Raw genomic sequence first — 50,506 nt, forward strand, 5'->3', positions numbered from 1 at the left:
CGCGTCCACCGCTCCAACTCCGCCTGCTCCTCAGCGGACAGCAGTAACGGCTCCAACTTGGGGCCCCGACGGGGAACTGACGCACCAGCAGCAGAAGTCATGCAACTACTAACGATCAACTACTGGCGCAGGACACTAGCAGCCAGGACGACACCCGCCCCCGCCCCCACCACCACACCGCCGCCCTCGACGACCAGTCCGCGTTCATCGCCAGCCTCGGCACCAACAGGTCGGAACGCATGCGGGACGTCCTCGGCACCATCCAGGCCGACCAGGACGCCATCATCCGCGCGAGTTCACGGGGCGCTCTGGTCGTGGACGGCGGCCCCGGCACCGGCAAGACGGTCGTCGCCCTGCACCGCTCCGCCTACCTCCTCCACTCCGACCCCCGTCTGGGCCACCGCCGGGGCGGCGTCCTCTTCGTCGGCCCGCACCGCCCCTACCTCTCCTACGTCGCCGACGTCCTGCCCAGCCTCGGCGAGGAGGGTGTGCAGACGTGCATCGTGCGGGACCTGGTCGAGGAGGGGGCGGCGGCCGGCGTCGAGCCCGACCCGGAGGTGGCCCGCCTGAAGTCGTCGGCGGCGCTGGTGGACGGGATCGAGAAGGCCGTCCGCTTCTACGAGGAGCCGCCCACCGAGGGCATGACGGTCACGACCCCCTGGTCCGACATCCGGCTGAGCCCCGCCGACTGGACGGCGGCCTTCGACGCGGCGGAACCGGGCACCCCGCACAACGAGGCCCGCCACCAGGTCTGGGAGGAACTGCTCACGATCCTGACGGACAAGCACGAGGCGGCAGCCGCCGCCGACCCCGCCGGGGACCCCGATGCCGAAGCGGCCGTACCCCCCGCCCTCCTCCGCAGGGCCCTCCTCCAGAACCGGGACCTGGTCACCACCTTCAACCGGGCCTGGCCGCTCCTGGAGGCGGCGGACCTGGTGGGGGACCTGTGGACGGTCCCGGCGTACCTGCGGCTGTGCGCCCCCTGGCTGACCCGTGACGAAGTACGACGCCTCCAGCGCGACGACCCCCAGGCCTGGACGACCTCCGACCTCCCCCTCCTCGACGCCGCCCGCGGGCGCCTCGGCGACCCGGAGACGGCCCGCCGCAAACGCCGCCACGCCGCGACCCTCGCCGCCCAGCGCGAGCGTATGACCCAGGTCGTGGACAACCTCATCGAGGCGGTGGCCAACTCAGGCGCCGACGGTGACGACGGCGAGGGTCTGGTGACGATGCTGCGCGGCGAGGACGCCCAGGTGAGCCTGGTCGACGACTCCGAACTCCACACCGCCGACCCGGACTTGCTGGCGGGCCCCTTCGCCCACATCGTCGTGGACGAGGCGCAGGAACTGACGGACGCGGAGTGGCAGATGCTGCTGCGGCGCTGCCCGTCCCGCAGCTTCACGATCGTCGGCGACCGCGCGCAGGCCCGGCACGGCTTCACGGAATCCTGGCAGGACCGTCTGAACAGGGTGGGCCTGGACCGCATCACACAGTCCTCCCTCACCATCAACTACCGCACGCCGGAAGAGATCATGACGGAGGCGGAGCCGGTGATCCGCGCCGCCCTCCCCGACGCGAACGTCCCGACGTCCATCCGCAGCAACGGCATCCCGGTCGAACACACCACCACATCGGACCCGACCGCGACCCTGCGCTCGGCCCTGGACTCCTGGCTGTCCACCAACCCCGACGGAACCGCGTGCGTGATCACCGCGCCGGGCTCCGCGACACGCGTCCGCCCGACCCCCCGCGTCCGCCACCTCACCCCCGAACTCTCGAACGGCCTCGAATTCGACCTCGTCGTCCTCGTCGACCCGGAATCCTTCGGCGAGGGCATCGAGGGAGCGGTGGACCACTACGTGGCGATGACCCGGGCGACCCAGCGGCTGGTGGTCCTCACGACCACCTGATCCCGACGATCCCGACGTTCATCCGCTGCGGGCGGCCCCCTCCGGCCACACGACGTCCACGGGAATCCCGGCCGCCCGCGCCGCGAGCACGGCATCGGCGGTGCCGCCGCCCTTGCCGGTGGGCGGCGCGCCGTCCCATACGGCCACGAGGCGGTCGGCCCGTGAGATCAGTACGGCGTTGGCGGCCTCGTACGCCTCCCGGTCGGCCGTCTCGTAGGGAAGCGCGACGACCTCCTCGGCGGCTGCCAGGAGCCGGTCGTACGAGGCCCCGTGCTCGGGCTCGACGGTGCCGCGCCGGTAGTCGCGCGAGGGGACGATGACGACCAGCCCCCCGCCGAGGCCGAGCACGGCCTCGGCGAAGATCGTGTCGGCCCCCTTGGCGATGCAGGACACCCCGACGAGCGAGCCGCCCTCCTCGACGTACGGCCTGAGCAGCCCGTCCAGCGCCGCACGCACCAGAGGAACGGCCCCCTCGCTCAGATCCAGGTGCCCGGTCACAGCGATGGTCGCCACGGCGGCCCCCACCCTTCGAGTCGACGTCAGGGCGCGGATCGTATGCGATGAAGGGCGGACCGTCGATCACTGTGCCGGCCTGAAATCATGGGCGCGTCATGTTCGTTCGCCCGTGAGGTGATTTCTTGAGGAAGGTGGCACTGCGTCCGCACGCACTGTTGCCTCGGCAGTACGACCACCAGAGGGTTCTGGCGACCACCGTGGACGCCTGGGGCCGGACTCTCTGGCTGATCTGCCCCGACGCGGAACTCCGCCCGAGCCCGTACGGCAGGCCCTCCCCCCAGCCCCGTAGCCGCCCGTACGACGCGCTTCTGGTCGTCGACGACCGCGGCGCGATCCGTGAACTGTCCCTGCGCGGGATGACGTTGCGGGTGACCCACATCGACGCGCTGCCCAACGGCCGCTTCGTCGTGCAGGGATACGGCACCGCAGGCGACCGCACCGCAGGCGACCGACACAACGCGCAGATCTACGGGACGGACGGCCGCCGCCGCCGTGGCTTCGCGATGGGGCGGGCGGTCGAGCACCTGATGGCGGACCGGCGCCACCATGTGTGGAGCACCTACTTCGACGAAGGCGTCTACATCGACCCGATCAGCGCCGCCGGCCTGGTGCGCTGGGACAGCGGCGGCAACCGGCTATGGGGGTACACGCCTCCGGAGGGCGTCGAGCACATCGACACGGTCTACGCCCTCAACGTCGACGACGGTGTCGCGTGGGCCACCTACTACCCGACCTTCCCGCTGCTCGAGGTCCGGACCGACGGTGCGACCCGGCTCCGGCGGACTCCGGTGGTCGCTCCCGCGGGCATCGCCGTGCACGGAGACCACCTCACGATGCTGGGGGGCGACCGGCAACCGGACCGCCTGCACCGCTGCCGCCTGACGGAGGACGAGGCCCTCCTCGTCGAGGAAGCCTGCCTCACCCTCCCCGACGGGACACCGCTCAAGCGGTACACACGCCCCGTAGGACGGGGCCGGCAGCTGTATCTGCGCGGCACGTCCCCCAGGCAGTGGTACGTGATGAGGGTCTAGGTGACTGTCCAGGTGGCTCTTCCGAAAAAAATCCGACGGCGATGTCGAGAACCCGCGTCCCGCTCCGTCCCCGGTGTGAACGCGACCACAATGGGTCGCACGAGGACCGAGGAGAGCACCACGATGGCCAAGTACCTGCTGCTGAAGCACTACCGAGGCGCCCCGGCCGCGGTCAACGACGTGCCGATGGACCAGTGGAGCCCGGACGAGATCTCGGCGCACATGCAGTACATGAACGACTTCGCCGCCCGGCTGGAGAAGACCGGCGAGTTCGTCGACGGCCAGGCGCTCGCGCCCGAGGGGACGTGGGTGCGCTACGACGGTGAGGGGCGCCCGCCGGTCACCGACGGCCCGTTCGCGGAGACCAAGGACCTCATCGCCGGCTGGATGATCATCGACGTCGACAGTTACGAGCGCGCCGTCGAGCTGGCCGGGGAACTGTCCGCCGCCCCCGGGGCGGGCGGCAAACCGATCCACGAGTGGCTGGAGGTACGCCCGTTCTACGGCGTGCAGCCCACCATCACGGAGTGACGTCTCAGGGGTCCACGATGTCTACGGGTTCCACGGGTTCCACGGGTTCTACCGGTTCTACCGGTTCCACGGGTTCTACCGGTTCCACCATGGACGCGGTCCTGCTCAGGAGCCTCACGCCCAGCGTGCTCACCGTCCTCGTCCGCCGCGGAGCCGACTTCGCGGCGGCCGAGGACGCCGTGCAGGACGCGCTGGTCGAGGCCCTCCGGGTCTGGCCTGCCGACCCGCCGAGGGATCCCAAGGGCTGGTTGATCACCGTGGCCTGGCGCAAGTTCGTCGACGCGGCTCGCGCCGACGCCGCCCGCCGCCGGCGCGAGGACCGCGTCGAGGAGGAGCCGCCGGCCGGGCCCGCGCCCGCCGTGGACGACACGCTCCAGCTCTACTTCCTCTGCGCCCACCCCTCGCTCACCCCCGCGTCGGCGGTCGCGCTCACCCTGCGCGCCGTCGGCGGCCTCACCACCCGCCAGATCGCCGAGGCCTACCTCGTGCCCGAGGCGACCATGGCGCAGCGGATCAGCCGGGCCAAGCGGACGGTCTCCGGCGCGCGCCTCGACCGGCCCGGTGACGTCGCCACCGTGCTGCGCGTGCTCTACCTCGTCTTCAACGAGGGCTACTCCGGCGACGTCGACCTCGCGGCCGAGGCCATCCGGCTCACCCGGCAGCTCGCGGCCGCGATCGACCACCCCGAGGTGGCCGGGCTGCTCGCCCTCATGCTGCTCCACCACGCGCGCCGCGCCGCCCGGACCGCGCCGGACGGCAGCCTGGTGCCGCTCGCCGAGCAGGACCGCGGCCGGTGGGACACCCGTCTCATCGCCGAGGGCGTCGAGATCCTCCAGGCGGCCCTCGCCCGCGACCGGCTCGGCGAGTTCCAGGCCCAGGCCGCCATCGCCGCCCTGCACGCCGACGCGCCCACCGCAGCCGAGACCGACTGGGTGCAGATCGTCGAGTGGTACGACGAGCTGGCGGCTCTGACCGACAACCCGATCGTCCGGCTCAACCGCGCGGTCGCCGTGGGCGAGGCCGACGGACCCCGCGCCGGGCTGGCCGCACTCGCCGAACTGGACGCCTCGCTGCCCCGCCACACCGCGGTCGCGGCCCACCTCCACGAGCGCGACGGCGACCTGGCCACGGCCGCACGGCTGTACACCGAGGCCGCCCACAAGGCCCCCAACCTCGCCGAACGCGCCCACCTCACCCGCCAGGCCGCCCGCCTCAACACCCGCCACTGAGGCACACCGCCCGCATATCACCGGTATCTCGCCCGCACCACAGGGCGTTCACATGCTCAGACAGGAGTCACTTCCTCGGATCGCATCTCCCCAAGTAGCACCGAAACCCTGCTCGCTCGTGCCCGCAAGGGTTCATCCATGTGAACAAAAATCTGCGCGTTCTATTGACGTGCTCAGTTCACCCCTCGACACTCCCTCCAGGGAAAGCGCTTTCTGCATGCACTTCGGACCGCATTCTGGATCTCATCCCTGGAGACCGAACAATGCAATCGACGCACGTGAGACCCGTCATGGCGACGGCGAGCGCAGGCCTGGTGGCAGGACTGCTGGTCGCGCTGTCCGGTACGGCGGCGCAGGCCGCGACCACCCGGTACGAGGCCGAGTCGGCACCGGCCGTCTGCACCGGGACCATCGACTCCGACTGGACCGGCTACTCGGGCAGCGGATTCTGCAACGGCACCAACGCCGCAGGCGCCTACGCGCAGTTCACCGTGACCGCACCCGCATCGGGCACGGCGACCCTGTCCGTCCGGTTCGCCAACGGCACCACGGCCGTACGGGCCGCGAGCGTCACCGTGAACGGTACGACCGCCGCGACCACGTCCTTCGAGAGCACCGGCACCTGGACGGCGTGGACCACCAAGACGCTGACGGTGCCGGTCACGTCGGGCAGCAACGTCATCCGGATCAACCCGACGTCCGCCACCGGGCTCCCCAACATCGACTACCTCGACGCGAACGTGCCCGACGGCGGCGGCACCACCCCGCCGCCGTCGAGTTCCGCCCTCTACGTCTCGCCGACCGGGACCGACAGCGCGGCCGGCACCGTCTCCGCTCCCACCACCCTCACCTCGGCCATCAGCCGGATCACGGCGGGCGGGACGATCTACCTGCGCGGCGGCACCTACGCCCAGGCGTCGACCGTCACGATCCCGGTCGGCAGCTCCGGGACCTCCGCCGCCCGCACCACCCTGACCGCCTACCCGGGCGAGACGCCGGTCCTCAACTTCTCGGCGCAGAGCGAGAGTTCGTCGAACCGGGGACTGCAGCTCAACGCCTCGTACTGGCACGTCAAGGGCCTCGTCGTCGAGCGGGCCGGGGACAACGGCATCTACGTCGGCGGCAGCAACAACGTCATCGAGCGCACGGTGACCCGCTTCAACCGTGACACCGGGCTCCAGCTCGGCCGGATCGCCTCCACCTCGCCCAGCAGCGAGTGGCCCGCCAACAACCTGATCCTGAGCGCCGAGTCGCACGACAACGCCGACTCCGACGGCGAGGACGCGGACGGGTTCGCGGCGAAGCTGACGACCGGGTCCGGGAACGTGTTCCGGTACGCCGTCGCCCACAACAACATCGACGACGGCTGGGACCTCTACACCAAGCCGGACACCGGCCCCATCGGTCCGGTGACCATCGAGGACTCCCTCGCCTACGAGAACGGCACACTCAGCGACGGCTCACAGGCCGGCAACGGCGACCGCAACGGCTACAAGCTCGGCGGCGACGACATCGCGGTGAACCACATCGTCCGGCGCAGCATCGCCTACGACAACGGCAAGCACGGTTTCACGTGGAACAGCAACCCGGGCACCATGGCGGTCTCCGGCAACGTGAGCATCGACAACACCGAGCGGAACTTCAACTTCGACGGCGGTACGTCGGTGTTCCGCGACAACACCTCGTGCCGTAGCGGGAGCGGGACGAACGACCGGATCATCGGCAGCTCCGACAGCTCCAACCAGTTCTGGTCCGGGACGAACGGGTCCCGGTGCTCCTCGTACTCCGGCGGACTGCACTGGTCCTTCGGCGGCGACGGCAAGCTGAACGTCAGCTTCGGCTAGCCGGATGCGCGTGCCGTGCCGGTCGTCTCGACGAAGGCCGTCACGGCACGCGCGTACGCCTGCGGGCGAGCGGGCTCAGCCCGCGAACTGTCGGCGGTCAGCCCTGGGGCTCGCTGATGTTGACCATCCACGGGACGCCGAAGCGGTCCGTGCACATGCCGAAGACATCGCCCCACATCTGCTTGTCGAGCGGGACGGTGACGGTGCCGCCCGCGGAGAGCTTCTCCCAGTAGCCGCGCAGCTCGGTGTCGTCCTCACCGCTGAGGCTGACGGAGAAGCCGCCGCCGGGCTGGTACTCCATGCCGGGCGGGGTGTCGGCGCCCATGAGGGTGAAGCCGTTCGGCGCCTCCAGCATGCCGTGCATGATCTTGTCGGACTCCGGGGCGTCGGGCTGGCCGAAGTTGCCGAAGGTGTGCAGCGTCAGCTCGCCGCCGAAGACCTCCTTGTAGAACTCCATCGCCTGCCGGGCGTCGCCGTCGAAACTGAGGTAGGGGTTGAGCCGCGAGACCATGAGAACCTCCCTGAAACGGACAAACGGGCGTACGGTCGGTTGTCCGGAGACTAGCCCCCGGCACTGACAACGGCATGCCGGGAGCGGCGCCGAGGCAGCCCCCGGGCGCGGTGTCTCGGGGCGCGGGGGCCCGGCATCCGGCCCGGCTGCGCGAGGCGGGCCTCGTCACTCCACCCACCACTCGTCCACACCCTGTGGACGAGTCAGAACCCGCCCACCGCTGTCACCTATAACCCAGGTACGAGGAACACCTCGGCCTTCAGCCCGACTCGGGGCGGAGGGTCCGCGGCCTAGCCTGGTGGCGCCATGATGCGGACAGATGACGACCGGCTGCTCCCGGTCCTGCTGATCGTCGCCCAGGCCGTGCTGTGGCCGGGGGCGGCGCTGGTGCGCGGGACCGTCCCGAACGGGTCGGACCTGCTGGTGGCGGCCCTGGTCGCCGGAGTCGTCACGGCCGCGCTGGCGCTGCGCCGCAGCCGCCCGGTGGCCGCCCTCGTCGTGGTCGCCGCCGCGTGCGCGCTGGGCGCCGGGCCCCTGCCCGTCGGCGCGACGGCCCTGCTCGGCACGGCGGGCGTCGCGCTGACCCTCTACACCGTGGCCACCGAACGCGACACCTTCACCGCCGTGTTGTGCGTCGTGGCGCTCGCCGCGTGGCAGTTCCTGCAGCAGATCAGCCTGCACGGCCTCGGCGACCACGCGGGCCTCGACCACGTCCTCACCGCCCTGCTGTACGCCACCGCCTGCGGCGCCGGCCTCCGCGTACGACGGTCCCGGCGCGCACGGTGGGCGGCCGAGCAGCGGCTGAAGCGGGCCGAGTCGGAGCGGCACCGGCTGCCGGCGGTCGAACGGCGGCGTATGGAAAGGGAGTTGCACGATGTCAGCGCCCATCATCTGACTGCCGTCGTCGTCACGGCGGGGGCCGCGCTCGGACTGCGCGACCAGCGGCCCGAACTGGCCGGGGAGGCACTGGAGTTCGCCGTCGAGACCGGCCAGGAGGTCACCCGTGCGCTCGGCGCGGTACGGGCACCGGCGCCCTCCCGGGAGGATCTGCCGTCACCGGAGGAACGGCTGCTGGACCTCGTCGCCGGGTTCCGCCGCCTCGACCAGCGGATCGACTGCGCGATCGACCCCCTGCCGGACGGGGCCGTCGCGGACGCGGCGTACGGCATCGTGCGCGAGGGCCTGACCAATGTGGCCCGGTACGCGCCGGGCGCGCACACCCGGGTGCGGGTGCGGTACGGCGACACCCGCACGGACGTCGTGGTCACGAGCGCGGCGCCGCCCGCCGGGACGACGGCGCACGCGGCGGGTCTCGGGGGCGGGCGCGGTCAGGGGTTCCTGCGTTCGCGGGCGCGGGAGGCGGGCGGGACGCTGAGCAGCGGGCCGACGGAGGAGGGCGGTTGGGAGATCCGGGCGGCGCTGCCCGGCCGGACGGCCGCGCCGGTGGAGGCGGCGCTCCCGCGCGGCTACCGGGCGGCGCAGCTGGTGGCCGCGGCCGGCCTCGTCCTACAGCCCCTGCTCCCGGCGCTGGTCATCCGCCCGGACACCGCGACGGCCACCCAACAGGCGTCCGCCGGCACCCTCTTCGCCCTGCTCGCCGCGGCCCAGGCCCTCACGCTGCTCTGGCTCCCGCGCGCGCCCCGCACCGCCCTCACCCTCCTCCTGACCCTCCCCCTCCTCTGGCCCCTGGCCATGACCACGACCCACTACACCGGCCCACCCCTCCTCCCCCCGGCCCTGAGCCTGATCACCACCTGCGCGGCCGTCACGACCCGAACGGCCCGCCACAGCACGGAGAACGGCACACGCGAGTCGGTGGTGTTTCCCCTCGCCGCCGTCCTCGTGCACAGCGTCGCCGGGGTCGTCGCCGTGCTCGGGCGGGGAACGGCGGTCTCCGGGTGGCTGGTCGGGGCCGGGGTGAGCGCCGGGGCGGCGCTGGTGGTGGCGGGGGCCGTGTGGGGCGGGGTGGTGCGTGGGCGGCGGGAGAGGCGGGTCCGGGGGGCGCGTGACGAGCGGGTCGCCGTGTGGACCGAGGAGGCCGTGCGGGACGCGTGGGCCGAGCGGCGCCGCATCGCCGCGGGGCTGGAGACGACCGTGCTGTCCCGGACCGCCGACATGGTCGAGGAGGCCCGGGCCGGCCGCCTCGACGCGGTCGCGGACCGCGCCCGCGAGGCCCTCGCCGCGATGCGCGCCCTGCTCGACACCGTCCGCGACGGCGAACGCGGCACGGGCCCCGGCCGCAGTCCGCAGCCCACCCTCCAGGCCCTCGACCTGCTCGCCCACCAGTCCCGCGCCACCGGCCGCGACGTCCGGATACGGCTGACCGACCGCGTGCCCGAACGCCTCCCCGCCGCCGTCGACCTGGCCGCCTACCACGCCGCCGAAACGATCCTCGCCGCCGGCGACGACCAACCCGCGATGCTCGAATTCGACGCCGACGACGGTACGTTGACGCTCACCGCCACCGGCGTGCCGCGCGCCGCGCTCAGCGCCGTACGGGAGCGGCTGACGGCCCGCGTCGCGCCGCTCGGCGGCACCCTGACCACCGGCGGCCCGGACACGGTCCACCTCCGGCTGCCGCTCGCCGCGGCACCGGTTCCGCAGCAGGGCGACGCGACAGAGGACGAAGAGGGAAGTGACGGATGAGCCTCAGGGTGCTGGTCGTCGACGATCAGGGCATCGTACGGGCGGGGTTCGCCGCCGTGATCGACGCCGAGGAGGACATGACGGTCGTCGGTGAGGCCGCCGACGGCGCCGAAGCGGTGCGGCTCGCCGAGGAGTTGGCACCGGACGTCGTCGTCATGGACGTACGGATGCCCCAACTCGACGGCATCGCCGCGACCCGCATCATCACCGGTCGGGACGACGCGCCCCGCGTCCTCGTCCTGACCACCTTCGACCTCGACGCGTACGTCTTCGACGCTCTGCGCGCCGGTGCCTCCGGCTTCCTCCTCAAGGACGTGCACGCGGGCGAACTGCTGGCCGGCATCCGGGTGGTGGCCGCGGGCGAGAGCGTGCTCGCCCCGTCCGCGACCCGCCGCCTCATCGGCCACTACGCCTCCGGTACGACGCCGGCCACGGCGGACGGCGGCGCCCTGCGCGCCCTCGACGCCCTCACCGGCAGCCAGCGGGGCGTCCTCTCCCTGCTCGCCACCGGACTCACCAACGCGGAGATCGCCGCAGAACTCGGCATCACCGTCGGCACCGTGAAGTCCCACGTCAACGCCGTGCTCCGCAAACTGGGCCTGCGCGACCGGGTCCAGGCCACGATCCTCGCCTACGATCTGGGCCTGGCCCGCCCGAACCCCCCGGGCACCCACTTCTGAGGCCACCCCGAGACCACCAGGACCGCCCCATGACCGAGGCACCGACCCCTCCCGCGCCGCAGCGGCCGTCCGCGTCCCGCCGCCCCAGCCCCGGCGATCTGCTCGCCCTCGTCTACCTCGCGCTCTGCGTCGGTCTGCTGGTCTGGGCGCTCGCGGCGAGCTCCCGTGACGGCTCGGACGGGTCCATGGCGATGGTCATACCGATCCTGGCGACGGCGCCGGTCGGCTTCGTGTGGCTCGCCCTGCCGGACGGGGTCGCGATGGCCGTCGTCGCCGTGCTGCTCGGCGGCCTGGCCAACGCGGCCGTCATCGCCTGGTGCGGCCGCGTCCTCGCCCGACGCGGCCGCCCCGACCCAGTGCCCTGACCCACCGCCCCGCGTCGCGGAAGGTGCTCTTCCGTCGCGTGGCCGGCCGGTGTCACAGGCCGAACTCCTGCGGGGACAGGCCGAGGGTGGCGCAGGCCTCGCGGAGGACCTGCTCCTCGGTCTGGGCGATGTACCCGTCGGCGCCCGCCACCACGAAGCCGGTCTGGACGACCGCCCGCGCCTCCGTCGGCTTCTTCGCGGCCTTGGCGATCTCCGTGAGGGCCTCGGCCTTGCCCTGCTGGAAGTTGCGGGAGAGCTGGTCGACGTGCCGGTTGAAACGCTGCCGCAGCTGGTCCGCGGGGAAGTTCTGCAGGACGTCGTTGTTCAGGATCAGCGACTCCACGTGCTGCCGCTCGGCCGGGTCCACGTTCCCGTCGGCGGCGGCGACCAAGGCGCACATGGCCATGCTGGCGTCCCGGTAGGCACCGCTCTTCAGCTCCGTCTTCAGGGAGGTGAGCTGGGACTTGAGCGCGCTCACCAGCTGGGCCTTCGAGCCGCCGGAGGACCGCCCGGACCCGTGGGACCCGTGGGACCCGTGGGACCCGGTGGCGCCCGTGGAACCCAGGGGTCCCGCCCCCGGCTGCCCGTGCCCGCTGCCGCCCCGCGCGCCCTGCGCCTGCTGCTGCAGACCCTTGGCCTGGTCCTTGATCCGGTCCCACATCGCCATGCGTGCCACCTCGGCTTCAGCCCGTGTCGTGCCGGTCGTTCCGGTCGTCCGCGTGCGTTCCGCACGTCTCCCTGTGAACGCCCGTCACCCCCGTAGGAGTTCCGCGACCGGCCCACGTCCTCGACGCGCCCACCCGTCAACGCGTAACCCATCGGTTACGCTTTCGGGGTGAACGAGGACGACCCGGATGAACTGAGCGTGGTGGCGGACGCGATCGCCGATCCCGTGCGCCGCGAGATCCTGACGATGTTGCACCACGCGCCGCTGACGGCCGGCGACATCGCCGCCCGGTTCACCATCAGCCGGCCCGCGATCAGCCGCCATCTGCGGGTGCTGCGGGAGAGCGGCCTGGTCCGGGACGAGCAGCTCGGACGCCATCGGCGCTACTCGCTGGTCCGCTCCCGGCTGGGTGACCTCGCCGCCTGGCTCGCCCGGTTCGACCCCGCGCACGATCCGCACACCGCCCGCCACCCCGAGGAGGACACGGCATGACCCAGGAGCCCACCGGACGGCTCGTCCCCACGCCGACGGGGCACGACCTGATCCTCACCCGCGTCTACCGCGCCTCCGCCGACGACGTCTGGGCGAGCGTCACCGAGCCGGAGCGCACCGCCCGCTGGTTCGGCCCGTGGCGCGGTCAGGCCGGGCCCGGCCGCTCGGTCGAGGTCCAGCTGGTGTTCGAGGAGTCGGCGCCCTGGTGCCCCCTGCGGATCGAGGCCTGCGAACCGCCGCGCCGGCTCGCCGTCTCGATGGAGGACGAGGCCGGGTCCTGGTCGATGGAGCTGCTGCTCTCCGAGGCCGACGGCAGCACCGAACTCCGGCTGGTCCATCACCTCGCCTCCGCCGAGCACCTCGGCGAGACGGGACCGGGCTGGGAGTACTACCTGGACATGCTCACCGCCGCCCGCACGGGCGGCCCGCGGCCCGACTTCGGCGACTACTACCCCGCGCAGAAGGCGTACTTCGAGGCCCTGGCCTGAGCCAGACCGCGTCGTGCGCCGCGTCATGCGTCCTGTCGTACCGGCCGGCTCAGCGGCCGTTCCCCTTCGCGGGAGCGCGGCGGCGCCCCTGGGACGGGCGACCGCGACGGCCGCGCGACGACGCCGAGGAGGGGCGGGCGGGCGGCTGCTGGGTGACCGGAGGGGTGAGGACGACCGGGACGCCGGAGGGTGCCTGCGCGCCGGTGATGCGGTTCAGTTCGGTACCGCCCGAGCGGACCGTCGTGGTCGTCGGGGTGATGCCGGCGACCGCCATCAGCCGGGTGACGTCCCGGCGCTGGTGCGGCAGGACGAGCGTGACGACGGTGCCGGACTCGCCCGCACGGGCCGTACGGCCGCCCCGGTGCAGATAGTCCTTGTGGTCGCCCGGCGGGTCGACGTTGACGACGAGGTCGAGGTCGTCGACGTGGATGCCGCGCGCCGCGACGTTCGTGGCGACCAGGGTGGTCACGTCCCCGTCCTTGAACTGGCTCAGGGCCCGGTTGCGCTGCGACTGCGACTTGCCGCCGTGTAGGGCGGCGGCCCGCACGCCCACCGCCAGCAGCTTCTTGACCAGCCGGTCCGTCGCGTGCTTGCTGTCCAGGAACATGATCACGCGCCCGTCACGGGCCGCGATCTCGGTCGTGGTGGCGTGTTTGTCGTCGTCCTCGATGTGCAGCACGTGGTGGTCCATCGTCGTGACCGCGCCCGCGGACGGGTCGACGGAGTGGACGACGGGGTCCTGGAGATAGTCGCGGACCAGCCGGTCGACGTTGCGGTCCAGGGTGGCGGAGAACAGCAGCCGCTGGCCGCCGGGGCGCACCTGGTCGAGCAGCGCGGTGACCTGCGGCATGAAGCCCATGTCGGCCATCTGGTCGGCCTCGTCCAGGACGGTGATCGCGACCTGGTCGAGCCGGCAGTCGCCGCGGTCTATGAGGTCCTTGAGCCGGCCGGGGGTCGCGACGACCACCTCGGCACCGCCGCGCAGCACGCTCGCCTGCCGTCCGAGGGACATGCCGCCGACCACGGTGGCGAGCCGCAGCCGCAGCGCGCGGGCGTACGGGGTGAGCGCGTCGGTGACCTGCTGGGCCAGTTCACGGGTGGGGACGAGGACGAGGGCCAGCGGCTGCCGGGGCTCGGCGCGCTGTCCGGACGTACGGGCCAGCAGGGCGAGGCCGAAGGCGAGCGTCTTGCCGGAGCCGGTGCGTCCCCGGCCCAGCACGTCACGGCCGGCCAGGGAGTTCGGCAGGGTCGCGGCCTGGATGGGGAACGGCTCGGTCACCCCTTCGGTCCGCAGCGTCTCCAACAGCCGCGCGGGCAGCTCCAGTTCGCCGAACGTCTCGACCGCCGGCAACGCGGGTGTGACCGTGACGGGCAGCGCGAACTCCCCGCCAGCGGCGGCTGCGACGGCGCGCCCACCACTCCGGCGACCCCGCCCGGCCTTGGCCGCCCCGGCCCTGCCGGAGCCGTTCTTGCCCGCGCCGCCCTTGCCCGCGGCGCCCCTGCCCTGCGTGCCCTGGGCGCCTTGGCGCTGGGTGTTCTTGGCGGTGTCCCCACGGCCGGCGGTGTTCTTCGCGGTGTCCCCGCGGCCCGATCCGGCTCCGGCCGTACGGGAAGGAGCCCCCTGGTCACCCGCCCCCGCGCCCTGCGAGCGTGCGCGGTTGCCCCGGGTCGCGCCGGTGCGGGCGGAGCCCTCCGTGCGGGACCGGGAGGAGCTGGTGCTGTTCGTACGAGCCGTGCGGTTCATGGGGACCTTCCTCGATGCGGCGGCGCCTGTCGCACACGAGCCGGGGCCCGCACCCTTTCGGGCGCGGGCCCCGGCTCATGCGTTACGCGTCAGCGTCAGGCGGGAACGATGTTCTCGGCCTGGGGGCCCTTCTGGCCCTGCGTGACGTCGAAGGTCACCTTCTGGCCTTCCTGCAGCTCACGGAAGCCGGAGGTGGCGATGTTCGAGTAGTGGGCGAAGACGTCGGGGCCGCCACCCTCCTGCTCGATGAAGCCGAAGCCCTTTTCCGAGTTGAACCACTTCACGGTGCCGGATGCCATGCTGAAACTCCCTTGATGCAGTGCCCGGAGCCCACACTTTGCGGACCCGGTGTCGCAGCAACGGTTCGACCCGACGGGAAGTAAGTCCCGGAAAGCCCCGAGAAACAACAAAGAGTGCTCGTCGACGGAAGGTCGAAGAGCACTCAGAAGCCTCTGGTAACCAAAACTGCCACTTCATGTCAAGGTAGCACAGCTGTGGAGAGCGCGCAGGGGGACACACGGGTCAGTTTGGGTCCGTGTCGTCGAACGCCTCCGTAGCACCGGCAGCGTCGTGCCGAGGAGCGCAGTGGCCGGTCGGGATATCGGATCGGCATACGTCCATCTCTCATCATCACTGTGCGACCAAAATTCGTTACTCTCCGGCCATGGCTCTCCTCGGTCGCCGACGCGGCACGATCAGAATCGCCCCCGAGCTCGACGACACGGACCTGGGCAAGGTGCGCAAACGTCTGGTCGAGAGGGGCAGTTCGGGCGGCCGCAGTCTCGCGGTGGCCATGATCGAGCAACTGCTGCGCGACACCGGCCGCGACTGGGACCGCAGGGCCCACCGGCTGAGCGTCCTCGCCGAGTCGACGTCCCCCGCCCTGCAGCGTTCCTGGGCGGAGGAGCAGGCACAGGATCCGGACGCGCGGCTGCTGTTCGCGTGGGGTGTCCTGCTGCGGGCGCGGTACGAGGAGCAGCCGGTGCCGGGGGAGACCCGGGAGGCGCTCGACGCGTGCGAGCAGGCCGCCGCGCTGCGGCCGGAGGACCCCACGCCTTGGGTGGTGCGCCTCGGTCTGCTGCGGTTGTGGCGCCGGCCGCAGCAGGAGGTCTTCCCGCTCTGGGACGAGATCGTCCGGCGTGATCCCTGGCACCGCGAGGCGCACTTCCAGATGCTCGGCTACCTCTCGCCGTGGGAGTGCGGTTCGCACGCGCAGACGGTCGACTTCCTGGACCGGGTGCGGGCGGGGACGGCGCCCACGGCCCCGACTGCGGGGCTGGAGATCGCCGCGCTGATCGACCTGTACCTGGGCACCCTCGACCAGGGTGGTCTGGAGGCCCTCACCGCCGTCCACCTGTGGAGCCGGCCGAACGCGGTGGCCGCGCTGGACCGGGCGACGGCCGACTGGCCGCGGGCGGGGTATCTGACCCATGCGGCGGCCGTCGCCGATCTCAACCTGCTGGCGTACGCGTTGGTGCAGGCGAAGCGGGCCGGGGAGGCGGGGGAGGTGTTCCGGGCGATCGGGGGGCTGGTGACGGCGTATCCGTGGGCCCTGGAGAGTGGGGATCCGGTGGCGACGTTCGGAGCGTGGCAGCAGCGGGCGGTGGGGTGACCGTGCGCTTGGCGGGGTGGGGGGTGTGGGTGCGTCGGCGGGTGCGGCTCCGGTGGGGCTTCTCGCGCAGTTCCCCGCGCCCCTGAAAAGCCGGGGCTGCGCCCCGCGCTTTTCAGGCCCGCAGGGCCGTGGTCTTTCAGGCCCGCAGGGCCTGGTCTTTTAGGGGCGCGGGGAACTGCGCGACCAGCCCCCACGCACCCGCACCCGACAACGCACCCGAGCCGCCCCTGCCTGCTTGCCTACCTACCTACCTCTCGGCGTTCGTGCGAGCCGCGGCATCGCCATGCCCGCCAGCAGCGCCCCCGGTACCGCCAGGGCCAGCCACACCGCCGTCGTGGTGTCGCCGCCGATGAGGGTCGTGAAGTTGGCGATGATCAGCCAGATCGCGGCGGCGATGCCGCCCGCGCCGAGCGCGGGGGCGATCAGCGTGTTCCAGAGCCGCGTGTCGCCGGACCGCTCCTGGCGGAAGTACACGATGACCGACACCGAGGTCAGCAGGTACAGGAGCATGATCGCCAGGACGGCGAGACCGCTGAGCCAGGAGAACAGGGTGAGGACGGGGTCCTTGCCGGCCAGCGCGAAGGGGAAGACGAGCAGCGCGGCGACACCGGTCTGCGCGACACCCGCGAGCCACGGCGACTGGCGGCCGTTGAGCGAACTCAGCGCGCGCGGCAGCAGCCCCTCCCGGCCGAGCGAGAAGAGGTAGCGGTTGGCGGAGTTGTGGAACGCCAGGATGCTGGCGAAGAGCGAGGTGGCCAGCAGGATCGGCAGCGCGTCGCCCGCCCACGCGCCGAGTTCGGCGGCGACCGGCGCGGCGACGAAACCGGCCCCGTCCCCGGCCTCCAGCGCCTTGCCCGCGGCGGCCGCGCTGGAGGAGGGGCCGTGCGCGGAGATCAGCATCCAGGACGTGAAGGCGAAGAACGCGGTGACGAGGACGACCGCGAGGTAGGTGGCCCGGGGCACGGTGCGGTGCGGCTCGCGCGCCTCCTCGCCGTAGATCGCGGTCGCCTCGAAGCCGAACATCGACGCGACGGCGAACATCAGCGCTACCCCGGGCGCGCCGTCGAGCGCCGCAGAGAGGGAGAAGGAGGAGCCGGGGGCCAGTCCCTCGGGGCCGCCGCCCTTGAGGAGCATCACCACGCCGAAGACCAGCAGCAGACTGATCTCGGCGAGCACGAACACGGCGAGCACCTTGGCGCCCACGTCGACGCCGGTGGCGCCGAGCACCTGCACGATCATCATCGTGGCGAGCGCGAAGAGCCACCAGGGGATGTCCGTCTCCAGGTACTGCAGGGCCAGCCCGTTCATCACGGCGCCGAACAGCCCGTACACCGCGGCCTGGATGGCGTGGTACGCGAGCAGCGCCACCCCCGCGCTGCCGGCGGCGGCCGTACCGCCGAGGCCCTTGCCGACGTACGAGTAGAAGGCGCCCGCGTCGACGACGTGGCGGCCCATCGCGACGTAGCCGACGGAGAAGAGCAGGACGACCACACCGGCGACGAGGTACATCGCGGGGACGCCCGGGCCGTTGCCGATGGCTATCGCCACCGGGGCCGCTCCGGCGACACCGGTCAGCGGTGCCTGTGCGGAGAGCACGAAGAAGAGGATGCCCAGGACGCCGAGCGCGTTCTGTTTGAGGGAGCCGGTGGACGCGTAGCCGTCGCCGGCCGCGTGCCGGGTTCTGGGCGCACTTGTGGACATGGTTCACCTGTCGGGCGAAGGGGAAGAGTTTGGTTTCGGCTCAAACGAGCTGCCCCATGTTTGCCCCAACACGCCTGGCTGGCAAGGGAGTGACACGTGTAGGGCCACAGATTGTTCGGGTACGTACGACGTTCCGTGCGCGTCCGGCCGACCGGACACGCGAAAGCGGTCTGCTCGCTCGGGCGCCGTCGACGAGTGGGCGTCCGCCCCGGGGTCGAGCGCGACTCCGGCGCGGACGCCCGTCCCGCGCCGGCGTCAGTCCGCTCGCCGCAGGCCCGCCACGAGGACGGCGACCAGGCGGCCGGCGTCGTAGTCGGGATCGTTCTCGGCGCCGATGCACAGGTTGCCGACGCCCCGCATGAGTTCGAGGGCCGTGAGGTCGGACCGGATCTCCCCGGACTTCGCGGCGGCGTCGAGCAGTTGGGCGCAGACGGGGACGAGCCGGTCGAGGAAATGGGCGTGCAGGGTCTGGAACCCGGCCTCGTCGGAGTGCAGCGCGGCGGCGAGGCCGTGCTTGGTGACCAGGAACTGCACGAAGAGGTCGATCCAGTGGCTCAGGGCGGCGTACGGCGTGGGCCCGGCCGCCAGTAGCGCTGGTCCGGCCTCGGCGCAGGCCTCCACCTGGTGCCGGTAGACGGCGACGACGAGGTCCGCGCGGGTGGGGAAGTGGCGGTAGATCGTGGCCGTGCCGACGCCTGCCCTGGCCGCGATGTCGCGCACCGGCGCGTCGACGCCCGCCTCGACGAACGCGGCGGCGGCCGCGTCGAGCAGCGTCTCCTGGTTGCGCCGGGCGTCGGCCCGCTGGGGTCTGGCGGCCCGCCGTCCTTGCCGGGTGCCGCCCTCGACGTCCCCGCTGCCGTCCGTCACTTCGCCTCCTTCGCCGTCTGACGTGCCAAATCTACCGGGCTTGTTAAACGGGACAGCGTTCCGTATCGTCGACCACAGAAACGGGACGGCGTCCCGTTTGTTGTCGGAACGCGCGAAGGAGACACAGCCATGCAGTACCGCACCCTGGGCCGCACCGGTGTCCGGGTCAGCTCGCTCGCGCTCGGCGCGATGAACTTCGGCCGGATCGGGCGCACCACGCAGGACGAGGCCACCGCCCTCGTCGATGCCGCCCTGGAGGCGGGGGTCAACCTCGTCGACACGGCCGACATGTACGGCGACGGGGAGTCGGAGGAGATGGTCGGCAAGGCCATCGCCGGCCGCCGCGACGACATCGTGCTGGCCACCAAGGCGGGCATGCCGATGGGCGAGGAGCTCAACCACCGGGGCGGTTCACGCCGTTGGCTGGTCACCGCGCTCGACGACAGCCTGCGCCGGCTCGGCGTCGACCACGTCGACCTCTACCAGCTCCACCGCTGGGACCCGGCCACCGACGACGAGGAGACCCTGTCCACCCTCACCGACCTGCGACGCGCGGGGAAGATCCGCTACTTCGGCTCCTCCACCTTCCCCGCCCACCGCATCGTCCAGGCCCAGTGGTCCGCCCGCGAGCACCGCCTCGGCCGCTACGTCACCGAGCAGCCCAGCTACTCCCTCCTCCAGCGGGGCGTCGAGGCCCACATCCTGCCCGTGGCCGAGGAGTACGGGCTCGGCGTCCTGGTGTGGAGTCCGCTGGCCTCGGGCTGGCTGTCGGGTGCGGTCCGCGAGGGCCGGGCCGTCGCCACGAGCCGTTCCGCGTTCATGCCGGACCGCTTCGACATGGCGCTCCCGTACAACCGGGCCCGGCTCGCCGCCGTGGAACAGCTCGCCGTGGTCGCCGAGGAGGCCGGCCTGACCCTGATCCAGCTCGCCCTCGGGTTCGTGACCGCCCACCCGGCCGTGACCGCCGCGCTCATCGGCCCCCGCACCCCGGAGCACCTGCGCGCGCAGCTCGCCGCCGCCGACACGGTCCTCTCCGCCGACGTGCTCGACGCGGTCGACGCCGTCGTCGCCCCCGGTACCGACCTGGCCCCGCACGAGAAGCACGACGCGCCGCCCTCGCTGCTCGACCCGTCCCTGCGCCGCCGCTGACCGCGCGACGTGGAGCTGCCGATGCTCACTCGACGGTCACGAAATAGTGTGAAAAGGATGGAGTGGGACATATCCAAGGTAGAGGTGCGGGGCTGGGTGGAGAACGGCCTCGCCGGGTGCGGATCCCGGGTGAGAGCGAGATGAGCGGACATGGAACGGCGGGGCGTCGACACATCGGGAGCGGGCCCCGGCCCGGACACCGCGGGTGAGGCGCTCACCGCACGGGCCACCGTCGACGAACAGGGCACCGTCACCGGCTGGAGCGCCGGCGCCGAACACCTCCTCGGCTACACCCCGACGCAGATCCTGGGCCTGCCCGCGGCCTCCCTGCTCGCCGAGGAGCTCCCGGCGGACGTCCTCCCGCACTTCGCCGACCTGCCACGCTGGCACGGCACCCTCGTCCTCAGGCACCGCGACGGCCGCCGTCTGGAGGTCAAGGTCCTGGCGCACCACCGCACGTCGTACGGCGGGGTCCGCGACTGGTTCCTGGTCTCCGCCCTGACGGGGACCCGGCCCCGCCACGGCGACGACGCGCTCACGCTGCACGGCCTCCTCGACTCCCCGTGCTGCTCGACCTCGGTGCACGACACGGACCTGCGGTTCCGCGCGTCCAACCGGGGCTCGCGCGAAGCGCTCGGCCTGAGCGAGGAGGACCTGCGCGGGCTGCGCATGTCGGAGGCCGTGGACGACCCCGCCATCGGGGAGGTCGAGCGGCTGATGCGGCTGGCCCTGGACACGGGTGAACCGCAGCACATGGAGAACCACGCGCAGGCCCCCGGGGAGACCCGTGAGCACGCCTGGTCGGTCGACCTCTACCGGCTGCAGGACGAGAACGGCCGCGTCCTCGGCGTGGCGACCACCGGGCACGACATGACCGAGCAGTACTGGGCCCGCAAACGCCTCCAGCTGATCGCCGAGGCGGGCCGGCGCATCGGCAGCACCCTCGACGTGACGCGGACGGCCCAGGAACTGGCCGACATCGCGGTCCCCGACCTTGCCGACTTCATCAGCGTCGACCTGCTGGCCTCCCTCGACGACGGCACCTCCCCCGTCTTCACGGCGGCGGGGGAGTACGGCCCCACCTCACGGCTGCCGGCGGCGGGCCGCGCCCTCGCCCTGCGCCGGGTCGCCCACCGGTCCGTCCACCCGGGGACGCCCGAGGCGGTCGTCGCGCCCGGCGAGGTCGACGAGTACCCGGACGGGTCGCCGCCGGTGGAGAGCCTGCGGTCGGGGCGCGCCGTGCTGTTCCAGGTGACCGAGCCCGCGATCGCCGACTGGGTGGCCCAGGACCCGCGGCGGGCCGCCACCATCCGCGACTTCGGGTTCCACTCGGCGATGACCGTGCCGCTCTCCGCACGCGGCACCACCCTGGGCGTCGCCGTCTTCGCCCGCCACCGCCACCCCGACCCCTTCGAGCAGGACGACCTCGTCCTCGCCGAGGAACTGGCGGCCCGGGCGGCGGTCAGCATCGACAACGCGCTGCGCTACACGCGCGAACGCGGCACCGCCGTCACCCTCCAGCGCAGCCTGCTGCCGCAGAGCCTGCCCGAGCAGGCGGGGGCCGAGGTGGCCTCCCGCTACCTCCCGGCCGGCGCCCGCGCCGGGGTGGGCGGCGACTGGTTCGACGTGATCCCGCTCTCCGGGGCCAGGGTGGCGCTGGTCGTCGGCGACGTCGTCGGCCACGGCATCCATGCCTCCGCGACCATGGGCCGGCTGCGCACCGCCGTCCGCACCCTCGCCGACATCGACCTGCCCCCCGACGAACTCCTCACCCACCTCGACGACCTGGTGGCCCGCCTGGCCACCGAGGCGGAGGCCGCGGAACGGTCCGCCGAGGGGACCGACCGCGGGCGGGGCCGGGGCACCGGGGGCGGCACGACGGGCGTGACCACCGGCATGACCACCGGAATCGTCGGGGCGACGTGCCTGTACGTCGTGTACGACCCCGTGTCGCGGCGCTGCACGCTCGCGCGGGCCGGGCATCCGCCGCCGGTCGTGGTGGGCCCGGACGGCACCGCCGAACTGCTCGACCTCCCGGCGGGGCCCCCGCTGGGGCTGGGCGGTCTGCCCTTCGAGTCGCTGGAGACCGAGCTGCCCGAGGGCGCCCTGCTCGCCCTCTACACCGACGGCCTGATCGGATCCCGCAGCGCCGAGGACGACGGCGCCCGCCTCGACATCGACGACGGCATCACCCGCCTGTGCCAGGCCCTCGCCGCCCCCGCCGGCATCTCCCTGGACGCGCTGTGCGACCGGGTCCTGGGCTCCGTACTGCCCGAGCGGCCCACCGACGACGTGGCCCTGCTCCTCGCCCGCCCCCGCGCCCTCGACCCCGGCCGGGTCGCCACCTGGGACGTGACCGCCGACCCCTCCGCCGTGGCCGAGGCCCGCAAGAACGCGCTCGGCCGCCTGGAGGCCTGGGGTCTGAACGAATCGGCCTTCGTCACCGAGCTGGTCGTCAGCGAGCTGGTCACCAATGCCATCCGGCACGCCGAGCCGCCCGTCCGGCTGCGGCTCATCCACGACGAGAGCCTCATCTGCGAGGTCTCGGACGCCAGCAGCACGGCGCCCCACATGCGCCGCGCCCGCAGCTACGACGAAGGCGGCCGGGGTCTGCTCCTGGTCGCCCAGCTCACCCAGCGCTGGGGCACCCGCCCCACCTCCACGGGCAAGACGATCTGGACGGAACAGACCCTCGGCTGACGTGCGTGGCCGGTCCTACCGCCTGCCCTGCTTGGGGCCGCCGAGGGCGTCGGCGGCGTGCCGGGGGCCGGGCCCGGACGAGAACTGGCCGACGAGTTCACGGAAACACACCAGCGCGGTGATCGGGGGAATCCCGACGATCACCATGGCCAGCAGGGAACTCGGGGACTGGCCGATGCACAGGGCCACCGCCGTGCCGGACGAGAGCAGCATCACCGCCCAGGACCGCCGGGCGGTGCGCTGCTGCACCGCCGCCCGGACAATGGAAAGACCCGCCAGAAGCCACGGCCCGTACACGGTCAGCGGCCACCAGCGCGCGAGATGCTCCGACACCACCAGCAGCGCGATGTCGCGCAGCTGAATGTATGAATAGGAGACGGACCAATAAAGCATGGTCAGTGCGCACACGGCGATAGTCGTAATTAAGAACGCGACGGGGACGATCCGCGGGTTCCTGGCGAAGAAGTGGGCCCCCGGGCGGGGTCGGCGGCGGCTGACCGGGCGGCGCGGCAGGTCACGGACCTCCGGCAGGGTCGGTTCGGGAATCAGGCCGTGTGTCGCGTAGGCCATCTGGATCAGCTCGGCGTCCGGGTCCCACACGTCCGAAGAGGCCCGCGGGCCGGGGAGCCAGATGGGCTGTGTGTCGATCTGCTGAACCCCGTCAGGGTTTTGATCCACCGAATCATAATCGGTTCTCATTTTGAATCCTGCTCCATGAGGGATCCGCTTTTCCGACCGGCACGAGGGAGGCCGAGCCTGATTTTTGGCATTCGGGAGAATAGCGATCGGCGGTGATTTCCGCGAGGAGCGAACCGCGGTGGACGGCCGGTGAAACGGTGAATCCCGTCCGGCTCCGAACGAGTGGACTCGCGGAGCGTGTACGAGGCAGAGACCTTTGCCCAAGGCTCGGACGGTGACGCTTGCCCCTTCGAGACCCCGCTCCCGAGAAGGCGCCCCGACATGCGACGCACCCCCTTCCGCCGCCTGTTCGCCGCCGCGCTGCTGGTGGCGTCCGTGCTGGCCCCGATGGCGATGGCCCCCGCGACAGCCGTGCACGCCGCGGCCGACCGGTATGACGAAGACCGGTACGACAAAGGCCGGTACGACAAGGACCGGTACGACAAGAACGACTGTCCGCGCGGCGGTCTCGGCCCCGAACTGACCGCCCGTATGGACCAAGCCGTCGAGGGCGTCCGCCAGGAGGCCGGCATCCCGGGGGTCACCGTCGGCCTGTGGCTGCCGGGCCAGGGGTGCTACGTCCGGTCGACGGGGGTCGCCGACATCGTCACCCGCCGGCCGATGACCACCGACCTGTTCATGCGGATCGGCAGCGAGACGAAGACCTTCACGGCCACCGCGCTGCTCCAGCTCGTCGACGACCGCCGGGTCCGCCTGGACGACCCGATCTCCCGCTACGTCCGGGGCGTGCCGAACGGCCATCGGATCACGGTGCGTCATCTCGCGCAGATGCGCAGCGGCCTCTTCCCGTACAGCGCCGACCCGGACTTCGTCCACGCCCTGTTGAGCGACCCGAGCCGCTTCTTCACGCCCCGGGAGCTGCTCGCGTACGCCTTCCGGAAGCCGAACACCTTCGCGCCGGGTGAGCGGTTCCAGTACTCCAACACCAACTTCGTCCTGCTCGGCCTGGTGGTGGAGAAGGTCAGTGGCAAGCGCTTCGCCGACTACCTCCGCGAACGGGTGATCCGCCCGGCCGGGCTGCGCCGCACGCTGTTCGCCGAGGGCCCCGGGTTCCCGGAGCCGCACGCGCGCGGCTACACCAACCAGACGCTCAGCGGTGAGATCGAGGACGCCACGGACTGGAACCCCAGCTGGGCCTGGGCGGCCGGCGCGATGATCTCGGAGCTGCGCGATCTGCGCCGGTGGGCCGAGGTCGTCGCCACCGGGACCCTGCTCAGCCCGCGGACCCAGCGCGAACGGCTGAAGACGCTGCCGACCGGCTTCCCCGGCACCGACTACGGCCTCGGCATCTTCGAGAGCGGCGGCTGGATCGGGCACAACGGCTCCATCCCCGGCTACCAGAGCGTGACCGTGTACCTGCCGGAGCGGAAGGCCACCCTGGTGGTGCTGCTCAACACCGACGTGACGTACGAGGGCCAGGAGCCGTCCTCGCTGGTCGCCCGCGCGATCACGGAGGTCGTCACCCCGGACCACGTCTACGACCGCCCGGCGCCCCCGCGCTGAACTATTTGCCGTGAATGTGCACGTATAAGCCGTGCCCGGTCGGTTACCCGCACGGCATGATGCGAACGCTGAAACGGCACAGTGGGCACGGAAAGCACGGTGGGCACCCCGGCTACGGCGGGCACACCGACCAGGTCGAGCGCGACGACCGGTTCGCGCGCGACGAGGAGGTCGAGCGCGGCGAGACGGCCGACCGCCACGAGGAGGCCGGGCGCGGCGACGAGAGCGGGGCCGCGCGGGCGGCGCCGACGGCCGGGCCGGACGAGGAGGTGGAGCGGCGGGCGCCGGACAGCCCCGCCGATCTGCCGAAACGCTCCTGGTGGGCGGTGCTGAAGGGCACCGTGAAGGAGTTCAAGAAGGACGAGCTGACCGACCGGGCGGCGGCGCTGACCTACTACGGGATCCTCGCCCTGTTCCCGGCTCTGCTGGCGCTCGTCTCCCTGCTGGGGATCGTCGGGCGCTCGGCGACGCAGCAGGTGCTGGACAACATCCAGCAGCTCGCCCCCGGCGCCGCGCGGGACGTGCTCACCAACGCCGTCCAGCAGATGCAGGGGAACGCCGGGCTCGGCTCGATCATGGCGATCGTGGGTCTGGCGCTGGCGGTGTGGTCGGCCTCCGGCTATGTCGCCGCGTTCATCAGGAGCGCGAACGCGGTGTACGACGTCCCCGAGGGCCGTCCGGTGTGGAAGGTGCTGCCGGTCCGGGTCGGGGTGACGGTGGTGCTGATGGTGATGGCCGTGATCAGCGCCCTGATCGTGGTGTTCACCGGAGCCCTCGCCAAGGAGGTCGGCACCGCGCTCGGGGTCGGGGACACGGCGCTCACCGTGTGGTCGATCGCGAAGTGGCCGGTGCTGGTCCTGCTGGTCACGATCATGATCGCGGTCCTGTACTGGGCCACCCCGAACGCCAAGGTCCGCGGCTTCCGCTGGATCACCCCGGGCAGTCTGCTCGCCCTGCTGATCTGGATGGTCGCCTCGGCCGGCTTCGCGTTCTACGTGGCCAACTTCGGCTCGTACAACAGGACCTACGGCGCCATCGCGGGCGTGATCATCTTCCTGGTGTGGCTGTGGATCACCAATCTGGCGATCCTGCTCGGCCTGGAGTTCGACGCCGAACTGGCGCGTCAGCGGGCCCTGGCGGGCGGCCATCCGCCCCAGGAGGAGCCGTACGTCGAGCCGCGCGACACCCGCAAGTGGGACGAGGAGGACCGACGGCGCCTCGGCGCCGACGATCAATGACGGTCCATGACGGTCGATGACGGCCGGCGCGGGGACACGCCGTCGGATGGACCATCGGGCCGGTTTGGGCGGTGCATGGTCATATCTTGCGGAATATGACGAAATGGCATATTGGCTATCTGGCGTGCGTCGCGGCGGTCATCGGGGTGGGGCTCGGGGCCGCCCCGCAGGCCGTCGCCCACCACCCGACCCACGTGGTCTTCCCCGGCGAGTCCATCCAGCAGGCGGTCGACGCGGCCGCGCCCGGCGACACGGTGCTCGTGGCCTCCGGCACCTACCGCGAGAGCGTCCGGATCGGCACCCACGGCATCACCCTGCGCGGCATGGGCCCCCGCACCGTCGTCGAACCGGCCGTGACGAAGGCCGCCGACGGGTGCGGTGACGCCGGCAACGGCATCTGTGTGATCGGAACGAAGGACCACAAGGTCGAGGACGTCACCGTCGCCAACCTGACCGTGACCGGCTTCACCGGCTCCGGGGTCTTCGCGCAGGACACCGACCGGCTCACCGTGCGGCACGTGACCGCCGTCAAGAACGGTGTGTGGGGCATCGCCCAGGAACGCTCGGTGCGCGGCGTGTTCCGCAAGAACACCGCCCGCGACAACGGCGACGCCGGACTGTTCCTCGCGAACACCGTCAAGGCCGAGCAGGGCGCCACGGACAGCGGCGGCATCGTCGTCGCCCACAACCGCCTGGAGGGCAACCGGATCGGCCTCACCGTCCGGCGGCTGCGCAACCTCACCGTCGCGGACAACCACGTCACCGGCAACTGCGCGGGCGTCTTCGTCGTCGGCGACGAGAACAAGCCGAGGGCCGGCGCCCTGACCGTGCGGGACAACCTCATCGACCGCAACAACAAGTCCTGTCCGAAGACCGCGCGACTGGACGCCCTCCAGGGCACCGGCATCGTGCTGACCGGCGCCGAGGACACCCTGGTCACCCGGAACCGGATCACCGGCAACGCCGGCGCCTCCCCGCTGTCGGGCGGCATCGTCGTGTGGAAGAGCTTCGTGGGCACCACCAGCGAGCGGAACCGGATCACCGAGAACGTCCTGGAGAACAACGCCCCGGCAGACATCGTCAACACGGACACCGCCGGCAAGGGCAACACCTTCTCCGGCAACACCTGCGCGGCGTCCAAGCCCGCCGGACTGTGCTGACCGGGCCGGGGTCGTCCATGAACGCGAACAAGGAGGGCGTCGTATGACGACCGCTCAGACCAGACCGGCGGGGGAGCCGTCACCCACCGCCCGCACCACGCGGACCCAGGCCGTCCACACGTCCGCCCAGGGGCCCCAGGCCGCCCCGCCGCCACCCATGCGGTTCAGGGAACTCGTCTTCGGCGCGGCGGTCGCCGGCGCCCTGCGCGCCGCCGCCCGACTGGGCGTCGCCGACGCCCTCGGCGACACCCCGCTGTCCGCGGAGGACCTCGCGGCCGCGGTGAAGGCCCAACCGAAGCCGCTGCGGCGGCTGTTGCGGGCCCTGTCCTGCCACGGCGTGTTCACCGAAAGGCCCGACGGGACGTTCGCGCACACCGACATGTCCCGGCTGCTGCGCGAGGACGACCCGCACAGCCTGCGCGCCATCGCCCTGTGGTGCACCGAACCGTGGACCTGGGACGCCTGGCCGAAGCTCGACGAGGCGGTGCGCTCCGGCCGCAACGTCGTCGAGGACCTGTACGGCAAGGAGTTCTTCGTCTACCTGAACGAGGACGCCCCGGAGTCGGCCGACGTCTTCAACCGGGCCATGACGACCTCCAGCACGCAGTCCGCGCGGGACGTCGCCGACTTCCTCGACCTGTCGGGGAGTTCGTCCGTCGCCGACATCGGCGGCGGGCAGGGCCACGTCGTGGCGAGCCTCCTGGAGAAGCACCCCGACCTGCACGGCACCCTGCTCGACCTGCCGCGGGTGGTGGACAACGCCGACCCCCGGCTGCGACCGGGCGGCGCGCTCGCGGACCGCACCCGCGTCGTCCCAGGCGACTGCCGCGAGGCCGTCCCGGTCCGGGCCGACGTGTACGTCATCAAGAACATCCTGGAGTGGGACGACGACAGCACCGCCCGGCTGCTGCGCAACGTCATCGGGGCGGGCGGCCCCGGCACCCGGGTCGTCGTCATCGAGAACCTCGTCGACGACTCGCCGTCGATGCGGTTCAGCACCGCCATGGACCTGCTGCTCCTCCTCAACGTCGGCGGGGCCAAGCACACCACCGAGAGCATGACCTCCCGGCTGACGGCCGCGGGGCTGGTCATCGACGACGTACGGCCGGTCAACGCCTACCTGCACGCGTTCGACTGCCACGTCCCCGGCTGACCCGCACCGTGACGACAGGCCGCCGGGCACGCGCGACGCGCGTGCCCGGCGGCCTGTCGGCGCGTTCAGGAGCGGTCGTCCCGCTCCCAGCGGTAGAAGCAGTTCGCCATCGCGTCCTTCGGCGAGCGCCAGGTCGCCGGGTCGTACGCGCTGACGTACGCCGACAGCCGTTCGCTGATGGCCCGGAACTCGGGATGCCCGGCCATCTTCGTGATGGTGGGCGTGGGGTCCCGCTCGGACTCGACGAGGTGGATGTACACGTCGTCGAACTGGAAGAGGCTGCGCCGGGAGACCCCGATGAGGTGCGGCAGCTCCCCCCGGTCGGACTCCTCGAAGATCTTGGCGATGTCCGGGGCGGCGCCCGGGGCCATCCGGGCGACGATCAGGGATTGGTGCATGGGTGTCGTTCTCCGTCCGAATACGGGGGTCGGGTTCGGCCGTCTCAGTCGGTCAGGCCCGGCGCGGCGCCCCGTTCGGCGGCGGCCTTCTCGATGCGGTCCCGGATCAGGGCCATCTGGACCTTGGAGTTGCGGTTGATGTTGTCGGTCATCCAGTCGTCGTCGACCGGCGCGTCCGGCTTCATCGAGAAGTCCTGCGTCCACGCCATGCGGGTGCCGCCCGGGACCTTCTCGTACTCCCAGAGGATGTTCATGTAGGCGAAGGGGCCGGTCTCGACGCGGCGGGCCTCCACGGTGAGCGTCTCGCGGTCCGTCTCCCGCTCCGAGACCCAGCTCCAGACCTTGCCGTTCTCGTCGGGGTGCATGGTCAGCCGGAACGTCACCCGGTTCCCCTCCTCGGAGAGGATCTCGGCGCTGGCGTACTCGCTGAACAGCCGGGGCCAGTTCGCGACGTCGTTGGTCATGTCCCAGACCAGGTCGACGGGCGCGGCGATGGTGATCTCGTTGTGCGTGTGTCCGGCCATCTCAGGCTCCCGCCATCAGCGCGCTGTTGACCTGGTCGAGGAACTGCCTCGGGCTCTTCGCCTTCTCCGCGTCCGGCGGCATCGGCGTGCCGTACCGGTTCTCCAGCTCGCCGACGATGCCGAGCAGACCGAGCGAGTCGATGCCGAGGGCGTCGAAGCCGGACTCGTAGCGCTGGCGCAGCTCCTCCGGGGTGACGGTGACCCCGGCGGCCTTCTTCATCAGCTCGGACAGTTCTTCCACGGTGATGCGGTCACTCATGCGGTTCTCCTTGGTGCAGAGGTGGTGCGTCGGTGCGAGGTGGTGCGTCGGGAGGGACGGGGGACGGTCAGGTGGTGTCGCCGGGGCCGAGTCGCAGCACCAGCGCCGCGTTCGACCCCATGAGGCCCCGGCTGAGGACCAGAGCCGTGCGCGGCTCGGCGGCGCGGGCGCGGGCGGTGACGAGGTCGAGGTCGTGGCAGACGTCGAAGACGTTCGGGGTGGGCGGGATGACGCCGTGCTCCATCGCGAGCACCGCCGCCGCCACGTCCAGCACGGCCGCCGCGCCGTTGCCCCGGCCGACGGCGGTCTTCGGCGCCGTGACGGGGACCCGGGTGCCGTGCGCGCCGAGGGCGTCCGTGATCGCCAGTGCCTCGGCCCGGTCCGCCGCCGGAGTGCCGAGGGCGTCGGCGAAGACCACGTCGACCTCCTCGGGGGCGCAGCCGGCCTCCGCGAGTGCGCCCCGGATCGCCTCGGCGAGGCCCGCCCGGGACTCCTCCCAGCGGGAGGCGCCGGTGAACGTCGCCGCGTGGCCCGCCAGGTGGGCCCGGACGGGCGCGCCGCGTTTCCGGGCCGTGTCCTCGGCCTCCACGACCAGCATCGCGCCGCCCTCGGCGGGCACGAACCCGCAGGCCGCCGAGGTGAAGGGACGGTAGGCGCGCTCCGGGTCGGCCACGGTGCTCAGCTCCGGGTAGCCGAGCTGGCAGACCACCGAGTAGGGGGCCAGCGGCGCCTCGGTCGCGCCGGTCACCATCACGTCGGTGCCGCGCCGCACGGCCCGCGCCGCGTGCGCCACGGCGTCGAGACCGCCGGCCTCGTCGGAGGCGATCACCCCGCAGGGGCCCTTGAAGCCCCTGCGGATGGAGATCTGGCCGGTGCTGGCGGCGTAGAACCAGGCGATGGACTGGTACGGGCCGACGAAGCGGCTGCCCTTGGACCACAGCTGCTGCAGCTCCCGCTGCCCGAACTCGCCGCCGCCGGAGCCGGCCGCCGTGACCACGCCCACCGAGAACGGGGCCGCGTCGGTCTCGGGCCGGTCCAGGCGGGCGTCGTCGAGCGCCTGGTCGGCGGCGGCCATCGCGAAGTGCGTGAACCGGTCGGTCTGGACGAGGTAGCGCTCCTCGACCGCCGAGGGCGGGTCGAAGTTCCGGACCTCGCCGGCCACCTTCAGCGGCAGGTGCTCGCAGCCCTCGCGGGTGACCCGGTCCAGGACGCTGATGCCCTCCCGGGTGGCCTTCCAGAAGGTCTCGGTGCTCGTTCCGTTGGGCGCGACCACGCCGATTCCGGTGACGACCGCGCGCCGAGGACGCCGCGTGCTCCGTTCGCTCATCGTGTCTTCTCCCTCGGCAGACTCATGACCACCGCGGACTGGAAGCCGCCGAACCCGCTGCCCACGGAGAGCACGTTGGTCAGCTTCCGTTCGCGGGCGACGCGCGGGACGTAGTCCAGGTCGCACTCGGGGTCCGGGGTCTCGTAGTTCGCGGTGGGCGGGACGACCTGGTGCGCCAGGGCCAGCGCGCAGGCGACGACCTCGATGGCGCCGATCGCGCCCAGCGAGTGGCCCACCATGGACTTGATGGAGCTCATCGGCGTGTCGTAGGCGTGCGCGCCGAGCGTGCGTTTGACGGCGGCCGTCTCGTGCCGGTCGTTCTGCTTGGTGCCCGAGCCGTGCGCGTTGACGTAGTCGACGGCCGTGCGGTCGATCCGGGCGTGGTCGAGGGCGTCCTCGATGGCCCGTGCCATCTCCAGGCCCTCCGTGGTCAGACCGGTCATGTGGTAGGCGTTGCCGAAGGTGGCGTAGCCCCCGATCTCGCAGTACACATGCGCGCCCCGGGCCCGGGCGTGCTCCAGCTCCTCCAGGACGAGGACGGCTCCGCCCTCGCCCATCACGAAGCCGTTGCGGTCGGCGTCGAAGGGGCGGGAGGCGTGGGCCGGGTCGTCGTTGTTGGGGGAGGTGGCCTTGATCGCGTCGAAGCAGGCCATGGTGATCGGGGAGATCGGCGAGTCCGACGCCCCGGCTATGCAGATGTCGGCCCGGCCCTCCTCGATGGTGTGGAAGGCGTACCCGACGGCGTCGAGGCCCGAGGTGCAGCCGGTGGAGACGGTCTGCACCGGCCCGCGCGCCTCGAAGCGTTCGGCGACGGTGGAGGCGAGGGTGCTGGGCGCGAACGCCCGGTGCAGATGCGGACCGGCCTCCCGGTGGTCCACGTCCCAGCGCTGCCCGCTGTGACTGACCAGCACATAGTCGTGCTCCAGCCGGGTGGTGCCGCCGACCGCGGTGCCCAGGGACACCCCGACCCGCCAGGGGTTCTCGGCGGCGAGGTCGAGGCCGGAGTCCCGTACCGCCTCCTCGCCGGCGACCAGGGCGAACTGGATGTACCGGTCGCAGCGGGCGATCAGGTCCGCGTCCAGTCCGTGGGCCGCCGGGTCGAAGTCGCACTCGGCGGCGATCCGCGAACGCAGCCCGGACGGGTCGAAGAAGGTGATGCCGCGCGTCGCCGTACGGCCGCCCGCCAGGAGGTCCCAGAACGCCGGGACGCCGATGCCGCCGGGGGCGACGATGCCTATGCCGGTGACCGCCACGCGCCTGGTCATGAGCGGACCCGGGTGTGTTCGGTTGCCCGTGCGGCGTGCGCCGCCTCCACCGGGATCGGTACGCCGTTCGCGTCCTCGGTGTCGACGTGGCCGAGCGGCGGGCTCGGGGCCAGCGGGCCCAGGTGGAAGACCATCCGGGCCTCCACCTTGCCGACGTTGCGGAAGCGGTGGCGCATGTGGGCGGGGATCAGCAGCCCCTGCTCGGGCCGGAGTTCGTGGGCCTCGCCGTCGAGGTCGACCTCCAGCTGCCCGCAGATGACGTAGATGAACTCCTCGGAGTACGGGTGGTAGTGCTCGGCGATGCGGTCACCGGGCGCCACGATGGCCACGCCCATGAAACCGCTGGTGGAGCCGACGGTGGTGGGGGTGAGCATGGCGCGCAGATCACCGCCGCGCCGGGTGTTGGGCTCGACCTCGCTGACATCCACCACTTTGGGATGGCGATTGATCACGACGTTCCTCCGAACGTGAGCTGCGGACTGGTGAGAGGTGGTCAGGCGTCGGGCGCCCGGCGGTCGGTGACCAGGTCCATGCGGGCGACCGTGAGCAGCCGGGCGGGGGCCTCGTCCCTGGGCGAGCCGTCCATGCCGAGGGCGCGGCCGTCGAGGAGCGCCGTCAGCTCGGCCGCGCGGGCGCGGTCGGTGAGCCCGAGCACGGGGCCCGGGTCGGCGTCGAGGCCGCCGCGTACGTCGACCAGCCGCACCACGATGTCGTCGCGCTGGAAGATCGTGCTGCGCAGCACCGGGCCCTGCGGGTCGTCCGCCGCCGCCTCGTCCTGCCGGGCGAGCAGCTCCGCCAGCCGCAGTCCGCTGCCCTCCCGGGCCGGGTAGTACAGCGCGTGCCGTACGGCGTCCGGGCTCTCCTGGCCGGCCGTCACATGGTGCACGGCGGGCAGCGCCGCGCGGGTGAAGAAGACCCGGGCCGAGTCGGGGTCGTCGAGGTCCCGGTCCTGCTCCAGATACGGGTTGATGGCCTCCTCGACGGCCCGCACCTCGGGCTGCCGGGCCACGTGCCGCAGCGCGGCGAGCAGGTCGCCCCGCACCTCGACGGCGCGGACCACCCGGTTGCCGTGCATGAACAGGGAGGTGCGGCACAGCCGGGTCGTGTCGTCGACCCGCGGCTCCGGCGCGGCGTAGTCGGCGAGGATCTTGGCGACCTTCTCCTCGCTGCCCGGCTTGACCGTGAAGGTGAGCGCGTGCCGGATCAGGCCGTCGCCGATGCGGGGCGAGGTCTGCAGCCGGCGCTCGCCCGCCTCGGCCTCCACCGCCGGGCCGCCGGTCTCGCGGACGATGTGGAAGCGCAGCGAGCGGGTGTCGCGCACGCAGTCGTGCAGCGGCCGCACCATCTGCACGTGTTCCTCGCTGTTGACCCAGGTGAGGAAGGGCGGGGCGCTCTCCCACTCGCTGGTGATGAGCCATTGGGAGGGGTTCTCGATGGACTGGCACAGCTGGTCGCTGACGTGTCCGGGGACCGACGCGACCTGGTTGCACAGCTGCTCGTACGCCTCCAGGAACTGCTGCTGGGCGCCGTCGTAGACGTCCACGAGGAGGACGACACGGAGCCGGGAGCCGTCGAAGACGGACTGGGAGACCCGCTGCGACACCTGTCGCCGCAGTGACTCGGTAACACGTTCGGACGTGGTGGTCATCCTGCGCACATCTCCTCGGTGGGGGGCAGAGAAGGGCGAACGTCGGCCGGAGCGGCGTGACGTCGGCGTGCCTCGATCCTGAGCCCGACCCCTCGGGCGCGCGACTCGTATGCACTGCGCGGGTGACCGGTGCACCGGGCGGGTGACGGGGGGTCGGGGCCGGTGACCGGCCGGGCCGTCGGGCGGCGGCGCGGCCGGTCACGGCGGCTATCGCGCCCGGCACGGGTCAGGCCACGCTCGTGGCGGTCTTCTTGCGGCGCGCCGCGTACAGGCCGGTCCCGGCGACGGCCAGGACGGCCAGCCCGCCCGCGGTCACGGCCGGGGCGGCGAGGCCGCCACCGCCGGTGTGGATCCCGCCGCTGGGCTTCTCGTGCCCGCCGCCCCAGGACTCCTCGTCGTGCCCGCCGCTGCGGGAGCCGTCCTCCTGCTTGCCGCTCCAGGAGCCACCGTCCTGCTTCCCGCTCCAGGACCCCTCGTCCTGCTGGGCGTTCCCGGAGGCCGCCTTGTCCTGCCCCTTGTCGTGCTCGCTGTAGGAGGAGTCCGAGCCGTCCCAGCCCCCGGACGCGTACGCGACGGGCGCGCCGAGCGCGAGGAGGGCCGAGGCCGCCGCGGTGGCCATGAGCATACGAACAGAGCGCATCTGACGATCCTTCCGTCGGCCGGGCGGGCAGCCGACACCTCGTCAGCTGTGGTGACCCGCCCCCGACGTGATCCACCGTCAGACAGCACTCCCTACCCCACCACTCAAGACGATCACTCGGGTGAACCCGCCCGCCCGTCGGGCGAGTTCACGGGGGAGACGGGCTGGTCCTCAGCCCGGTCGGACGGCCTCAGGTCCTCGCCAGCAGCGTGGTGAGGACCTCCCGCAGCGCCGCCTCGGTGTCCGGGACCGGACCCGGCGCCCGCCAGGCCACGAACCCGTCGGGCCGGACGAGTACGGCGCCGCCGGGCGCCGTCCCGTGGACCGCCGCCCAGTCCGCGTCACCCTCGGGCGTCAGCTCGGCGGCGGGGCCGTCGCCGACCCGGTACGAGGCCAGGGGGACGGACATCGCCTCGGCCAGCCGGAGGGCGGCCTCGTGCCAGCCGGCCGACCCGCCGTCCGTGCCGGCGCCGGTGTGGCCCTCCGCGTCGGCGTCGCTGAGCAGGACGAGCGAGCGCTCGTAGAGGTCCAGCGTGGAGATGTGTTCTCCCCGGTGCCGGACGGCCAGGTGGGGAGCCCTGCTGCCCGGTGCGCCGGACAGGTCGAGGCGTTCCGGGACGACCGGGGTCGCGGGGTCGGCGCCGAGGACGGCACCCCGCGGATAGCGGTAGCCGAGGGCCACGTTGAGGATGCCGCGCTGCGGGCCGCCACCGCCGCCGACACCGGGGGCCGGGGCGAAGCCGGGGTGGCTGTGCTCCACCGACCGGGCGGCGGCACGGGCGCTGGTCGCCTCCGCCACCGGGCGGCGCTCGGCGTCGTACGTGTCCAGCAGGCCCTCCCCGGCCCAGCCGCCGAGCACGGCCGCCAGCTTCCAGGCGAGGTTGTGGGCGTCCTGGATACCGGTGTTGGAGCCGAAGGCCCCGGTCGGGGACATCTCGTGGGCCGAGTCGCCGGCCAGGAAGACCCGTCCCGAGCGGTATCCGCGGGCGACGCGCTGGGCGGCGTGCCAGGGGGCCTTGCCGGTGATCTCGACGTCGAGATCGGGCACCCCGATCGCGCGGCGGATGTGCTCGACACACCGCTCCTCGGTGAACTCCTCCAGGGTTTCCCCGTGTTCGGGGTGCCAGGGCAGGTGGAAGACCCAGTTCTCCCGGTTGTCCACGGGCAGCAGCGCCCCGTCGGCGTCGGGGTTCGTCAGGTAGCAGACGATGAAGAGGCGGTTGCCGACGACCTCGGCGAGGCCGCGGGAGCGGAAGGTGACGCTGACGTTGTGGAACAGGTCGCCGGGGCCGCTCTGCCCGATGCCGAGCTGTTCGCGGATCGGGGAGCGCGGGCCGTCGGCGGCGACGAGGTAGTCCGCGCGGACGGTGGTGTGCTCGCCGGTCTCGCGGCTCTTGACGATCGCGGTGACACCGGAGGAGTCGCTGTCGAACGACAGCAGTTCGGTGTTGTAGCGCAGGTCGCCGCCAAGCCGTTCGGCGTGCTCGAACAGCACCGGCTCCAGGTCGTTCTGGCTGCACAGGCACCAGGAGCTGGGGCTGAAGCGGGCGAGTCCGCCGCCCGCGTCGATCTCCTTGAAGAGCCACTCGCCCGCGTCGCCGACGAGGGTGGGCGTCTGGAGGATTCCGTGGTTGCCGGACAGGGTGGCGGCGGCCCGGCGGATGCCCTGCTCGACGCCGGCCGTCCGGAACAGCTCCATCGTGCGGACGTTGTTGCCCCGGCCGCGCGGGTGGATGGAGGTGCCGGCATGCCGCTCCACCAGGGTGTGCGGCACCCCGAGGCGGCCCAGGAACACCGAGGTCGACAGGCCGACGAGGGACCCGCCGACGACGAGGACCGGGGTGTGGTGGTGGGTGGGGGTGCCGGTGGCGTCGGTCCGATCGGGCCTCTGCCCCGTCTTATGGCTCTGCTTCATCGCGTTCATCGCTCAACTCCAGCGCGTCGTGTCCGCCGACTCGGCCGGGTGGGGCCGGGGGCTTCATCCATGCCCCGCACGCGCCCCGCACCGGGAGAACGGGACCGGGCTTCACCCGCTTAGGGCCCTCGCGACGGCTCCGGGGCGGACCGCTCAGGTACTCGGGTGGAGCTGAGTACGTGTGCTCTGGGCGGAGAAGAGCCGTGCCGGGACGCTGGGTTCATGAGCGAACGACTCCGCAAGACCGCCTCCCGACTGCTGCCGGGCCTCGTGACGGCCGTGTCAGCCCTCGCCCTCTGGGCCCTCTGGCTGGGCTGGGACCAGCGGCGCGACCTGCATCCTGACGGTTCGTCGACCGGCCCGTACGAGGCGTGGCAGGTGATCGGCCTGGTGCTGACCCTGCTGGTGCCGGTGTACTGGGCGGCGTCCCGACGGCACATCACCGGCGCCGTGGCCGGCACCACGATCGGCTTGACGGTGGCCTCCTTCTACGACTGGTCGGACGACGCCAGCGGCCTCTACGTCATCGGCGTGACAATGGTGATGCTGGGGACGATCGCGGTGACGACCGGTGTCTCGTTCCTGATCGCGGCCATCGGGGGCGGCGGGGGCGGCGGGTCGCGGCCTCAGCCGACAGCCCCCATGACCTCGTAGGCCTCGGGGTCGAACCGGGCCAGCCGTCGGCGCATACGGCCCGTCGACCAGGGCCAGCTGAAGCTGTTCACGCCGTTGTCGTCGAGGTAGTAGCTGGAGCAGCCGCCCGCGTTGTAGACCGTGGACGGGAGGGCCTGCTGAAGCTCGGCGTTGAAGGCGGCCTGGACTTCGGGGCGTACGTCCATGCTGCTCCAGCCCGCCGCGCGGAAGTGCCGTACCGCGCCCGCCACATACGCCAGTTGGGCTTCGAGGACCGCGTACGCGGAGGAGTGGCCGGTGCCGAGGTGCGGGCCGAGGAGGACGAACGCGTTGGGAAAGCCGCTGACGGTGGTGCCGAGGTAGGCGTCCGGGCTGCCCTTCCAGTGGTCGTCGAGGCTGGTGCCGTCGGCGTCGAACACCCGGCGGGCGATGGGCATGTCGAGGATGTGGAAGCCGGTGCCCAGGATGATCGTGTCGACGTCGGCGCGGCTGCCGTCGGCGCCGAGGACGCTGCCGCCGTCGACGGCCTTCACCGCCGTCGCGTGGACGGTGACATTGGGCCTGGTCAGGGCCGGATAGTAGGTGTTGGAGAGGAGGAGGCGTTTGCAGCCCAGGGTGTAGTCGGGCGTGAGGGCCCGCCGCAGGTGGGGGTCCTTGACGGCGGCCCGGAGGTGAAGGCCGCCCACCTTCTGTACCGCGCGCAGCAGGGCCGGGTGGCGGAAGCCGACGCCGAGGGCCTCCAGCGCCGCGTACTCCGCCGCCCGCAGTGCCCGTTGGGCTCCGGGGACGGTCCGCAGCACCCGGCGTTCGGCGTTCGGCACCGGGTGGTCGGGCTTGGGCAGCACCCACTGGGCGGTGCGCTGGAACAGGTGCAGCCGGCCGACGCGGGGCTGGATCGCCGGCACGAACTGCACGGCCGAGGCGCCGCTGCCGACGACGGCCACCCGGGCGCCGGTGAGGTCGACGTCGTGGCGCCAGCGCGAGGAGTGGAAGACCTCGCCGGGGAAGTCGGCGAGGCCGGGTATGTCGGGGAGCAGCGGTTCGTGCCAGGGTCCGGCCGCCGAGATCAGGAAGCGGGTGGTGTAGGTGCCACGGGTCGTCTCGACATGCCAGCGGGCGGCCGCCGGGTCCCACTGCGCGCGGGTGACCTCGGTGCCGTAGCGGATGAGGGGCGTGATGCCGTACGCGGCGGCCGTGTTCCGGAGGTAGGAGCGGATCTCGGGCTGGCCGGCGAAGGCCCGGGTCCACTCCGGGTTGGGCGCGAAGGAGTACGAGTACAGGGCGGAGGGCACGTCGCAGGCGCAGCCCGGGTAGGTGTTGTCGCGCCAGGTGCCGCCCAGGTCGTCCGCCTTCTCGACGAGGACCAGGTCGCGGACCCCCGCCTCGCGCAGCTTGATCGCCGCGCCGATGCCGGAGAGGCCGCTGCCGATGATCAGGGCCTCGACGTGGTGGGTCCGGGCCACTCGGGCCTCGGCTGCCGGGGCAACTTCGGGGCCGTCGGGGTTCTCGGGGCCGTCGGGGTTCTCGGGGTGCGGCATCTCAGGCTCCTGTCCGTGGGGCGGCGGGTGCGGCGTCAGGGACGGCGTGGCGGACGACATCACCGGCGGCTTCGCGGACGGTTTCGCCGGGCGCCTCGCGGAGCGCCTCGCGGACGTGGGCGCGTGTGGTGCGCAGGGCGGTCTCCAGGACCGTCAGGCGGCGTCGGGGGTCCATGAAGTTGCCGCCCATCACCTCCAGGTCGGCGGCGTCGGGCTCGATCCGGACGACCCTCGTGCCCGTCGCCCGCAGCGCGGCGCACTCCGCGTCGAGCGTGCGGGTCATCGCCCGGCGCAGCAGTGCCTCCGCCCGGCCGAGCCCGTGGCGCGGGCCGGGGGAGCGGGAGCTCATCGGCGCGACGACGTACACCTCGTCGAGTCCGCTCGGGACGAGCAGGTCGGCGGAGGCGGTGGACAGGATGCCGCCGTCGGCGTACCGCCCGCCCCCGATGCGCACGGGCGGGAACCAGCCCGGCACCGCCCAGGACGCCCGGAGCGCGTCCCGCAGGGCGGCCGGGCGCGTGTCGGGGTGCCCGAAGACCGTACGGCGCCCCGTGTCGAAGTCGGTCGCCACCAGCCAGGTCGCCGGATGCGGGACCCACTGCCCGGCGGGGACGAGGGAGTCCGCGAGGGCCGCCAGCCATCGGGTGTCGCCACGGCCCTGGGGCAGCAGCCCGGAGAGCCCGGCCAGGGCGGGGGCCGCCCCGCGCAGGGCGCGGCGGGCCAGTCCGGGGGAGCCGAGGAAGGCCGCGGGCCGGGGCGGGAGCGCCCGGGAAGGGGAGGCGAAGTGGCGGAGGAGGTCGGGGCGGGCGTCCGGGCGGCCCAGTTGCGCGGCCAGCAGCTCCTCCACGCCCACGCCCGCGCCGAGCAGGGCCGCCACCTCGGCCCCGGCGGAGGTGCCGACCAGGACGTCGGCCTCGCGCGGATCCCAGCCGACGGCTCGCCGCAGCGCGTGCAGGGCGGCGATCGTCCAGGCCGCGCCGAGCGTGCCGCCGCAGCCCAGTACGAGTCCTCGGGTGGGGGTCGTGGTCGTGCGTGTACTCGGAGCGGTCACCGCGTTCACATCCCGATACTCGTCACTCGACCGGCAGCGTCGTGCCGAGGAGCGCTCGGATATTCAGATACTCAGGAAATCCAGATACCAGCGAGATCGGGATACTAGTGGTATCCGAAATGATTGGACAGCCCCCTGCCGGAGATAGGATCCGGGAATCCCCGAGCCACCTGGAGAGGGAGCGAGACATGGCCCGCCTCAGCCGCGTCGAGAGTCAGGAACGGACGCGTGAGCGGCTGGTCGCCACCGCGCGGCAGCTGTTCCTCTCCCACGGCTACGCCGCCACCTCGCTCAGCGACGTCGCCGAGACGGCCGGCTACTCCAAGGGCGCCGTCTACTCCAACTTCCGCAGCAAGGACCACCTGTGCCTCGCCGCCCTCGACGACATCCGGGCCGAACAGCTGGCGCTGCTCACGGACGCCGTCATGGGCGAGGCCGGGATCGAGGACCGGTTGTCGGCCTTCGCCGCGTGGGCCGAGGCGCACATCGGCGACGAGGCGTGGACCACGCTGGAGGTCGAGTTCCTCACCAGCGCGCGGCACGACGCCGAGCTGCGGGGCGAGATCGCCGTACGGGTCGCAGTGATCCGTGAGGCCCTCGCCCACCTGCTCGACGCGCTCGCCCTGGAGCTGGGTGTCGCCCCGGCGATGCCCGCCGACCGGGCCGCGATGACCCTGCTCAGCCTGGGCATAGGACTCGGCGTCCAGCGCGTCGCCGACCCGACCGTCCCCACGGCCGTCCTGACGGAGACGCTGCGGCTGGTGCTGCGGATGGAGGACCGGGCGGAGAGATGACCGGGCGGAGGAGTGACCGGGAGGGCAGGCCGCGTCAGGCCCGTCCCCGGGTCTCCGCCGCGCGGCGGGCCAGGGAGTCGAAGACGACGGCGACGAGCAGCACGCCGCCGGTGATCATGAACTGGACGGCGGGCTGGACGCCCAGCAGGGCCATGCCCGAGGCGATGGACTGGATGATGAGGACGCCCAGCAGGGCGGACCAGGTCGAGCCACGGCCGCCGAAGAGGCTGGTGCCGCCGATGACGGCCGCGGCGATGGCGTTGATCAGCAGCATCCCGGAGCCCGGGACCTGGGTCGCCGAGGTGAGCCGGGACGCGACGAACAGACCGCCCACGGCGGCCAGCGTCCCCGACACCACGAACACGGCGATCCGTACGCGCGACACGTCGACGCCGGACCGCCGGGCCGCCTCCACGCCGCTGCCCAGCGCGAGGACCTGACGGCCGTAGACCGTGCGGCGCAGGAAGAGGTCCGCGGCGATGACGACGCCGAGGAAGATCAGCAGCGCCAGCGGCAGGCCCTCGAAGCGGTCCAGGACGTACACGGTGGCGAACGCGACCAGCGCGAGAAGCGCCGTCCGCACCCAGATGTCGCCCCTCGCCCGGTACGGCATCCCGGCCGCGCCACGGCGTCTGCGGTCGCGGTGGCACAGGAGGAGGTACGCGAGCGGGCCGAGCGCCGCCAGGCCGTAGGTGACGGCGGCGGAGCCGAAGGCGCGGCTGGTCAGCTCGGCGACCAGGCCGTCGTCGCTGAAGCTGATGGAGCTCTCCGGCCCCAGGAAATAGAGCATCAGGCCGTTCCAGGCCAGCAGGCCGGCGAGGGTGACGACGAACGCGGGCACGCCGATCTTGGTGAACACGACCCCGTGGAACGCCCCGGCCGCCGCGCCGCAGGCCACGGCGACGAGCACGGCGAACCCCTCCGGCATGCCGTGGTTCACGTTCAGCGCGGCGAACAGGGCGCCGGAGAGGCCGGCCAGCGAACCCACCGAGAGGTCGATCTCGCCGATCAGCAGCACGAAGACGACGCCGACGGCGACCATGCCGGTGCCGACGATCTCGACGCTGAGGACGGAGAGGTTGCGCGGGGAGAGGAAGTTCTCGTTGAGGCTCTGGAAGACGATCCAGGTCACGGCGAGGGCGAGGAGCGCCGGCACCGGGCCGAGCTCACCCTCGTGCACCCGGCGGCGCACGGCGTGGGCGTACGCGCGGGGGCGCTCGCCGTACCACCGGCGTGCGGCGTGGGACGGGCGTCCGGTGTGCGACGGCCGTCCGGTGTGGGGCCGGCGCCCGCCGTACCATCGGCGCCCCTCGCGCGACCGGCGTCCGGCGTGGGACCGGCGTCCGGCGTGCGACCGGTGTGCGTCGTCCCGCGGGCCCTCTTCCCGGGGGCTTCCCTCTCCGTTCCCCCTCACGGCCATGTTTCCTCCGGGTCGGTCGGGGGGTGGCCCGCGGTGTTGTCCACCGCGCCGGTGATGGACGAGATGATCTGTTCCTGGGAGGTCGTGCTGACGTCGAAGAGGCCGTTGTTGCGGCCGAGGCGCAGGACAGCGATCCGGTCGGCGACGGCCTTGATGTCCCCCATGTTGTGGCTGATGAGGAGCACTCCGGTGCCCCGGTCGCGCAGTTCCTCGATCAGGTCGAGGAGCTGGTTGGTCTGTTCGAGGCCCAGGGAGGCGGTGGGCTCGTCGAGCAGGAGCAGCCGGGGCGCGCTCACGAACGAGCGGGTGATCGCGACGACCTGCCGCTGCCCGCCGGACAGCGTGGCGAGCGGGACCCGCACGTCGGGGATGCGGATGGAGAGGGTGCGCAGCAGCTCACGGGTCCGGCGCTCCATCTCCACCTCGTCGAGGACGCCGAAACGGTGGATCTCCCGGCCGAGGAAGAGGTTGCCGACGACGTCGAGGTGGCCGCACATCGCGAGGTCCTGGTAGACGGCCGCGATCCCGAGGAGCTGGGCGTCCTGGGGGCGTCTGATCTGGACGGGTTCGCCCTCCCACTCGATGACGCCCTTGTCTGGAGGACCGACCCCCGAGATCACCTTGACCAGGGTGGACTTCCCGGCGGCGTTGTCGCCGACCAGGGCGACCACCTCACCGGCCCTGATCTCCAGTTCGACGTCCACCAGCGCGTGGACGGCGGCGAAACGCTTGGAGACGCCGCGCAACGCCAGCAGGGGCTGGACCACCGGGTCACCTCCTGGACGGGGTGGACGGGACGGACGGGGCCGCTGGGGCTCATGCGACTGACAGGGCCACTGGGGCTCACGGGGTGAGTCCGGCCTTGTCGCACGCGGGCCGGAGCTTCGGGGTGCATATCTGGTCGATGGTGTACATACCGTCCTTGACCAGAGTCTCCTCGATGTTGTCGACCGTCACCGCGACCGAGGGGAGGAGGACGGCCGGGATGTTCTCGTCGGTGGGGCTGTCGACGGTGCCGGTGGCGATGGAGTCGACCTCCTCGCCGCGCCCCAGGGCGACGGCCATCTCGGCTGCGGCGTCGGCCGCCGGCTCGAACGGCTTGTAGATGGTCATGTGCTGGCTGCCCTGCACGATGCGCTGGATGGCCGCGAGGTCGGCGTCCTGGCCGGTGACCGGCGGCAGCGGCCGCACCGCGCTGGCGTTCAGGGCGGAGACCACGGCGCCCGCGAGGCTGTCGTTGGCGGCCAGGACGCCGTCGATGTTCTCGGCGCCGAGGGCGGAGATGGCTCCGCTCATGTTGACGTAGCCGTTCTCCGGCCGCCAGCCGACGGTGTCGTACGACTTGCCGATCTTCACCTCGCCCTCCAGGACGGCGAGCGCCCCGCGCTTGTACCAGCCGGCGTTGGGGTCGGTGGCGGCGCCGTTCATCATGACGATCTGGCCGCTGTCGGCCTTGTCGCCCATGGCCTTCAGGAGTTCCTCGGCCTGGAGTCTGCCGACGGTGTCGCCGTCGAAGGTGACGTAGCCGGAGATGGGGCCCTGGGCGAGCCGGTCGTAGGCGACGACGGGGATGTCGGCCCGGTCGGCGGCCTCGACCGACGAGCGCAGCGCCTTGGGGTCGACGGCGGCGACGATCAGGACGTCGACGCCTCTGGTGATCATGGCGTCGAGCTGCTGCCGCTGGACGGCCGGCTCGGCGGTGGCGGCGACGGTCGCCGCCGGGCAGCCGGGGCACAGCTCCTTCAGCCGCTTCTCGATCAGGGGTCTGTCGAACTGTCCGAAGCGGGAGGCTCCGCCGCCCGGGAGCAGTACGCCGACGGTGAGGTCGTCCCCGCCGCCGCCCTCGCTCCCGCTGTCCCCGCCACATGCCCCGGTCAGGACCAGACCGGCGGCGACCAGGAACGCCGCGCCCGCCCGCCCGAGGGACCTACGCTTCACGACCGCCGCACGGCCGACGCCGAGACCCATGTCGGTTCCTTAGGGGATTTGCCCACTCTTACCCTGCTATGGGCGCCTCCCTCCAGCGTAGCCAAGCCCGCGGAACGGCGGCCTCCGCACTGTCGGCCTCCGCACGGTCGGCGTCCGCACTGTCGGCCTCCGCACGGTCGGCGTCCGTGTCCTGCGGGGCCGATGGGCCGTTGGTGCGGGCGTGAAGAAGATCATGACGCTGGCCCTGCTGCCCGCCGCCGCCCTCGCCCTCGCCTCTCCCGCCCACGCGGACGCCTCCGCCGGCAACGACAGCAACTTCGGCCCCGGAGTCAACGCCGCCAACAACTGGAACTTCAGCGCCGCCGCCGTCTGCTTCCAGGAACTCGCCGTCGTCCCGGTGGGCGGGGCGTGGACCGGCGACACCGTCAACCACTGCGCGAACGGGAACGTGCTGGACCACGCCCGCTGACGGGGCCCGGCCGGGGGGTGTTGTGGCAAGTCGGCGGCCGGGATTCACGCTCGGCCGCTGCGCGGCGATCGCCCTACCCTTCGTCGGGACGCCACCCCGACGATCATCACGCGGCGCGGCAAGCAGGAGGTCGTCGTGATCGACATCCAGGAGTACCAGCGCCTGTGTCAGATCGCCGAGAACGCGGAGGAGGCATGGCTCGATCAACTGGCCGACGAAGCCGAATCCGAGGGCACGGAGGCGTCGGTCTCGCTTGAGGAGATGGCCGCCTTGCTGCGCACCCAACAGTGCTGACCTCACGCAATACGTCACGCCCGGCAAGTTCCGTAGCTTCCGTGGCGCGGCGGGCCTCTGCCGAGGTTGCGGTGCCCGCGTGCGGCGCTGAGCATGGGCCGAGGGGCCGCGACGGAGGGCGGTGCCTGGATGAGCGCGAACCGTGCGACCCGTGTGTCTGACGTGATGTCCGACCGTGCGTACGACGATGATCGCCTGTTGCGCTGTCTGGTCACCGGGGCCACCGGGTACATCGGGGGGCGGCTCGTGCCGGAGCTGCTGGACGCCGGGTACGCGGTGCGGTGTCTGGCTCGGTCGCCCGGGAAGCTGCGGGATCATCCGTGGGCCGGGCGGGTGGAGGTCGTGCGGGGGGACGTGACCGACGGTGAGTCCGTGGGGGCGGCCATGGAGGGCGTGGACGTCGCCTACTACCTCGTGCACGCGCTCGGCACCGGGCGGGGGTTCGAGGAGACCGACCGGCGGGCGGCCGAGATCTTCGGGGAGCAGGCCCGCGCGGCGGGCGTACGGCGGATCGTGTATCTCGGTGGGCTGACCCCGGCCGGGGTACCCGAGGGCGAGCTCTCGCCGCATCTGCGTTCCCGCGCCGAGGTGGGCCGCGTGCTGCTGGCCTCGGGTGTACCGACCGCCGTGCTCCGCGCCGCCGTGATCATCGGCTCCGGCTCGGTGTCGTTCGAGATGCTGCGCCATCTCACCGAGCGGCTGCCTGTCATGGTGACCCCGAGCTGGGTGCGCACCCGTATCCAGCCGATCGCCGTCCGGGACGTGCTCCGACTCCTCGTGGGGTGCGCGCGGCTGCCGGACGACGTGAACCGGACCTTCGACATCGGCGGGCCGGACGTCGTGACGTACGAGCAGATGATGCGGCGGTACGCGGCCGTCGCGGAGCTGCCGAAGCGGGTGATCGTGCCCGTGCCGCCGCTCACCCCTCGGCTGTCCAGTCTGTGGGTCGGGCTGGTCACCCCGGTGCCGGGCGGTCTCGCGCGCCCGCTCGTCGAGTCGCTGAAGCATGAGGTGGTGTGCGGCGAGCGGGACATCGTCCGCTACGTGCCCGACCCGCCGGAGGGGCCGGTCGGCCTGGACCGGGCGATCGCGCTGGCCCTGCGGCGGGTGCGGGACGCCGACGTGGCGACCCGGTGGTCCTCGGCCTCGACGCCCCGCGTGCCCAGCGACCCGCTGCCGACCGACCCGGCCTGGGCGGGCGGCAGCCTGTACGAGGACCGCCGGGAGCGCGCGGTGGCGGCGTCGCCGCAGGCGCTGTGGCGGGTGGTGGAGGCGATCGGCGGCGAGAACGGCTGGTACTCCTCGCCGCTGGCCTGGTCCCTGCGCGGCTGGGCGGACCGGCTGGTCGGCGGGGTCGGTCTGCGCCGGGGCCGCCGAGACGCCACCCGGCTGCGGATCGGCGACAGCCTCGACTTCTGGCGGGTCGAGGAGATCGAGCCCGGCCGGCTGCTCCGTCTCCGCGCGGAGATGCGGCTGCCGGGCCTGGCCTGGCTGGAGATGACCGTCGACCGGGACGAGGAGGGGCGCACGGTCTACCGGCAGCGGGCCCTGTTCCACCCGCACGGGCTCGCCGGGCACGCGTATTGGTGGGGTGTGGCTCCCTTCCACGCGGCGGTCTTCGGGGGGATGGCGCGGAACATCGCGGCGGCGGCGGAGGCCGAAGCCCAGACCGACGCCGCCGCGCCCGAACCGGCCCGCACGCACTGACGAACGGACGGGTCGGGAGAGTGCCGGCCAAGGCCAGGGTCAGGAACGAGGCGATGAATCCCGTTCAGGTGGGTCCGTGTCCGGCTCGGGCAACCGCATGCCGCGTGACTCGGCCACGCGCAGGGCGTCCGCCAGGCACTCGGTGAGGCGGATCGCGGTGTAGCGCACCTCGGCGTTCGGCGACACGGGATCGTCCAGTACTTGGCGGGCGCGGGTGAGTACGTCGGCGCCCGTGGTGAGTTGCCGGGTCTCTGTCGTATCCGCCAGCCGCGACACGTACCCGCCCCGGCCGCTCGCCGAGAGAAAGCACGGCTTGCCGTCAGGGGACAGCCACGGCAGCAGACGGAGCGTGGTGAGGGGCGGGGCTCGGGCTTCGGCTGAGGCTCCATCAGACAGCCACCTTGCCCGCGCCGATGAGGTGCCGGTCGAGGTCGATCCCGAAGTCGGCGGCGAGCACGAGGGCGAGGCGACGGTGCGCTTGCCGGTCACGCTCGTGCGCGTTGTCATGCGTGTGGTCGCGCTCATGGGCGGCGAGGTAGGGGCGGACGAGCCGGTTCTCGGTGCCGTCGAGGGGGAGGTGGCGGCAGTAGGGGGAGCGGCGGGGAGGGAGGGTGGGGCGTGTGCAGCGGGCTGGGGGTCGTTGTACGGCGGTGGGGTTGAGTGCGGGGGAGGGGTGCCGGGTGGTGTCGGCGCCTGCCCGGCGGGTTCCGGTACCGGGGCCGAACAGGAGGCTCAGCCTGCGGGCGGCACGGCGGATAAGGTTCGTCATGTCGGTCTGCTCCACTCAACTCAGGTCAGATCGGCCGCGCCCCGGGAGGTCTTGTCCACCTCGCCGGGGTTTTCTGCGTCGCACGGCAGTCTTGCACCCAGGTGCGTTAGGTAGCAATAGGAAGCATAGGGTTGCGTGCGGATGTTCCCGCATGTGGTGAGTCGCTACGAGGCGCCTTAGCGTGCATGCATGGCTGATGACCACGACTGGAGGCCCGACCCGGCGAGCCACGTCTACGTGTATCTCCAGGTTGTGCACCACATTGCCGAACAGATCCGTACGGGGCGTCTGCCTGTGGGGGCGCGACTCCCTGCCGAGCGCGATCTCGCCGAGCAGTACGGCGTTGCCGTCAACACCGTCCGACGGGCTGTCCGAGACCTCCGCGATCAGGGCCTCGTCATCACGGTCCCGATCAAGGGCACGTTCGTTCGCGCCGAGCGGCCGTCATCCGAGACGTCGGGCGAGGACGAGGTCGCTGACTGACGTGGTGCGGCCCTTCGCCCACAGTTCGGCCGGGGAAGATGGCGGGGCCTTACGGCCGACCCAAACCCGCTGCGCTGAGTGTAGGGGTGCGGCACCGTTGAGGCATGACTGATCTGCCGCGCTACGAGTATGTGAAGCTCGCGGACGCCATCGCCGCCGACATCGCGTCCGGCAAGCTGCCCCAAGGGGCTGCCCTGCCTGGTGAGCGGGCCATGACGGAGCTGCACAGTGTCAGCATCGGCACGGTACGTCGCGCCGTTGTGGAGCTGCGGAAGCGAGGGCTGGTCGCCACCTTGCCCGCGAAGGGGACGTACGTCATCGGGGCGCCGGACGCTTCGGCTGGCAGCGCCGAGGAGGACACGGGCACAGACTGACGAAGCCCTTCGCCGACAGTTCGGCCGGTGACGAGGGTTCATCAACCGGGGTTCAGGGCCCGGCGGGCCGCGTTGATGACATGGTGTGCGTCGGCCCCGTACACGGCCGACTCGCGCAAGGTGCGCCAGACCTTCGCGTACAAGGCGACTGTCACGCCGACTACACAGCCGAGGACGTCGAAGATCCCAACCCTGCCAACGTCATGCAGGGGCAGGGGCAGGGGCAAGGGCAGGAGCCGGCCGGGCCGAGCTTTGCGGTTGTGGATCGGCTCTTGTTCAGGGGCCGAAAGCTCTGAGGGTCGCGTCGACAAGTGAGTCGGCGTATGCGGCGGTCAGCGGACCGCTGCGGTGCAGCCACCGCTGGAAGAGGGGGGCGTAGAGCACTTCGAGGGCCAGGTCGAGGTCGGCGTCGGCGTCGAGCTGGCCGACTTCCTGGGCGCTGCGCAAGCGCGCCTTCTTCGCTTCTTCCAGCGGCTGGGCCAGCCTCTCCCGGTACTCGGCCGCCAGCGCGGCATCGTTGGCGATCTCGGTGTTGAGGGCCCGGATCAGCCTGTCGAAGGCTGGGTCGGCGAACTCCTCCGCCGTGGCCCGCATGACGAGCTTGAGGTCGGCCTCGAGGTCGCCCGTGTCCGGCAGCGTGACCGACTGTCCGTCCGCATCCTCACTCAGCGCCAGAAGGGCGGCGAAGACGACCGCGCTCTTCGACGGCCACCGTCGGTAGATGGTCTGCTTGCCGACGCCGGCACGGGCAGCGATGGCTTCGACCGTGACCTTTTCGTATGCCTCCTCCGCGACCAGGGCGCGGGTGGCCGCGAGGATTGCCTGCCGGGATCGTTCCTTGCGCCGGGAGTGGTCCGGCCCCTTCTCGTTGGACATGCGTTCAGCCTAGTCCCGAAATAAAACGAGACGCTCCGTATTGATGAAGCCAAGAGTATGCCCTAGGCTGTAAAGGAATCGATACGAACCGTTTCGTTTACTGAGAGTGAGAAATCATGACGCACGCAAGGGTCTGGCTCATCACCGGCGCATCCCGTGGCCTGGGCAGGGCTTTCGCCGAGGCCGCCTTGGCGAGCGGCGACCGCGTAGTGGCTGCCGCCCGCAACGTCGAGCCTCTGGAGGAACTGACCGAGAAGTACCCCGACCGCCTGGTCCCGCTTGCGTTGGATGTCACCGACCGCCGGGCCGTGTTCGACGGGGTGGAGCGGGCGGCAGCCGCGTTCGGCGGGCTGGACGTCGTCGTCAACAACGCCGGCGGAATGCTCTACGGGATGGTGGAGGAAGCCACGGAGGAGCAGATCCGGGCACATATGGATGTGAACTTCTTCGGCGCCGTGTGGGTGGCTCAGGCGGTCCTTCCGTACTTGCGCGCCCAAGGCGGGGGACGGCTCCTCCAGGTCACCTCGATGGGCAGCGGCGGTGGCATGGCCACCGTCGGCTTCTACGGCGCGGGCAAGGCCGCGCTGGACTCGGTGAGCGAGGCCCTGGCGATGGAGGTCGAGGGGTTCGGCATCAAGGTCACCATCGTGCAGATGGGCGGCTATAACACCGGCCTGTTCACCACCGGCACCACGACCACCGAAACCCTGCCGCAGTATCAGCCCCTGCGCACCGAGATGGAGGCGATGTGGGGCGACGCCGTCTCCCCGGATCCCGGCACGGCTGCTCCGGTCATCATGGAGCTGGCCGCACTGCCGGACCCGCCCCGACGACTGATCGTCGGCAGCCAGTCCTTCGATCACGTCCTGGAGATGGACCGGGCCCAAGCGGATCTGTACCGGTCCTGGGAGCACCTCAGCCGTATCGCCCCGGGCTGACCCTGTCCCGCGCCACGACATTCCCGTCCCCGTCACGCTGCTCAGTCGCGGGGACGGGCGTGCGCCGAGAAACGCGCCGTACCGGCAGGATCCGCCGGAGTCGACCGTAGGGGGGCAGGCTGCCCTGCCGGTCCGGGAGATGCTGTTCGGCCGCGCGGGATTCGAACGCCTACGCAAACACGTCCTGCGGGCCTGACCGGGCGTCACCGAATTCAATGGCCCCCCGGCCCAGCGCCGGGGTGGTCAACGCCCTCTACGCCGGCCCGGATGCCGCCTCACATACACGTGCTGGCCCAGGGCACAGGTTCCCCGTCCTCGTACGACCCGGATCGGCCCCGGTGCGGTATCCCAGGCACCCGTGTATCCGCAGGTCAGAAGGGCTGGGATGGTTCCAGGGTGCTCGATGGGCCGTGGGCTGTTGCGTCGGGTCGTCGTGACCGCTGATGCTCTTGGTGTCGCACCGACCGAGGCCGGGCCGACCAGCCGGCCTCGTCGGGGCAGCCATGTCCAGGCACTGTCCACGCACTGTCCACGCACTCATCACACACGGGGGAACACCCATGTCCATGCGCATCCGAAGCAGCGCTCTCACCGCACTCGCGGTCGTCGCCCTCGCGGCCGGCTCGGTCCTGACGGCGCCGGCCGCGGGCGCCGCGTCGAAGGCCGCCGCGCCCACGTTCCTGTCGGCGTCCCAGCTGCCGCCGCACCCGACCTCGTCCTGGACCGCCGGGCCGGTCACCGAGGGGTTCCCGGAGGCAATCGGCGTCTGTGTGAGCACCGAGGGCGTGCTGTCCTACGACTACCGCTACCGGGAGTTCC

At 72.2% G+C, this 50,506-nt stretch carries 49 protein-coding genes and 3 pseudogenes; 26 read left to right on the forward strand and 26 right to left on the reverse strand.

Going from position 1 to position 50,506, the window contains the following annotated elements; all coding sequences use genetic code 11:
- Positions 1-179: 179 nt before the first annotated feature.
- Positions 180-1,910 (forward strand): annotated as a pseudogene (gene helR / locus PUR53_RS05365) (RNA polymerase recycling motor ATPase HelR); the annotation flags it as partial.
- An 18-nt stretch (positions 1,911-1,928) separates the two neighbouring features.
- On the opposite strand, the gene PUR53_RS05370 reads toward helR, so the two are convergent.
- Positions 1,929-2,423, reverse strand: a complete 495-nt coding sequence (locus PUR53_RS05370; protein WP_329897088.1) for a hypothetical protein — start codon at positions 2,421-2,423, stop codon at positions 1,929-1,931.
- 134 nt (positions 2,424-2,557) lie between these two features.
- Here PUR53_RS05370 and PUR53_RS05375 point away from each other — a divergent pair, with 134 nt between their 5' ends.
- The 4 genes from PUR53_RS05375 (at position 2,558) to PUR53_RS05390 (ending at position 7,061) form a co-directional block, all read left to right on the forward strand.
- The gene (locus tag PUR53_RS05375; protein WP_329907572.1) at positions 2,558-3,457 is read left to right on the forward strand and encodes a hypothetical protein; all 900 of its coding nucleotides are present in this window, start codon (positions 2,558-2,560) and stop codon (positions 3,455-3,457) included.
- Positions 3,458-3,580: 123 nt separating this feature from the next.
- Complete coding sequence (locus tag PUR53_RS05380) at positions 3,581-3,988, forward strand: YciI family protein (RefSeq protein ID WP_329897087.1); 408 nt, start codon at positions 3,581-3,583, stop codon at positions 3,986-3,988.
- Positions 3,989-4,077: 89 nt separating this feature from the next.
- Entirely contained in the window at positions 4,078-5,217 is a 1,140-nt protein-coding gene (locus tag PUR53_RS05385) for an RNA polymerase sigma factor (protein WP_329897086.1), read from the forward strand.
- 290 nt (positions 5,218-5,507) lie between these two features.
- On the forward strand, positions 5,508-7,061 hold the full coding sequence (locus PUR53_RS05390; RefSeq protein ID WP_443080262.1) for a carbohydrate-binding protein: 1,554 nt from the start codon (positions 5,508-5,510) through the stop codon (positions 7,059-7,061).
- Between the two features lie 97 nt (positions 7,062-7,158).
- Here the strand turns inward: PUR53_RS05390 and PUR53_RS05395 are convergent, their stop codons facing one another.
- The gene (locus PUR53_RS05395; protein ID WP_329897084.1) at positions 7,159-7,572 is read right to left on the reverse strand and encodes a VOC family protein; all 414 of its coding nucleotides are present in this window, start codon (positions 7,570-7,572) and stop codon (positions 7,159-7,161) included.
- Positions 7,573-7,881: 309 nt separating this feature from the next.
- Between PUR53_RS05395 and PUR53_RS05400 the strand changes: the two genes are divergently transcribed.
- Genes PUR53_RS05400 through PUR53_RS05410 form a run of 3 tightly spaced genes read left to right on the forward strand, consistent with a single transcriptional unit; the run spans position 7,882 to position 11,263 of the window.
- Positions 7,882-10,218, forward strand: coding sequence for a histidine kinase (locus PUR53_RS05400; RefSeq protein ID WP_443080264.1), 2,337 nt, complete (start codon positions 7,882-7,884; stop codon positions 10,216-10,218).
- Positions 10,215-10,898 carry a response regulator transcription factor gene (locus tag PUR53_RS05405; protein WP_329897082.1) on the forward strand — a complete coding sequence of 228 codons (684 nt, stop codon included), beginning with the start codon at positions 10,215-10,217 and terminating at the stop codon, positions 10,896-10,898. Before PUR53_RS05400 ends, PUR53_RS05405 begins: the two co-directional genes overlap by 4 nt.
- 29 nt (positions 10,899-10,927) lie before the next feature.
- Positions 10,928-11,263 carry an SCO4225 family membrane protein gene (locus PUR53_RS05410; RefSeq protein WP_329897081.1) on the forward strand — a complete coding sequence of 112 codons (336 nt, stop codon included), beginning with the start codon at positions 10,928-10,930 and terminating at the stop codon, positions 11,261-11,263.
- Positions 11,264-11,315: 52 nt separating this feature from the next.
- On the opposite strand, the gene PUR53_RS05415 is transcribed toward PUR53_RS05410, so the two are convergent.
- Positions 11,316-11,930, reverse strand: a complete 615-nt coding sequence (locus tag PUR53_RS05415) for a tellurite resistance TerB family protein (protein ID WP_329897080.1) — start codon at positions 11,928-11,930, stop codon at positions 11,316-11,318.
- Positions 11,931-12,098: 168 nt separating this feature from the next.
- On the opposite strand from PUR53_RS05415, the gene PUR53_RS05420 reads away from it, so the two are divergent.
- Complete coding sequence (locus tag PUR53_RS05420; protein WP_329897079.1) at positions 12,099-12,422, forward strand: metalloregulator ArsR/SmtB family transcription factor; 324 nt, start codon at positions 12,099-12,101, stop codon at positions 12,420-12,422.
- On the forward strand, positions 12,419-12,910 hold the full coding sequence (locus tag PUR53_RS05425) for an SRPBCC family protein (protein ID WP_329897078.1): 492 nt from the start codon (positions 12,419-12,421) through the stop codon (positions 12,908-12,910). Before PUR53_RS05420 ends, PUR53_RS05425 begins: the two co-directional genes overlap by 4 nt.
- A 49-nt stretch (positions 12,911-12,959) precedes the next feature.
- Here PUR53_RS05425 and PUR53_RS05430 read toward each other — a convergent pair whose 3' ends face one another.
- Together PUR53_RS05430 and PUR53_RS05435 are read right to left on the reverse strand one after the other, a co-directional pair.
- Positions 12,960-14,654 carry a DEAD/DEAH box helicase gene (locus tag PUR53_RS05430; protein ID WP_329897077.1) on the reverse strand — a complete coding sequence of 565 codons (1,695 nt, stop codon included), beginning with the start codon at positions 14,652-14,654 and terminating at the stop codon, positions 12,960-12,962.
- Positions 14,655-14,749: 95 nt separating this feature from the next.
- A complete protein-coding gene (locus PUR53_RS05435) occupies positions 14,750-14,953 on the reverse strand; it encodes a cold-shock protein (protein WP_005483357.1) in 204 nt (67 codons plus the stop codon).
- A gap of 365 nt (positions 14,954-15,318) precedes the next feature.
- Between PUR53_RS05435 and PUR53_RS05440 the strand changes: the two genes are divergently transcribed.
- The gene (locus PUR53_RS05440) at positions 15,319-16,266 is read left to right on the forward strand and encodes a hypothetical protein (protein ID WP_329907544.1); all 948 of its coding nucleotides are present in this window, start codon (positions 15,319-15,321) and stop codon (positions 16,264-16,266) included.
- A gap of 243 nt (positions 16,267-16,509) precedes the next feature.
- Here PUR53_RS05440 and PUR53_RS05445 read toward each other — a convergent pair whose 3' ends face one another.
- Together PUR53_RS05445 and PUR53_RS05450 are read right to left on the reverse strand one after the other, a co-directional pair.
- Entirely contained in the window at positions 16,510-17,967 is a 1,458-nt protein-coding gene (locus tag PUR53_RS05445) for an APC family permease (RefSeq protein WP_329907546.1), read from the reverse strand.
- A gap of 255 nt (positions 17,968-18,222) precedes the next feature.
- A complete protein-coding gene (locus PUR53_RS05450) occupies positions 18,223-18,834 on the reverse strand; it encodes a TetR/AcrR family transcriptional regulator (protein WP_329897074.1) in 612 nt (203 codons plus the stop codon).
- Positions 18,835-18,963: 129 nt separating this feature from the next.
- On the opposite strand from PUR53_RS05450, the gene PUR53_RS05455 reads away from it, so the two are divergent.
- Both PUR53_RS05455 and PUR53_RS05460 read left to right on the forward strand, forming a co-directional pair.
- Entirely contained in the window at positions 18,964-19,983 is a 1,020-nt protein-coding gene (locus tag PUR53_RS05455) for an aldo/keto reductase (RefSeq protein ID WP_329907548.1), read from the forward strand.
- A gap of 150 nt (positions 19,984-20,133) precedes the next feature.
- The gene (locus PUR53_RS05460) at positions 20,134-22,683 is read left to right on the forward strand and encodes a SpoIIE family protein phosphatase (protein ID WP_329907550.1); all 2,550 of its coding nucleotides are present in this window, start codon (positions 20,134-20,136) and stop codon (positions 22,681-22,683) included.
- Positions 22,684-22,698: 15 nt separating this feature from the next.
- On the opposite strand, the gene PUR53_RS05465 is transcribed toward PUR53_RS05460, so the two are convergent.
- Complete coding sequence (locus PUR53_RS05465) at positions 22,699-23,361, reverse strand: DUF2637 domain-containing protein (protein WP_329897071.1); 663 nt, start codon at positions 23,359-23,361, stop codon at positions 22,699-22,701.
- Positions 23,362-23,643: 282 nt separating this feature from the next.
- Here PUR53_RS05465 and PUR53_RS05470 point away from each other — a divergent pair, with 282 nt between their 5' ends.
- From PUR53_RS05470 to PUR53_RS05485, 4 genes are all read left to right on the forward strand, one after another.
- On the forward strand, positions 23,644-24,885 hold the full coding sequence (locus tag PUR53_RS05470) for a serine hydrolase domain-containing protein (RefSeq protein WP_329907552.1): 1,242 nt from the start codon (positions 23,644-23,646) through the stop codon (positions 24,883-24,885).
- A gap of 56 nt (positions 24,886-24,941) precedes the next feature.
- Positions 24,942-26,123, forward strand: coding sequence for a YihY/virulence factor BrkB family protein (locus PUR53_RS05475; protein WP_329907554.1), 1,182 nt, complete (start codon positions 24,942-24,944; stop codon positions 26,121-26,123).
- 95 nt (positions 26,124-26,218) lie between these two features.
- On the forward strand, positions 26,219-27,283 hold the full coding sequence (locus PUR53_RS05480) for a right-handed parallel beta-helix repeat-containing protein (protein WP_329897068.1): 1,065 nt from the start codon (positions 26,219-26,221) through the stop codon (positions 27,281-27,283).
- 157 nt (positions 27,284-27,440) lie between these two features.
- Entirely contained in the window at positions 27,441-28,436 is a 996-nt protein-coding gene (locus tag PUR53_RS05485) for a methyltransferase (protein ID WP_329897198.1), read from the forward strand.
- A gap of 65 nt (positions 28,437-28,501) precedes the next feature.
- Here the strand turns inward: PUR53_RS05485 and PUR53_RS05490 are convergent, their stop codons facing one another.
- From PUR53_RS05490 to PUR53_RS05530, 9 genes are all read right to left on the reverse strand, one after another.
- On the reverse strand, positions 28,502-28,834 hold the full coding sequence (locus tag PUR53_RS05490) for a TcmI family type II polyketide cyclase (protein WP_329897067.1): 333 nt from the start codon (positions 28,832-28,834) through the stop codon (positions 28,502-28,504).
- Between the two features lie 44 nt (positions 28,835-28,878).
- Positions 28,879-29,358 carry an SRPBCC family protein gene (locus tag PUR53_RS05495; protein WP_239756077.1) on the reverse strand — a complete coding sequence of 160 codons (480 nt, stop codon included), beginning with the start codon at positions 29,356-29,358 and terminating at the stop codon, positions 28,879-28,881.
- 1 nt (position 29,359) lies between these two features.
- A complete protein-coding gene (locus PUR53_RS05500; RefSeq protein ID WP_329907556.1) occupies positions 29,360-29,617 on the reverse strand; it encodes an acyl carrier protein in 258 nt (85 codons plus the stop codon).
- A 67-nt stretch (positions 29,618-29,684) separates the two neighbouring features.
- Complete coding sequence (locus PUR53_RS05505; RefSeq protein ID WP_329907558.1) at positions 29,685-30,944, reverse strand: beta-ketoacyl synthase N-terminal-like domain-containing protein; 1,260 nt, start codon at positions 30,942-30,944, stop codon at positions 29,685-29,687.
- The gene (locus PUR53_RS05510; protein WP_329897064.1) at positions 30,941-32,209 is read right to left on the reverse strand and encodes a beta-ketoacyl-[acyl-carrier-protein] synthase family protein; all 1,269 of its coding nucleotides are present in this window, start codon (positions 32,207-32,209) and stop codon (positions 30,941-30,943) included. Before PUR53_RS05510 ends, PUR53_RS05505 begins: the two co-directional genes overlap by 4 nt.
- Positions 32,206-32,661 carry a cupin domain-containing protein gene (locus PUR53_RS05515; RefSeq protein WP_329907560.1) on the reverse strand — a complete coding sequence of 152 codons (456 nt, stop codon included), beginning with the start codon at positions 32,659-32,661 and terminating at the stop codon, positions 32,206-32,208. Before PUR53_RS05515 ends, PUR53_RS05510 begins: the two co-directional genes overlap by 4 nt.
- Positions 32,662-32,702: 41 nt before the next feature.
- Positions 32,703-33,857 carry a SchA/CurD-like domain-containing protein gene (locus PUR53_RS05520; RefSeq protein WP_329907562.1) on the reverse strand — a complete coding sequence of 385 codons (1,155 nt, stop codon included), beginning with the start codon at positions 33,855-33,857 and terminating at the stop codon, positions 32,703-32,705.
- 226 nt (positions 33,858-34,083) lie between these two features.
- Positions 34,084-34,497: a hypothetical protein gene (locus tag PUR53_RS05525; RefSeq protein ID WP_329897061.1), complete on the reverse strand. Its 414-nt coding sequence runs from the start codon at positions 34,495-34,497 to the stop codon at positions 34,084-34,086.
- A gap of 190 nt (positions 34,498-34,687) precedes the next feature.
- The gene (locus tag PUR53_RS05530; protein WP_329907564.1) at positions 34,688-36,421 is read right to left on the reverse strand and encodes an FAD-dependent oxidoreductase; all 1,734 of its coding nucleotides are present in this window, start codon (positions 36,419-36,421) and stop codon (positions 34,688-34,690) included.
- A gap of 213 nt (positions 36,422-36,634) precedes the next feature.
- Between PUR53_RS05530 and PUR53_RS05535 the strand changes: the two genes are divergently transcribed.
- Positions 36,635-37,066, forward strand: a complete 432-nt coding sequence (locus PUR53_RS05535) for a hypothetical protein (RefSeq protein WP_329907566.1) — start codon at positions 36,635-36,637, stop codon at positions 37,064-37,066.
- Here PUR53_RS05535 and PUR53_RS05540 read toward each other — a convergent pair.
- Together PUR53_RS05540 and PUR53_RS05545 are read right to left on the reverse strand one after the other, a co-directional pair.
- Positions 37,039-38,583 (reverse strand): flavin-containing monooxygenase, encoded by a 1,545-nt coding sequence (locus tag PUR53_RS05540; RefSeq protein WP_329907567.1) that lies wholly within the window; start codon positions 38,581-38,583, stop codon positions 37,039-37,041. The genes PUR53_RS05535 and PUR53_RS05540 overlap by 28 nt on opposite strands.
- A 1-nt stretch (position 38,584) precedes the next feature.
- The gene (locus tag PUR53_RS05545; RefSeq protein ID WP_329907568.1) at positions 38,585-39,634 is read right to left on the reverse strand and encodes a patatin-like phospholipase family protein; all 1,050 of its coding nucleotides are present in this window, start codon (positions 39,632-39,634) and stop codon (positions 38,585-38,587) included.
- A gap of 188 nt (positions 39,635-39,822) precedes the next feature.
- Between PUR53_RS05545 and PUR53_RS05550 the strand changes: the two genes are divergently transcribed.
- Positions 39,823-40,428, forward strand: coding sequence for a TetR/AcrR family transcriptional regulator (locus PUR53_RS05550; RefSeq protein ID WP_329897056.1), 606 nt, complete (start codon positions 39,823-39,825; stop codon positions 40,426-40,428).
- A gap of 34 nt (positions 40,429-40,462) precedes the next feature.
- On the opposite strand, the gene PUR53_RS05555 is transcribed toward PUR53_RS05550, so the two are convergent.
- The 3 genes from PUR53_RS05555 to PUR53_RS05565 all read right to left on the reverse strand — a co-directional run bounded on the left by PUR53_RS05555 (position 40,463) and on the right by PUR53_RS05565 (position 43,816).
- Entirely contained in the window at positions 40,463-41,620 is a 1,158-nt protein-coding gene (locus tag PUR53_RS05555; RefSeq protein WP_443078106.1) for a sugar ABC transporter permease, read from the reverse strand.
- Between the two features lie 218 nt (positions 41,621-41,838).
- Positions 41,839-42,615 carry an ATP-binding cassette domain-containing protein gene (locus PUR53_RS05560; protein WP_239756088.1) on the reverse strand — a complete coding sequence of 259 codons (777 nt, stop codon included), beginning with the start codon at positions 42,613-42,615 and terminating at the stop codon, positions 41,839-41,841.
- 76 nt (positions 42,616-42,691) lie between these two features.
- Positions 42,692-43,816 (reverse strand): sugar ABC transporter substrate-binding protein, encoded by a 1,125-nt coding sequence (locus tag PUR53_RS05565; protein ID WP_329907569.1) that lies wholly within the window; start codon positions 43,814-43,816, stop codon positions 42,692-42,694.
- Between the two features lie 181 nt (positions 43,817-43,997).
- Here PUR53_RS05565 and PUR53_RS05570 point away from each other — a divergent pair, with 181 nt between their 5' ends.
- The 3 genes from PUR53_RS05570 (at position 43,998) to PUR53_RS05580 (ending at position 46,247) form a co-directional block, all read left to right on the forward strand.
- The gene (locus PUR53_RS05570) at positions 43,998-44,246 is read left to right on the forward strand and encodes a hypothetical protein (protein ID WP_329897054.1); all 249 of its coding nucleotides are present in this window, start codon (positions 43,998-44,000) and stop codon (positions 44,244-44,246) included.
- A gap of 42 nt (positions 44,247-44,288) precedes the next feature.
- Positions 44,289-44,540, forward strand: coding sequence for a prevent-host-death family protein (locus PUR53_RS05575; protein WP_329907573.1), 252 nt, complete (start codon positions 44,289-44,291; stop codon positions 44,538-44,540).
- 165 nt (positions 44,541-44,705) lie between these two features.
- Positions 44,706-46,247 (forward strand): SDR family oxidoreductase, encoded by a 1,542-nt coding sequence (locus PUR53_RS05580; RefSeq protein ID WP_329907574.1) that lies wholly within the window; start codon positions 44,706-44,708, stop codon positions 46,245-46,247.
- A gap of 39 nt (positions 46,248-46,286) precedes the next feature.
- On the opposite strand, the gene PUR53_RS05585 is transcribed toward PUR53_RS05580, so the two are convergent.
- Both PUR53_RS05585 and PUR53_RS05590 read right to left on the reverse strand, forming a co-directional pair.
- A complete protein-coding gene (locus PUR53_RS05585) occupies positions 46,287-46,523 on the reverse strand; it encodes a hypothetical protein (RefSeq protein WP_329907570.1) in 237 nt (78 codons plus the stop codon).
- Between the two features lie 112 nt (positions 46,524-46,635).
- On the reverse strand, positions 46,636-47,016 hold the full coding sequence (locus tag PUR53_RS05590; RefSeq protein ID WP_329897052.1) for a hypothetical protein: 381 nt from the start codon (positions 47,014-47,016) through the stop codon (positions 46,636-46,638).
- Between the two features lie 189 nt (positions 47,017-47,205).
- On the opposite strand from PUR53_RS05590, the gene PUR53_RS05595 reads away from it, so the two are divergent.
- On the forward strand, positions 47,206-47,499 hold the full coding sequence (locus tag PUR53_RS05595) for a GntR family transcriptional regulator (protein WP_329897051.1): 294 nt from the start codon (positions 47,206-47,208) through the stop codon (positions 47,497-47,499).
- 104 nt (positions 47,500-47,603) lie between these two features.
- Complete coding sequence (locus tag PUR53_RS05600; RefSeq protein WP_329897050.1) at positions 47,604-47,873, forward strand: GntR family transcriptional regulator; 270 nt, start codon at positions 47,604-47,606, stop codon at positions 47,871-47,873.
- 41 nt (positions 47,874-47,914) lie between these two features.
- On the opposite strand, the pseudogene PUR53_RS05605 reads toward PUR53_RS05600, so the two are convergent.
- Positions 47,915-48,022 (reverse strand): annotated as a pseudogene (locus tag PUR53_RS05605) (transcriptional regulator); the annotation flags it as partial.
- A gap of 127 nt (positions 48,023-48,149) precedes the next feature.
- Positions 48,150-48,749 carry a TetR/AcrR family transcriptional regulator gene (locus PUR53_RS05610; protein ID WP_329897049.1) on the reverse strand — a complete coding sequence of 200 codons (600 nt, stop codon included), beginning with the start codon at positions 48,747-48,749 and terminating at the stop codon, positions 48,150-48,152.
- Between the two features lie 116 nt (positions 48,750-48,865).
- On the opposite strand from PUR53_RS05610, the gene PUR53_RS05615 reads away from it, so the two are divergent.
- Both PUR53_RS05615 and PUR53_RS05620 read left to right on the forward strand, forming a co-directional pair.
- The gene (locus PUR53_RS05615) at positions 48,866-49,687 is read left to right on the forward strand and encodes an SDR family NAD(P)-dependent oxidoreductase (protein WP_329907571.1); all 822 of its coding nucleotides are present in this window, start codon (positions 48,866-48,868) and stop codon (positions 49,685-49,687) included.
- A 560-nt stretch (positions 49,688-50,247) separates the two neighbouring features.
- Positions 50,248-50,506 (forward strand): annotated as a pseudogene (locus PUR53_RS05620) (hypothetical protein); the annotation flags it as partial.

The sequence above is a fragment of the Streptomyces sp. SP18BB07 genome (assembly GCF_036322545.1).
GTDB lineage: Bacteria > Actinomycetota > Actinomycetes > Streptomycetales > Streptomycetaceae > Streptomyces > Streptomyces deccanensis.

Excerpts from the sequence above, each read along its gene's own strand:
- PUR53_RS05535 (WP_329907566.1), top strand. The coding sequence starts at position 36,635 with ATGAGCGAACGACTCCGCAAGACCGCCTCCCGACTGCTGCCGGGCCTC.
- PUR53_RS05410 (WP_329897081.1), top strand. The coding sequence starts at position 10,928 with ATGACCGAGGCACCGACCCCTCCCGCGCCGCAGCGGCCGTCCGCGTCC.
- PUR53_RS05485 (WP_329897198.1), top strand. The coding sequence starts at position 27,441 with ATGCGGTTCAGGGAACTCGTCTTCGGCGCGGCGGTCGCCGGCGCCCTG.
- PUR53_RS05480 (WP_329897068.1), top strand. The coding sequence starts at position 26,219 with ATGACGAAATGGCATATTGGCTATCTGGCGTGCGTCGCGGCGGTCATC.
- PUR53_RS05475 (WP_329907554.1), top strand. The coding sequence starts at position 24,942 with ATGATGCGAACGCTGAAACGGCACAGTGGGCACGGAAAGCACGGTGGG.
- PUR53_RS05525 (WP_329897061.1), bottom strand. The coding sequence starts at position 34,497 with ATGCGCTCTGTTCGTATGCTCATGGCCACCGCGGCGGCCTCGGCCCTC.
- PUR53_RS05415 (WP_329897080.1), bottom strand. The coding sequence starts at position 11,930 with ATGGCGATGTGGGACCGGATCAAGGACCAGGCCAAGGGTCTGCAGCAG.
- PUR53_RS05490 (WP_329897067.1), bottom strand. The coding sequence starts at position 28,834 with ATGCACCAATCCCTGATCGTCGCCCGGATGGCCCCGGGCGCCGCCCCG.
- PUR53_RS05380 (WP_329897087.1), top strand. The coding sequence starts at position 3,581 with ATGGCCAAGTACCTGCTGCTGAAGCACTACCGAGGCGCCCCGGCCGCG.
- PUR53_RS05430 (WP_329897077.1), bottom strand. The coding sequence starts at position 14,654 with ATGAACCGCACGGCTCGTACGAACAGCACCAGCTCCTCCCGGTCCCGC.
- PUR53_RS05435 (WP_005483357.1), bottom strand. The coding sequence starts at position 14,953 with ATGGCATCCGGCACCGTGAAGTGGTTCAACTCGGAAAAGGGCTTCGGC.
- PUR53_RS05395 (WP_329897084.1), bottom strand. The coding sequence starts at position 7,572 with ATGGTCTCGCGGCTCAACCCCTACCTCAGTTTCGACGGCGACGCCCGG.
- PUR53_RS05540 (WP_329907567.1), bottom strand. The coding sequence starts at position 38,583 with ATGCCGCACCCCGAGAACCCCGACGGCCCCGAGAACCCCGACGGCCCC.
- PUR53_RS05495 (WP_239756077.1), bottom strand. The coding sequence starts at position 29,358 with ATGGCCGGACACACGCACAACGAGATCACCATCGCCGCGCCCGTCGAC.
- PUR53_RS05565 (WP_329907569.1), bottom strand. The coding sequence starts at position 43,816 with ATGGGTCTCGGCGTCGGCCGTGCGGCGGTCGTGAAGCGTAGGTCCCTC.
- PUR53_RS05590 (WP_329897052.1), bottom strand. The coding sequence starts at position 47,016 with ATGACGAACCTTATCCGCCGTGCCGCCCGCAGGCTGAGCCTCCTGTTC.
- PUR53_RS05385 (WP_329897086.1), top strand. The coding sequence starts at position 4,078 with ATGGACGCGGTCCTGCTCAGGAGCCTCACGCCCAGCGTGCTCACCGTC.
- PUR53_RS05400 (WP_443080264.1), top strand. The coding sequence starts at position 7,882 with ATGCGGACAGATGACGACCGGCTGCTCCCGGTCCTGCTGATCGTCGCC.
- PUR53_RS05505 (WP_329907558.1), bottom strand. The coding sequence starts at position 30,944 with ATGAGCGAACGGAGCACGCGGCGTCCTCGGCGCGCGGTCGTCACCGGA.
- PUR53_RS05500 (WP_329907556.1), bottom strand. The coding sequence starts at position 29,617 with ATGAGTGACCGCATCACCGTGGAAGAACTGTCCGAGCTGATGAAGAAG.
- PUR53_RS05445 (WP_329907546.1), bottom strand. The coding sequence starts at position 17,967 with ATGTCCACAAGTGCGCCCAGAACCCGGCACGCGGCCGGCGACGGCTAC.
- PUR53_RS05460 (WP_329907550.1), top strand. The coding sequence starts at position 20,134 with ATGGAACGGCGGGGCGTCGACACATCGGGAGCGGGCCCCGGCCCGGAC.
- PUR53_RS05425 (WP_329897078.1), top strand. The coding sequence starts at position 12,419 with ATGACCCAGGAGCCCACCGGACGGCTCGTCCCCACGCCGACGGGGCAC.
- PUR53_RS05595 (WP_329897051.1), top strand. The coding sequence starts at position 47,206 with ATGGCTGATGACCACGACTGGAGGCCCGACCCGGCGAGCCACGTCTAC.
- PUR53_RS05440 (WP_329907544.1), top strand. The coding sequence starts at position 15,319 with ATGGCTCTCCTCGGTCGCCGACGCGGCACGATCAGAATCGCCCCCGAG.
- PUR53_RS05470 (WP_329907552.1), top strand. The coding sequence starts at position 23,644 with ATGCGACGCACCCCCTTCCGCCGCCTGTTCGCCGCCGCGCTGCTGGTG.
- PUR53_RS05510 (WP_329897064.1), bottom strand. The coding sequence starts at position 32,209 with ATGACCAGGCGCGTGGCGGTCACCGGCATAGGCATCGTCGCCCCCGGC.
- PUR53_RS05530 (WP_329907564.1), bottom strand. The coding sequence starts at position 36,421 with ATGAACGCGATGAAGCAGAGCCATAAGACGGGGCAGAGGCCCGATCGG.
- PUR53_RS05615 (WP_329907571.1), top strand. The coding sequence starts at position 48,866 with ATGACGCACGCAAGGGTCTGGCTCATCACCGGCGCATCCCGTGGCCTG.
- PUR53_RS05610 (WP_329897049.1), bottom strand. The coding sequence starts at position 48,749 with ATGTCCAACGAGAAGGGGCCGGACCACTCCCGGCGCAAGGAACGATCC.
- PUR53_RS05390 (WP_443080262.1), top strand. The coding sequence starts at position 5,508 with ATGGCGACGGCGAGCGCAGGCCTGGTGGCAGGACTGCTGGTCGCGCTG.
- PUR53_RS05520 (WP_329907562.1), bottom strand. The coding sequence starts at position 33,857 with ATGACCACCACGTCCGAACGTGTTACCGAGTCACTGCGGCGACAGGTG.
- PUR53_RS05550 (WP_329897056.1), top strand. The coding sequence starts at position 39,823 with ATGGCCCGCCTCAGCCGCGTCGAGAGTCAGGAACGGACGCGTGAGCGG.
- PUR53_RS05405 (WP_329897082.1), top strand. The coding sequence starts at position 10,215 with ATGAGCCTCAGGGTGCTGGTCGTCGACGATCAGGGCATCGTACGGGCG.
- PUR53_RS05580 (WP_329907574.1), top strand. The coding sequence starts at position 44,706 with ATGTCCGACCGTGCGTACGACGATGATCGCCTGTTGCGCTGTCTGGTC.
- PUR53_RS05455 (WP_329907548.1), top strand. The coding sequence starts at position 18,964 with ATGCAGTACCGCACCCTGGGCCGCACCGGTGTCCGGGTCAGCTCGCTC.
- PUR53_RS05600 (WP_329897050.1), top strand. The coding sequence starts at position 47,604 with ATGACTGATCTGCCGCGCTACGAGTATGTGAAGCTCGCGGACGCCATC.